We start from the raw sequence: 51,664 nt of genomic DNA, 5'->3' as shown, positions 1-51,664 counted from the left end.
TTCGCCGAAGCCGATCTGTCCGCCGCGGAACGCTCGCCCGAGGCCTTGCCGCCCATCTTGCCGCCCTTATGCGCGGCCGGATGGCCGGTGTGCTTGCCGCGTCCCGATCCGCCTTCCTTCTTGCCGCCGCCATCGTCCTTGTTGACGGTCGCCCAGGCGCGCCGCTCGGCTTCCTTCTCCGAGACGCCGCGCTTCTCATAGCCTTCGGCGATATGGTCGGCCTTGCGTTCCTGCTTGTCGGTGTATTTCGATTTGTCGCCACGTGGCATCGTCTTACTCCTTGTTGCGCTGAGTGAATTCGGGAAGGGATTAATCGCCCTTCTTCTTGGCGACGTCGCCAAGGTCGGAGCGTTCCGGGTCCTTGTTGTTCTCGCCGGCGGCATCGCGGTTCTCGTCGGGATCGTCCTTTGGCGGCAGGTAGCCGCGCGGCTTGTTGGCCTTCGGGCCCTCCCAGCGCGGCCATTGATCGGACGTTCCAGCCGGTCCCTTCTTCGGTGAATTGCTCATCCTTGCCTCGCTTTCCGGAGGGCGTTCAGCCTTCCGCCTTCATGGTTCGTGCGATCTCGAGCAGCTTGTCGCGGTCGTGTCCGTGCTCGCGGATCAACTCGCGCGCCTGCTTCGGCGAAAGGTCGGTGTTCTCCGCCAGGAACCGCACGTCGGGATCCTCGCCGCCCTTGACCGGCAGCGTGCCGCCATGTGGCGCGTTCGCGGCGCCCGGCCGGTGCGGTATGTTGTCGTTTGCCTGCGTCATTGCGCGTCTCCTTTGCTTCGGCGCCGTGTCAGTCCGCCGTCTCCGACTGCTTGCGGCGTGCTTCCTTCTTGCGGCGCAGCACCTCGTCGGTCCCGACGATATCCTTGGAGCCGCCGGTGATCGCGGTGGAAACCACGGCCGGCGGATCGCTGGCCGGAAAACTGTCCTCGAGACCCGACTGCAACTGCTCTTCCAGCGTGTCCGGGTCCTCCGAGCGGCCTTCCGTGCGGCGCTCGTCGATTTGTTCCAGGTCCTGCTTGGCGTCGGGATGCTCACGCGCGTTGCGCAGCGTCGACACGACGAGCTCGACCGCGAACTCCTTCATCGCCTCGGCATCCGGAGCGGCGACGTCGGTCTCCTCGACCAGGCGCACCAGCGACTGTTCGATCTTGTCCAATTCACGCACGCCCTGACAGCGCGCCAGTTTTTGCGCCAGGGCATGGATCAGCAGGGGACCGAAGGTCGAATAGGCCTGCATGCGGGTCTCATCGACGCGTTCGGGATGAAGGGAATGCAAGGACATTGGTGCCTCCGTTGAACATCCTGCGGCGACGGCAGCCTGCTACGGCAGCCGCTCCTAAGGTCAACTGGAGGGCGGGGAAGATGTTCCATCCCGGGATCGATTGCGCCGGGCAAATAAGATGGCGCCCGCATCCGCGGACGCCATCTTGAACTCAGCGCTGGCCGCCCTTGCGGCCTGCTTCCGAGGCGCGCTGACGATCTTCGGCGAAGTTGCCGCTGCCGCCTCTGTGCTGGCCCGCGCTCCGCTGACCCATATTGCGGTCCTCGGCCTGCTGCTGTCCGCCACCGCGGCGTTGATCGTCGCGGTTCTTGTGGCTCTGCTGGCCGGCCTTGACGTGCTGTTCGTGGGTTCCGCCTTGATTGGGCATATCCAATTCTCCGTTGGTTCGGATTGTTCTTCAGGGTTGAAATCAAGGACGCGCTCGACATCCTTGAGTAGGGGGAACAAGCTCCGGCAACCGATGTTCCGCCCGAAATATTTCGTGACTCCGCCCGACTGAAGTCCGACCCGGCAAGCGCATTGGGCTGGCTTGTGCAACCAATGGGCTTTCTGCGAATTGGTGAGCGGCCGACGGGAAAACCCCTTCATCGCCGGCCCTACTGGTGCCCGCCGATCGCTCCCCCGCGCAAGTCGGCGGACACCAACATCCACGAACAAGAAGGCCGCGAGCCGGCCCCGGAGCGAGACGACGTTTTGACCTATATCTCTGCAAAGCCCACCCGGCAGACTGTCGAAACCCTGCCTGCCAACGACAACCAACCTTTCGCGCCTTTCGATCTTTCATTCCTCGACGACATCAATGATGAGGCTGAGATAGCCGACATCGCCAGGCGCGCGGAGCGTCTGGGCCATGCCGCGCTTATCGCAATGGCGATCGGCCTTGCTGCAGTGCCGTTGCTTTACCTGATGCTTGCGTGAGCCGTCCCGTCGGGCGCCTGGCGGGCCGGCGCCAGTGTCCGCAGGGCTATCTTCCGGAGAAGAATGCGTCGAGCGTGGCTGCCGTTTCGATCGGCGAGGCCTCCGGGAAGAAATGACCGCCGGGCAAGGCGCCGCCGCTGACGTCGTCGGCCCAGTTTCGCCACAGCGCCTCAGGGCCGCCTTGCTCAAGGTACCATTCGGCCAGCGCCCCATGCTCGCTCCATAGCGCCAGCAGCGGGCAGGCGATGTGCCGGCCGGTCTCCCTGTCGGCATGGTCATGCTCGCGGTCGAGGGACGCCGCCGCGCGATATTCTTCGCAAATGCCATGGATGTGCGCCGGGTCGCGCAGCGCGTCGACATAGAGTTGCCGCACCCCGGGCGGGAACGCTTCGGGCGACGATCCCCAGCCGGAAAGCGCATTGTCGACGATGGCATCGGCGGCGGCCGCGAGCATCGTCTCCGGCAGCGGCTCGGGTTGCGCCAGCAACGACCACGGCCAATAGCCGAGGGCCAGTCTTGCGTCGGCGCGGTCCCACGCGTCGGCGGTGGGAATGATGTCGAGCACAGCGAGCCTCTCGACGCGATCCGGATGGTCGAGCGCCAGTCGGTAGGCGACACGCCCGCCGCGGTCGTGACCGGCGACCATGAAGCGCCTGAAACCCAATTTCTCCATCAGCGCCACCATGTCGGCGGCCATGGCGCGCTTGGCATAGGGTGCATGATCGGCGGCCGATGGCGGACAGGAGCTTCGCCCATAGCCGCGCAAATCGGCGCAGACGACAGTGAAATCCCGCGCCAGGATTGGCGCGACCTCGCGCCACATCGCATGCGTCTGCGGAAAGCCGTGCAGCAGAAGCAGGCCGGGGCCGGCGCCGGCGCGGCGGGCGAAGATCCTGGCCTCACCCGTATCGATCTCACGGCTGTCGAAATCGTCGAACATGCTTGCCTCCGGTATCTGGACCGGCGCCGGCCGCCTCAGGTCCAGGCCGAATCCAGCGTCAGCGACGCTTCGAAGATCTGGTCACGCTTTTCGTCGAGCACCTTGACCGTGATGGTCAGATGGCTGCCGCCCGGCATCTCGTCGCGGGCGACGTCATGCAGGATGCGCAGTGCCTCCATGCCGGCGCGCTCGCGGTTGGCGAAGAGCTGTCCCTCGGTATCTTCCTGGCTGTGCTCAGTGTTGTAAAGGTCGAAATAGAAGCGTTGCATCGGCACGTTGAGCCCCAATTTCGACGGTCAATTCACGGACGCGATCATGGTTCCAAACATCTGATCCAGAGGGAGAATCGGCCATGCGCCGGCCTTCGGCGCGGCACCGCTCGCAACCAGCGTCGGCTTGCGGCGTTAGCAGTGGCGAATGGAGGCAGCCGGATGCTGGAATCACTCTATCTCAATCTCGGCCAGCATGACGCTCTCTCGGACGAAGAGAAAGCGTTGCTCATATCGACCTTGTCGATCGAGAAATATTTCGGCGTGGGAGAGGATATCGTTGTCGAAGGAAGCAGGCCGACCTACAGCACCCTGATCATCGACGGGCTCGCCGCCCGCTACAAGGTTCTGGAGGACGGCGGCCGCCAGTTCACCTCGCTGCAGGTCGCGGGCGATTTCGTTGACCTGCATGCCTTCCTGCTCAAGACGATGGATCATGGCATCGTCGCGCTGTCGCCCTGTCATGTGGCGGCGGCCGAGCACAGCAAGCTCAAGACGATCACGGAGCAGGCGCCGCATCTCACGCGATTGCTCTGGCTGGACACGCTGGTCGATGGCGCCATCCATCGCGAATGGATCGTGGCCATGGGGCGCCGCTCCAAGCTATCCCATCTCGCGCATCTCATATGCGAGCTGTTCGTCAGGCTTCAGGTGGTGAAGAAGACACGTGATATGAGCTTCCACCTGCCGCTGTCGCAGGCCCAGCTCGCGGACGTGCTGGGCTTGTCCGTCGTCCATATGAACAGGGTGATCGGAACGCTGCGACGCATGAACGTCATCAACTGGACCAACCATATGATCACGATCCTTGACTGGGAGCGCCTGGTCACGATCGCCGAATTCGATCCGACCTATCTCAGCATGTCGCGCGAGCCGAGATAGACCAGCCGGGATGGAGCGGCCTCCTAGCTTGGCGGGACCTTGGAGCGTGACCACAACTCGTCCAGCATGGTGAGCGCGGCGCTCGGCGCGGCCTCCTTCAGCAGCCCCTGCTGCGCGGCGGCCTTCTTGAAGGCGGCGAAGGCGACGGCCGGCCGGCAGATGCCGGCGATCGCATCGTCCACCAGCCGCGCCGCCTTGAGATAGTCCGGCGCTTCCTTGTTCTTCCATGTCCCGGCGAGCGCCTTCTTGGCCTCGGCCACCGTGGTGACCACCATCGTGCCGCCGCTGACGAAGCGGATGGTGAGGGGGAGGAAACGGCTCATCGGGTCCTCACCATCCGAGCCATTCGCGGGTGCGCCAGGCCAGGCCGGCAAAGGGCGCCAGAGCGACCACTGCGGCGGCCAGGATGAGAAGAGGGCTGTTGATAGGCAAGGATTTCATGGTGCACCACAAGATTGGGGATGGGCCTAAACGAGGATGTCGCCGGTCGGTTGCATCCGGCCGGCCAGTCGGTACGACAAGCCTCGGGTCACATGTTGCTCGCGGGCCGGATCGGCGGCGCCGGCCGGTGCGGCGGCCGCGGACGCGGCCTCAGCGGCGCGTCGGCGAGCGAAGCGCGGATCACCCGCACGGGCGCTGGCGGCGTGGCTGCGCGCCGGCGCCGCAAGGCGGCCGACAGGCTGCCGATGAAAGTTCGAACGTCCATGGGACTCCTCCTCGAGAGTCCCCCCAATGACCGAGGGTTAGCACCCTGGATCGGTCAGCCGCATTTAACTTTGATGTATCCGCGGGCTTCTCGACGGGGCGACGAACCGGGCCAACCTTTTGCGCCGACATGCGTTGTCTCCCGAAAGGAGACCATTATGCCAACCAGCAGCCGAACGAAATCAGACGCAGCCCAGAGATCAGTCGCCAGGGAGAAATCAGTCACCGGGGAGAAACCTGACACCGCCAAGACCGCGCGCAGGCAGCGCAGCGTCCAGCGCCAGGTCGACGCCACCGATCGCAGCAAGCCGAAGCCGAAAGCCTCGGGCGCCATGCAGGCCGGCGCGCGCCGCTACCCGGTGCCGCCTTTCCCGAAGCAGCATCATCCCAAGCCCGGCGAGGAGTGGGCGATCGACCCGGCGCCGCTCTATGACGCGCCGTTCTGGCAAGGATCGGGCAAGCTCAAGGACAGGGTCGCGCTCATCACCGGCGGCGACTCCGGCATCGGCCGCGCGGTGGCCGTGCTGTTCGCGCGCGAAGGCGCCGATGTCGCCATCGTCTATCTCAGCGAGGACCGCGACGCCAAGGCGACGAAGCAGGCGGTCGAGGCCGAGGGCAGGCGCTGCATCACCCTGCGCGGCGACGTCGCCAAACGCGCCTTCTGCCGCAAGGCGGTGGCCGAGACGGTCAAGGCGTTTGGCAGGATCGACGTGCTCGTCAACAACGCGGCCTTCCAGGTTCACTCGGCCGATTTCGCCGATCTCACCGAAAAGCATTTCGACACCACGCTAAAGACCAATCTCTACGGCTATTTCCACATGGCGCAGGAAGCCGTGCCGCAGATGAAACCGGGCTCGGCGATCATCAACACCGGTTCGGTCACCGGCATCGAAGGCTCGAAGGAACTGGTCGACTACTCGATGACCAAGGGCGGCATCCATGCCTTCACCCGAGCGCTCTCCGGCAATCTCATCGCCAAGGGGATCCGCGTCAACGCGGTCGCGCCGGGTCCGGTCTGGACGCCGCTCAACCCGTCGGAAAAGCAGGCGGAGGATGTTTCGCAGTTCGGCGCCAAGACGCCGATGAAGCGGCCCGCCCAGCCGGAGGAGATCGCGCCGGCCTATGTGTTCCTGGCCTCGCCGCAATGCTCCAGCTACATCACCGGCGAGATCCTGCCGATCATCGGGGGCTACTGACCACCAGGAGGATCCCATGAAGAAAGCGCTTCTCATCGCGGCCATCGCGCTGATGCCGGTGCTGCCGGCGGCGGCGCAGACGGCCAAGCCGGATCAGCAGACGCAGAACTGCCAGGCCAAGCCGGACGCCAACGACCAGCAGCAGAAACAGAAGCAAGAGGCCGATACGGACGAGCTGTCGAAACAGCTCGGCAATTGCGGCGGCGTGCTGAAGCCGCCGCCGACCGGCGACAAGAACGCGACGACCCCGCCGCCGACCGGCAGCGAAATGCCGGTGATCAAGCCGGGCGAGGTGCCGCCGCAGACTGGGCAGTGAGGCCCGCCCTGACTGATAAGGATCAGTGCTTGCGCTTCTCGCTCTCGGCCGGCTTGAGCACCGGCGAGGCGTGCGCCTCGCGGATCATCTGCAGGGCCTCGTCGCGCGTGAGGCCGCATTTGCGGGCAAAATAGGTCGCCTCAAGGATTTCGGCGCGCGACGCTTCCGCGATGCCCGAATCAGCCTGTCTGTCTTTCTTCTTGGCCATCGGTTCACCGTGCCATGAATCACTTAGTCAACTAAATATATCGCGATTGCCCCTCATTGCAAAACTCCGGGTAAATGCCAGCAGGGGAGGCCGGCCCAGGCCATCGGTCAAACCGCGGTTGGCGAGCCTGCGGGCAAGTCCGGCAGTCGATCAAAATCGCTCGAACCGCTGCTCCACCTTGCGGGCGAACTTTTCCCGTTCCTCGTTGGAGATGCTTTCCACCGAGTATCTCGCCAGATAGAGGTGCTTCTCCGTGCGTCCGCACATGGATTTCAAGCCGCGCAAAAGCACCTTCCTGCCCGGGTCCTGCATGTAGAGCCTGGTGTACCACCATGGCGAGCCGAAGGTGGTGACGACGCCCATACGGCGGATGTTCAAAAGCGCCGGCTTGATCGTGCCGCCATCCGTCGGCAGGTCGAAGGCGACGCCCGGGCGCCACACGCGGTCGAAATATCCCTTGAGCACAGCAGGCATGCCCGACCACCAGGTCGGGAAGCAGAACACGCACGCCTCGGCCCATTGCAATGCGTCGATATAGACCCGCAGCTCCGCAGGTGCTGGCGATGGACCGGCGTGCCCCTTCAATTCCTCGACCTGCATGACGGGATCGAATTTCATCGCGTAGAGATCGAAATCGACGACCTCGTCGCCCCTGGCCTTGAGGGCCCCCAAAGACTCGCCTGTGCAGCGAGGCCATGTAGCTGTCCTGCGCCGGATGCGCGTAGACGACATTGACCTTCATCGCATGCCCCCACGCGGCCCTGATCAGGCTTCGAGGCTAGTCGAACACCGTAGGTTTGCCTAGGCTTCGACGCGAGAAGCGGAGGGCCGCGAGGTCAGGGCGGCGAGAGCTTCGCCAGAACCTCCAGGAGGCTCCACTCCGATGTGGGTTTCCCGACATTGGGTGCGTCCGCCAGTACGGCCCCGCCAAAGAGTTCCGGCTTGTCATAGGCGCTCGCCACCGCGAATGGCACACCACGGCTGCGCAAGGCCTCGGCTACCGGCGTGACGGGACGGTCGCCTAAATTCACGTCGAGCAAGGCGACCGTCGGCAGTTCGTCTTCCAGCAGGCGGAGCGCGTGTGCGACTCTGGCGACCGGTCCCAGCACCCGCCATCCCTGGCGCTCCAACATCACCTTAAGATCCATCGCGATGATGAATTCATCTTCGACGATCAGGATGGTCTTTTGCACCGGCCATCAATCTGGGCGAGCGGCCCTTTCGAGTGGGACGACAATCTCGGCTTCGAAACCTTCGGTTCGATAATTCTGTTCCACCTTGCCACCGAGATTGTAGGCGATGGCGAACTGAATGAGCTGGGTTCCGTATCCTGTGGAGGTGGGCTTGCGTACAGGCGGGCCGCCGCTCTCGCGCCACGAGAGCCGCAGCAAGGGGTGATCGCCTTGCTCGACCTCCCATCGAATTCGAACCGTCCCAGCCGGAGTTGACAAAGCGCCATATTTGACGGCGTTGGTTGCCAGTTCGTGCAGCATAAGACTGAGCGACATCATCTCCTTCGAGGCCAAGGTCACTGACGGGCCGGGCTCGATGATGATGGTCTCCGGAGCGGTTTGGAAGGGTTTCGTTGCGCGCGCCACCAGGGCTTCGAGACTGTCTTCACCATGATCGCTCAAGGCCAGATCATTGGCATCCGCAACGGCTTGCAGCCGGCCGAGGAACGCCGTGCGATACTCCTCTCCCGAAACGCCTTCCGCTTTGGTTTGGTTGGCTAGGGCCCGCACCAGCCCGAGCACGTTCTTCAGTCGGTGCCGCAATTCTCCAAAGACCGCTTCGAACTCCGCTTCCTTCCGGCTTCTCTCCGTAATGTCGACGATCGACAGCAACATGAGGTGGCTGACATTGTCCGCATTGAACACGGTGCGCGCTGTAAGAAGCATGACTTTCTTCCCGATGTCCGGGAAATCATGCTCCACTTTGTAGTCGATCACTGCCGAGCTTTTCGGGATCACTTCTCCCAGGAGATGCCGCAACTCCGGAATATTCCATTGACCATTGCCCAGCTCATACAGGTGTTGTCCGATCGTGTCGTAACGTCCGACCGCGAATGTTCTGAAGAAGGCGCGGTTGGCGCTCTGGACCGTCAGGGCCGAATCCAGCACCAGCATCGGATCCGGGACGGTATCGACAATGCCTTGAGCTTGCACGTGACCGGTTCGCAGAATCCGGTAGAGGTCTTCCAAATCCATTTCCGAATACCCGATAGCCCGACAATCTATAAGCCCGCCGCCGATCATACAACCGCGCTTCTCCAAAGCGAAGCTCGCGCGACGCAGCCTTATGGCATCGGCGCGGCCGCTTGCTTCAGCTGCGGCCTTCGGGTGTCCCGGAACCATAGCGCCGGCGTCGGGTTGTGTTTGGCGGGCCGCGTCAGCCGGACCTGGTGGCAAAGAGAACAGGGCTGGTTTCTCCGGCTTCTCGCCCTGGCCAACGAAAAGGCAGTCGAGCTCTTGTCTCACCCGGCCCGCTCAATGGAGGTCTTGTCAGCAATGGCAGGAAACATGCAGTCCGACAAAGCCGCCGCCGAACCGCGCCCGGTCCGTGTCCAAGACAGGTGAGGGGGCGATGCCGCGCTGGGTCGACGAAGGCTGGATAATACTGAAGGAAAGCGTCAGCGGCTACATCGATGACAATGCGCTGAGCCATGGCGCGGCGATGGCCTTCTACGCCACCACGTCGCTGGCGCCGATCCTGTTGATCGTCGTCGCGATCGCCGGTTTCGTCATCGGCAACGATGCCGCCCAGCTGGCGCTGTCGGCCGAGATATCGGGCGTGATGGGGCCACAGAGCGCCGACCTGCTGAAGGCCACGCTGGAGACCGCTTCGCATGGCTGGTCGAGCGCGCTTGCCACGCTGATCGGAGTGGTGACGCTCTTGGTCACGGCCTCCGGCGTCTTCGGCGAGATGCAGCAGTCGCTCAACGAAATCTGGAAGGTGAAGCCCAACGGGGCGTCGCTGTCGCGCCTTGTTAGGGCGAGGGCGGCGAGCCTCGGCCTCGTGGCTGCGCTCGGCTTCCTGCTCCTGGTCTCGCTCGCGGCCAGCACGGCGATCGCGGCGCTGGGCGAGATCATCAACCGGAGCCTACCCTTCGGAGAGCTGATCGTCAGCGCCATCAACACGATCGTTTCCTTCGCGCTGATCGCGTTGCTCTTTGCCGCGATCTACAAGGTCCTGCCCGACCGGGAGCTCAAATGGCGCGATGTGGGCGTCGGCGCGCTGGTCACCGCGCTCCTCTTCACCGTCGGGAAGTCGCTCATCGGCTGGTACATCGGCACCAGCGCCATCGCCACCTCCTATGGCGCGGCCGGAGCCCTGATGGTGGTGCTGGTCTGGGTCTACTATTCGGCGCAGATATTCCTCTTCGGCGCCGAGATCACGCGCGCCTATTCGGTGCGCCGCGGCAGCCGTTCGGACCTCGCGCCCGTGGTGGCCGCCGATCCGCCAGCGGCCGCCACCGCCCCGCCGCCGGCCCGCGGCGCCTCCGGCATCGAAGTTGCCGTATGGATTGTCATCGCCTGCCTGATCACCGCGCTGATGTCGAAAACTGGCACCAGGCAATAGGCCGAACGTTGCGACGGAAGTGCGTAAGATCAAAGAGATAGCGTGTTTAGCCGATGAACCGGTGAAAACGCTCTCAGCCTTATTGGAGGCGAGCTTACCGCTCCTCCTCGCGCTTCTCGATTTGGTAGGATAGCCAGCGGCAGAACATGCCGGCGATCGAGGTCGCGGCGCCACCGAGCACGCAGGCAACCAGCAACGGGCTTTGCGATGCGCTCGACCAGCTCACGATGGCGAGCAATATCACGCTGACCGTCGAGATCAGATAACCTATGCCCTTCAGCAGGTGGAGCGACGCTTTTGTCATCGCCATAGTTTCCGCCCCATGGCAACTCCCGGCCGACGCTGAAGTTCCATGGCGCGGGCTCGGGAAGGCAGGCACGCAGGCTGCCTCCCGGACCATGTCGCAGATTGCTCTAAACTCAGGCTGCTTCCGCCGCGACGTTGACCGCAGACTCGGCGAGCTTGGTGAGCGCGACGTCCGTTTCCTTCTCTTCGTTCAGCGTCTTGTCGAGCAAGGTGACGGCCTCGGTCAGGCCGAGTTCCTGCGCCCAGGTCCTGAGCGTGCCGTAGCGCGAAATCTCATAGTGCTCGACGGCCTGCGCCGCGGCCAGCAGGCCTGCGTCGAGTGAGGGCGAGCCTTTGTACTCTTCCATGATCTCGGCGCCTTCCTCGGTGATGCCCATGATCGCCTGGCAGGTCTTGCCCACCGGCTTCTTGTCGATCACCTCGAATACTTCCTCGAGACGCGCGACATGTTCTTGGGTCTGGTCGCGGTGCTTTTCGAAGGCGGCCCTCAGCGCGTCGTCCTGCGCTGCCTTGGCCATCTTGGGCAGCGTCGTCAGAATCTTCTTCTCGGCGAAATAGATGTCCTTCAGCGTGTCGTGGAAAAGTTCGTTGAGGCCCTTGTTCGAGGCCGCTTTCGTTGTCGGCATGTCTGCATCTCCTGAGTGGGGTGGATAACCAACCCCAACACAGTTTTTTCGAACTTGTTCCCAACAGAATTTTCCAGTGAAAGCGCCCAGGAAACTCTCATTTGTTGTTGACCGCCGCCCGAACAAACGAGCCGACCGAAGCCGGCAGACCGACCGTCCTCGGGGCGGCAATTCACGCTGCTGCATTCTTTGTTTCCGCCTGGAACTTTTTGCCTGCACAAGCGCTGTTGAAAAGCAGTTGTTTCCAATGAACGCAGGGAGAAGAAAAATGCATACCAAGATTCTTTGCATGAGCGCACTCGCGCTTTCGCTCGCGACCAGCGCGGCGATGGCCAGCAGCGCCAAAGGCACGTCGGCCTTGGATGACCCGCAAAAAATGTCGCCTTTCTTCACCGATGCGGGGATGAAGACGATGAGATCCGGCGATGAGTTCAAGAAGGCATGGCTGGCCATGACCGAGGAAGACCGCGCCTCGATCAAGAAGGATTGCGGCGACGAGACCATCGCCAAGCAGCATGACAATTTCTGCAAGATGACCAAGGAACTCGGCGGCGCAAACTGAGGCGGGTCGACAGACGAGGAACGGCGGCTCTTTCGGCCGCCGTTTTTGTTGTTCGCGGCGCCGGGCAACACGGCTCACCGGCTGCCGATTTACAGGCTGGACCTATCCATCATGCTGACCACGAGCTGCCGGCTCTCGACAAAGAGTTCGTGTAATTGCTCGAGGTTTTCGAGGTGACGGTGGGCCAATGCCGCGCCGTCGCCATCAGGGCGCATGTCGTTGACCTTTGCCCGCTGTAGCACTGCAAGTTCGGCGATCCTGAGGATGTTCTGGTCCACCATGTCCAGCCGTTCGGACAGTTTCGCGAATTTGTCCTCTTCAGCAATCAGCAATCTTTGAACCGTCGCTCTGGTGCCCTCGTCCGTCTCCGTTTGAAGGCGGTCCACGAAGTGCTTGATGTTCTCTCTGGCGATAAAGCGGTCCATCAGGCTCGGCCTCCGAGCTTTGGAATCATATCCCCGTGGCAGAGAGGAGTCGAGGCGCGCCATGACAACCAGGCCCCTCGGGAAATTGATGAAGATCAAAGCCGGCGCGATCGCAGGCGTACAATACTATGTTGGCGATCCTTACCCTCGCGTTGGAACCAGATGGTTAGCCCCGAAACCGAGCTTCAAATGCTCAATCGTCATATCCGCACGGGAGCGCGTCATATCTCTCGCCAGCGAGAGATCATCGATCGCCTCATCGAGCTGGGCGCTCCAGCCGAGCAGGCGTTGGAGCTGCTTGATCTGTTCGAAGTCACGCAGGCGCTGCACGTTGCCCACCGGGAGCGGCTTCTGAATTAAGTGCCGCCCGCCAGCGTCACCGGATGCCGAGGAATCCAAGGATGGCAAGGACGATGACGATTGCTCCTACGAGCCAGATGATGTTGTTCATGTCTTCTCTCTCAATTCTTGATGAGGCGCTGCCTGTGCAGCTTTCGCCTTCGACCAACGGGAGCAAGTGGCTTCCGTTCCCGGTGTGGGCCCACGGTCCCGCGCGGTCCGGACCGAAGTCTTAACGGCGCCTCTCCTGATTGCCCGAACTTGGCCACTCAGCGGTTGTCATCTCCTTTGTGATTTCGACCGTTCCTTCGCCCCAGCCTTTCAAGCAGGGCTCGAAGGCGCTCGGGAAGCTGACGGTCAACCCGGAAAGTGGCCACGCGCGCAAGTGCCGTCTCAAAAACTCGCTGGAAAACTGCTGTCTCAGCAACTTGGCGAGAGCTTCGTTGTGACGTCGATCCTGGGCCATTTTCACGCAGTCCTGATCACTGCGAAACCGCAAGCGCCTGGACTTGTTCCGCTGCGCAATCGTGATTTGTCATCGCCGCTGGCGGTAGCCCGTGAGCGGGCTGTAGCGCGCTAGGCTCAGTTAAACTCAGCCAGCGTCCCTTCCTGCCGGAACATAAAAGCCGCTCGCCGGTTTGGTCCGCGGCGGCATCCCCGAAGCCCGCCGCCATCGGGGTTCCAATCCTCCCGATAGAAGCCCGCCCGCTCCCCTCCGGGCGGGCTTCTCCATTTTGACAGATTGGTTTCAACACAGGAGAGACCGTCATGGCAGGCAAGACAACGCACGACCAGCAGCAACGCATCATCGAGGAGCGCGTCAACACCAGGAACGCCGGCAAGGATTTCAACGCCAGGGAAGAGCTGAAGCGGCCGAGCCAGGAGCGGGCCGCCCGCGCGAAGGGCAGCGCCTTGAAGCCCGGAGAGCGCGATCTGATCGATCCCGACAACAGGCAGATGCTGCGCGGCGAGAATCAGGAGTCTTCGCACCGCAAACGACGCGGCGACTGATGGCTGTCGGCCAGAAAAGCGCAGCGGGTTGGGGAAGGGGCGTTAGCGCGGCTCGCGGGTCATCGAGAGATAGGTCGGGTCGAACTCGGCGATCTGCTGCAGCTTCCGCCAGTCGAGGATCGTAACCGTATGGTTCGCCCAGGCGATCACGCCGCTGTTGCGCAACGCGCTGATGACGCGGTTCATATGCACCACCGACAGGCCGAGCACATCGGCGAGCTCGGCTTGCGAAACGGGCAAATGGAAGCTCATGCCGCTGGTCCGTTTCACCACCTCGAGCCTGACGAACAGCTCGCAGAACAGATGCGCCAGATGCGAGACCTTCGAGCGCCGTCCCATGGCGACGATCCACTCGCGATGGATGGCGCCGTCGATCAGCGTGTCAAGCCACAGAAGCCGCGTCAGGTGCGGCGCCCGCTCGGTGATGCTGCGCAGCTTGGAATGGTCGGCCAGGATGACGCGGCAGGGTGACAGCGCGATGACGCCGTGGTCCATGGTCTTCAGCAGGAAGGCGTAGAGATCGACGAAATCGCCTGGAACCTGCAGCGAGGAGAACTGTCGGCCGCCATCGGCAAGCACCTTGTAGCGGGCCGCGAGGCCGTCCAGGATAAGCGTGCTGTAGACCGGCCGCGATCCCGAAGCGACGATATCCTGCCCCGCGGTGAAGCTGCGCTCGCCGGCCATCAAATCGCCGAGCAGGGATTTTTCCTCGTCCGAGAGGCTGTCGTGCTGGCCGAGGTTCAGGAAAAGCGATTCAAGCATTCATGTCTTCCATGAGCAGGCCGAGCGGCCCGGTCACAGGGGATGTCACAAGTGATTCAAAAACAGGCGCGTTTGACGAGGTATGGGGTTGTTGAACAGAGCGCGCTAACATTTGATAGATCGGCGCTTTTTCCCCGCGAAATGCCGGAAAGCATGACCGGTCCGATGGCCTGGAGCCGATCGCGCCATGTCGCTGTTCGCGCCTGCAGGCAACAGCGACATGGTTTGGCCGCACTCGAAGCAGTCGTGCGGCCGGAGCATTTCACCGTTTCACGAGAACGGTGAAATCTTCCAATCCCGTTGGTTTAACCAATTCCGGGCGGAAAGCCGCCCAGATGTACCTGCAATTGCTCTAGGGATTAGGGGTTTCGTCGGAGGGCTGTGCCGAGACAATAGGCAGTCCTGGGCGCACCAGACGCTCGGTGCGGCGCAGCAAGTCTCGGGAGCGCTCGATCGCGTCTTTGCTGCTTTGGATCAGTTGATCCTGGAAGGTTTCGCGTGCCCGCGGCGGCGGGGTTCTGGTTTGGCGCATAGCGCTCTCCCGTATTCAGACGGGAGCGCGTTCGTCGTCTCTCAGCCGCTAATGGTGTCCAGTGGGGGGGGTACCAGCGATCTGAGCTATCTAGGGCTCATTCGATCTCCGTCAAGTCGCCTATCATCGGCAATGCCAGACGTGGCTGGTTCCGAGCCGCTGCCGATTGCCGGGCGAGGGTCCTGGATTGCTCCACATACGCCCGGGCCAGCTGCCGCAAGCGGCTGTTTTCGGCGCGCAGGGCCTTTGCCTGTTCGATGACCAGAGAATTTGCGTCGAAAATATCCATGGCCACAACAAATGCGGACCGCGAATGAAGGTTCCAGCGCGAGTACGGACAAGCCGAATTTCAGTCCCGGTCTCCGCATGGGAAGATGCGCCGGACGCCAACACCAAAAGGGCGCTGCCGCCCGGCAGCGCCCTTTGCTTGGGGCCGTCGGTTGTCACCAGCCTTGGCGGCTGTACCAGTCGTCGATGTCGCGGCGCACGCGATCCTTCTCGATGCCGTAGCGTTCCTGGATCTTGCCTTCGAGCTGGTCGCGTTTGTCCGCGATGCGGTCGAGGTCGTCGTCGGTGAGCTTGCCCCACTGTTCCTTGACCTTGCCCTTCACCTGCTTCCAATTGCCTTCGACGCGGTTCCAATCCATTTGCCGGACCTCCTGTTGGACACGCAGGGCTAACGGCAGCGCGGTCGCGAGGTTCCTGCGGACAAGTCTTTTTCTCCGGGCGGGAACATTCGCGCAGCGCCGCTGTTCTGCAAGGCAGGATGGCGCGCAGCCCCGCTCCCCCCGCGAAAGGCGCGCCACCTAACGGGCCCAGACCCAAGCAAGCCCGCCTCGGCCGTCCCTCGCCGGGGCGGGCTCTATTGTGACGAGATTGGAACAAACATGCTTCACGAGGCAGCAAAGATAGCCGAGCAGGCTCATCGCGACCAGAAGGACAAGACCGGCCGGCCCTATATCGAACATCTGAGGCGCGTTGCCGATGCCGTCGAGACGCTGGACGAAAAGACCGTCGCCTATCTGCACGACATTGTCGAGAAAGGCGACGGCTGGACCCTGGAGAGGCTGCAGGGCGCAGGGTTCGGCCAGTCGGTGGTGGCCGCGGTCGATGCGCTGACGCGGCGCATGGACGAGAGCGAGGAGGGCTTCCTTTGCCGCGCCGCCTCGAACGAGCTGGCATTGGCCGTGAAGATAGCCGATCTGCGCGACAATCTCTGGCAGGCGCACCAGGCGGGCGCAGCGCCTGAGAAATACGAAACCGGCCTTGCCATCCTCGACCATCTGGATTCCAGGGGCTGAATCCGGACTTAATCCCGGGGTGGGGAAGCGATCAACTTGGCCTCGCGGACAAGAGAACTCCAGTCCAGGCCGATAAGGCGGACGAGATCGCGCGCCTGTGCCTCCCTGATTCCCGTCTCCTGCATCAATCGCTTCACCACGTCGGGAGAGGGTGGATTGTTGTCCCTTTCGGCCATTGCTACCCCGAATCCGCGCTCTTGCATGCAGAGAGCAACGCTCTGTCGGATCGACCGTTCCGGGGGGAACTGCTTTGGTTTGGACGGACCGCGGTTTGAAGTATTCTGCCAGGAGGCCTTGTCGCTGAGGAAATTAAGAGCTATATAGAGCAAATCGATCTTGCTGAAAGAACGTTGTTTTCGCGCAAAATGCGCCCCTGCGATCTTCCCTCTCAATTTCGAAGAATTCGTCGCTTGGCGGTTGCCGAGCGCGTATAATTTTGCGTCGATTTGTAAGGAGATCGCAATGACTACTGGAACGGTGAAGTTTTTCAATTCCACCAAGGGTTTCGGCTTTATCGAGCAGGGCGGCGGCCAGCCGGACGTGTTCGTTCACATCTCGGCCGTGGAGCGCGCAGGGCTGCGTTCCCTCGTCGAAGGCCAAAAGGTCAGCTTCGATGTCGTGAAGGATGCCCGCAGCGGCAAAAGCGCGGCCGAGAATCTGCAAGCCGCCTGATCACAGCGCCTCGGGGTCCTTGACCACGGATGTACTGGCATCGGCCGCAGAGGCGCGTTGGAGAAGGTCGGGCTTTGCCCGGCCTTTTTTGATTAAGGAGAAGACAATGAAGTCGCTACCGGATACCGGCCTGTTCAAGCCGGTCCCATCCCGCACGGAAGCCAAGACCGACACGACCTCTCGTGTCTCTCGGCAGATTCAGGACCTGGAAGCAAAGGAGAGGGCGGCCAAGACCGAGCGGTTGCGCGCCGCCAGACTGGCGCAGGAAGCCGAAGCGCCAGTGGTACTGCCAAAGAAAACCGCTGCGAAGCGCCCGAAGAAGGGCTAGTTCCTCAACGCAGGTGACGTTGAAACATTGCAGGCTTCAAGGGCAAGGCTATCGACGTCCGATGGGTAGTCAGCGCAAACGTCGGCGATGAGCTGGAGGCTTCTGAACCTCGTCATTCCAGGGCGGAGCAAGGAGCGCGGCGACGCGCGCAGACCTGGAGGGGCGCGGTCGATTGGGGTCGTTCAGACGCGACGCGCCTAGCACCGTTTCATATGCAGCACGTCGATGCTGATCTCGCCGCCGAGCGTGCGCCCATCCAGCATCTTTTCGAGGTCGTTGCGATTGTCGGGCGCAAGGACCTCCGGCAGGTCGAGCGCAGTAAGGGCCTCGTCGTCGAACTCGATCGGCGCCCCGTAGAGCTGTGATATCTCCATCACGAGGCTCTCTATGTCCTCTCGGGCGATGTTCTCGGCCAGATGATTCAACCTGATCTCTTCGGAAAGCCGGATGATGTTGACGATTCCCTTGGTCCGCAGAGCCCGCTGGACCTTGTGGTGGGCGTCATCGCGCAAGCGGATGGAAAATCTTTGGAACATGGATGCCTCCTCCCTGGAGGTTATCCCTCAATTTCAACCCTGCGCCCGACGGTCACGGATTGCAAGCAAAAAATCCAGAAAGCGACAAGAAAATCAACAAGTTAGCATAGAACAACAAATGTGGTTTCGGCGCATCGTTGGTATCGTTAGTTTGTGCCGTCTTTCACAGCTTCGCCATTCTTGACGTCCTATGCGACAAATCCTACTTCTACTCACAATGAGGCACTTACTCATTCGTAGCATTTTTGTCTGTCAGGGAGGCAGGCATGGCTGAGCTGGAACGGCCGCAAAGATTGCAGATCATGCTGACCGACGAGGAGTTGGCCGCGCTGGAGAACTGGCGTTTCGAAAAGCGCATGCCGAGCCGTTCGGCCGCGGTCCGCGAACTTTTGCGTCGAGGATTGTTGTCGGATGGGTTCCTCACCGCGCATGCGGGGGTGAAGTCTCAGGATTTCGGCGTGATATCCTCGGACAGGACAGCGGGCGACGGCTCCGGCGACTCCAAGCCGTAAGCGGATGCGATCCAGCGGATATGTTGCCTTGATTGCGGACGGCCCTATTTGATGCGCATGACCAGTCCAGGGGGGTTTTTTCGTCCGAACGCCAATGCCGATGCTCGCCTCGCGGCGATCGTCGACTCCTCCTATGACGCCATCATCGGCAAGGATCTCAACAGCGTCATCACCGATTGGAACCACGCGGCCGAGCGCATGTTCGGCTACAGCGCCGAGGAGGTGATAGGCCAGTCGATTCTGATCTTGATCCCCGAGCATATGCACAGCGAGGAAACCGAGATCATCGGCCGTATCCGCCGGGGCGAGGGCGTGGGCAGCCTTGAGACGACGCGCAAGCGCAAGGACGGCTCGTTGATCGCCGTGTCGATCACCGTCTCTCCCATCAGGAACAGCGCGGGCGAGATCGTCGGCGCCTCACAGATCGCCCGCGATATCACGTCCGCCAAGGAAAGCGAGCGCCGCATCCGGCTGCTGATGCGCGAGGTCAACCACCGCGTGAAGAACCAGTTCGCGGTGATCCTGTCGATGGTCAGGGAAACCAGCAAGCGCTCGACCGATCCGGCTGAGTTCGAGCAGATGATCCGCGCGCGCATCATGGCGCTGTCACGCTCGCACGATCTTCTGGTGACCTCGGAATGGGCCGGCGCCAGCCTGTTCGACCTGGTCCAGGAGCATCTGAAGCCCTTCGGCCATGAGGAACGCATCTCTCTGTCCGGGCCGCTGCTGACGCTGCAGTCGAATGCGGTGCAGAATCTCGGCATGGCCTTCCATGAGCTCGGCACCAACTCCTCCAAATATGGCGCCCTTGCCTTCGACGGGGGCCATGTGGAAATCACCTGGAGGGTCGAGACGGGTCCGGACGCGCGGCGGCGGTTTCATCTTCTGTGGCAGGAGACGTCCAGCGCGGCAGGAATTGGGGTCGCTGACAGGAATGGCAAGGAGAAGGGGGGCGCCGAACGAAAAGGGTTCGGCACGGTGGTGCTGCAGCGGGTGGCCCCGCAATCGCTGAGCGGTTCTTCCAGTCTCGAACGCTCGGCCGGCAGTTTGAAATGGGCGCTCGACGCGCCGCTCGAGGCAATCATCGTTCCGCAGCTCGGCGCCGAGACCGACAGCGACATCGCCGTTTGAGCGTCTATTCGCGGTGGCCGGCGCCGATGTGATTTGCACCTTGCCGTCTGGCGGATGAGATCGGCCCGGGCGAGCCGCGGCCGCTCAGGCCCTCCTTGCAGCGCCGCAAAAGCGTAATTACATCAATGGTGAGCGTGCAATGTCCACGCGGATACAGTTGCTTTGGTCAAGCTCCAAGGAGGTTGTCATGGCAATGATTGAAACAAGAAAGAGCCTGGACTGGATTACTCTGGTCCTCGCGATCTGCCTCTTCATCTCACCCTGGGTTATCGGATTCACCGCGGCGATGGTGCCCGCGTGGAACGCCTGGATCGTCGGCGTTCTGCTCGGCGCGCTGGCGCTGGCGACGCTTTCGGTGTTCGCCGAGTGGGAAGAATGGGTCAGCGCGGTCCTCGGGCTCTGGCTGATCGTGTCGCCCTGGCTTCTGGGCTTTGCGGCTGACACGAATGTCATGACTACGCATGTCGTCCTCGGCGTGCTGGTGGTCGTGGCATCGGCTTGGGCCGTCTGGGACTTCCGTCATCCTCACGCGCATGCGTGAGCGGTGATCGGTCGGGAGCCCGCCGCGCGAGCGGCGAGCTCCTCGAATTTTGATCTTCTCGGACATGGCGCAAGGCGGCGGTGTTGCGGCTTCACGCAATTGCTGCAACCGGAAACCTTTTCGTGCATTCTTGGGAATGGTCTCGATGCTCCACCCCGATGCCCCCGCGAAATGCTGCTCCTATTGCGGCGGCCGTGACCATGATTTCGAGGAATGCCCGAAGCGCAAGGCCGACGCCGAGAAGGAAGAGGCGGCGCGGGTAGCCGGCTCCAAGCCTCCGCTCGCCAGCGGGGCGCTATGGCGGCAGCCCCCGCCCCAATGTAAGTGACCGGCGCCCGTTGCCTGTTGGGGTGGATTTCCCGGCGCCGGCCCGGCGAATCGAAGTTCGCCGCACCATCAAAGTGAGCTGTCTGAGCGGGCCCAGCGACCGCAAATTCTGACAGTGCACAGGCTTATTTTAGCGTTGCTGCATCTTTTTTAAGTGACGTTCAGGCCCGCTGGCCAGATCGGCGGGCGGTCTTTGGTGAAGGGTTATCGGTCGCCATCGACGATCGCCGAAACTTATTAGCAAGCCGGCTCTCAAATTTTAATGCGGCTGCTATCGCTTCGTCTCACAATGGCACATGTCGAATTACAGGTTCGAGGTCATCCGAAACGGGCAGTGCCTGGGTGATGCCTGGGTCGATCTCGGCAGTTTGAGCGAGATGCGACGAGAAGCGCTCAAGGCTCTGCACGACATCGCCGTTGACGAAATGGCTTCAAGCGACTTGGATGAAACGGTGACCGTGTCCGTCCATGATGAAGTCGGCAGGCCTGTCTATTCTGCTACGCTCAGCGTCTCCCAGACGCTGCCAGCGATCCACCACGTCGGTCGCTAGCCAGCGTCGGGTTGCTTATTTTAGTTGGGACTAACAAAAGTTATCGCCAAGCCTCGCACAACCCGGTCATTGTTCGAGCTCTCCGCTGCCCTGAAGCGGAGGATGGGAGGAGCCAGCCTTTAGCTGGCGGGCAAAAGGCAGGCCACTTGGCCCGTTGCGCGGACCGCAGGCTGCTGCGACGGGCCAAGGTCGTCTGACCCAATAAAGGCGGTCCATGTCGCCTGCTTATTGGCCTTTCTGACCTACGCATAGCCCTGACTTTTTCTGGGATGATCGAGGACCGGGCGTTGAACCGGTCTATGATTGCGACGGGGGTGCGCGGGTGGCGGATATCATCTCAATCAGGATAGGTGCGCGGCCCGCCGGTCGGCTGCCGACGGGACGCTTGCGGCTTTGCGCTTTCATGGCGATCGCGGGCGTAAGCCTCGCGCCGGCCATCGCGGGGCAGCCTGCGCCCTGATCTTCATTGAGATGAACCGCCACCGCCGTACCCCCGTCGCGACTATAGACAGGTTCGAGCCCGTTCTCGACCATCCCAGAAAAAGTCAGGGCTCGGCGCCCCTCCATGCTCGCCGCGCTCAGGCCATTCGGTGTGCTCGCCTCATCCCCTCAGCGCACGCGCCGCCGCCTCGGCAAAGGAGATGTCGCCCTTGATCTCGCGCATCGCCATCGAGGTCACCGTGCGGCGCACGCCGGGCAGGCGGCTGAGCTCCTCGCGCAGCATGCGGTCGAGCGCCATCATATCGACGGTGACGATCTGCAGCAGATAGTCAGCTTCACCCGTGGTGGCGTAGCAGCGGCGGATCAGCGGATGCGTCTTCACCGCCGCCTCGAAGGCGTCCGACACCTCGAAGTCGATCGACACCTGTATGAAGGCCTCGATGCCGAAGCCGATCCTGGCCGGGTCGATGCGGGTCGAATATCCACGGATGACGCCTGCCTCTTCCAGCGCCTTCACGCGCTTCCAGCACGGCGTCTTGCTCAAGCCGACCTCCTCTGCCAGCTCGCCGAAGGAGATCCGCGCATCGCGCTCGAGCGCGGCGACTATTCTGCGGTCCAGGGCATCCAGCACGGTTCGTTCTCCATTGAGGCGCGAAGAAGCGCTAATCGTCCTTCATTTCAAGCTATTTAGATAACAGAAAGGAACAATGTTCAAGCCGGGAGCGCTATCCTTGTGGCGCGGTCATGCCCCGAGGAGGATGAGCCATGGACAAGACGGACTATCACGCCCGCATCGAGGCGCCCGAGATGCGCGACTACGGCGTCTATCTGAAATGCGACCAGCTGCTCGCCTGCCAGAAGCCGCTTGCCGAGATGGTCAACGCCGACGAATTGCAGTTCCAGATCGTGCACCAGGTCGAGGAGCTGTGGATGAAGCTCATCGCCTACACGCTGGTCGATGTGCTCGACTACCTGGAGCAACAGGATACCCACCGCGTCGTCACGCTGATGGGCCGCGTGCACCGGCTGATGCGTATGATGACGGCGCAGCTCGATCTCCTGGAGACCATGTCGCCCAAGGAGTACCAGCAGATCCGCCTGCAGCTCGGCAATGGCAGCGGCCAGGAATCGCCGGGTTTCAAATTCCTGCTGCGCCTGCCGCCGGACCTTTGGCGGGCCTTCAAGCATGCCTATCTCGATGGCCGCGGGCTGACCGTGGCGGATATCTATGACGAGCATTACGACCATGGCGACGCCTATGTCGTGGCCGAGGCGCTGATCGAGTTCGACGAGCTGTTCCAGAAATTCCGCGCCAACCACCTCTACCTGATTCACCGCTCGATCGGCCTGGGCTCGAAGTCGCTGAAGGGCAGGCCGGTGGAGATGCTGGAAGGCGGCGCCCGCCATCGCTTCTTCCCCGAGCTGTGGGACATACGCTGCGACATGACTGACCGCTGGGGCGCCGAATACGGCACCGTGCGGGACTCGATCAGCCATCCGCGGCACCATTCTCCTTCTCCCCTTGTGGGAGAAGGTGGCCGCGAAGCGGCCGGATGAGGGGTGCTCCAGGGACAGCCAGCGTCTCACTCCGCTGGAACACCCCTCATCCGTCTCGGCGCTGACGCGCCGATCCACCTTCTCCCACAAGGGGAGAAGGAGAGGCGCCGCGTCTCCGTTTCCAACAATTTTCCACCCCCCTGTCGGAATCCTCTTCCTTCGTCCGTCCTTGGGGCATCAACAGACAACCCGGAGGGACACTCGTGGAAACCCAATCGACCTGGCAGACCGCCGCCATTCTCATCGCTCGCCTGATCTTCGCCGCCATGTTCGCGATGGGCGTGGCCTTCAAGCTGATGGATATGGGCGCCACCGCCGGCTACATCGCCGCCGCCGGGTTCCCGTTCCCGCTGTTCCTCGCTTGGTGCGCCGCGCTCCTGGAGACGCTGCTGGTGATCGCCTTCCTGACCGGCGCTTATCTGACGCCGCTGGCGCTGATCGGCGCGGTCTATGTCGTTTTCCTTGGCTTTGCATTCCACGGCCCGTCGCACTGGGTCGGAAACCAGGCCGAGTTCGGCGCCTTCATGTCGCATTTCCCCTTCGCCGCCGGCCTGCTCTACGCCGCCGCCCACGGCCCGGGCAGCGTGCTGGCCCTGCGCCAAGGCTGGCCGGGCAGGGCGTAACCTTTCCTTCTCCCCGTTCTACGGGGAGAAGGTGCCCCGAAAGGGGCGGATGAGGGGCGGCGCAGGCATCTCCAGGCAAGGCGCCTTTCCGCAACCTCACATCTGGTCGTTATACGGCTCCTTCATCTGCCCGACCATGCGCGCCAGCTTCGAGAAGGACGGCATCTCCGCTTCGGGCTGGCACTGGTTGGCGAGCTCGAGCAGCCGGATCGGGAAATTGATGGCGTCGCGGTTCGAGGCCGAGATCGCCTCCGAGCGCTCCTCGCCGGTCTCACCGGCCTCGGCCTTGCGCAGCGCGATGTCGATTTCCTCGACGGTGAGCACACCTTTCTTGACCAGCACGTGGTTGATCGCTGCGACGGCCATCAGCAGGCCTTCGAGTTGGAGATTGGCGACGTTCATGGCGTTCCTCTCATTGGCCTCGCCACAAGAACGCATGAGCGGCGTTTCCGATCCGGCGGGAAAGCCTGCGCCGCCTACGCCTCCATCAGCCGCTCGCCATACTCGCTCCAGAGCTGCCTGATCTCGCGGTTGCCCAGCGGCGGCGTCTGGCGGTCGCCGTAGAAGATGGCGACGGCGCTGAGGTCGTACTGGCCATCGGCCTGAGCGATGAAGCGAATTGCCTCGCCGAGTGGTCTCGAATGAAAGATCGGATCGGCCTGGCCTCTGCCAAGGCTGCGAACGCCCGAAATGTTTGCAGGCACATGCCGCATCCGAAAGACGGATGCCATGGCAGGTCTGTCCATGCCGCTCTCCGCGATTCCCCGAGGGATGATCCCATAAGCTTCCGCTAATGACCAGCCCGGGACAACCGGCCACAGCAAAAGGATGGGGACGACACAACCTTGAAATGAAAAAGCCCGGCATCCAAAAGAGAAGGCCGGGCGCGCCGGCCCGGCCTTCTTCTCCGCGCGGCCGCATCAAGGCAGCCTTCGCTTACTACCGTTGATCGGCCCGGCTGCTCCAGCCGGACCGGAAATGCCTATCTGCGCCAGCGATGCAGCCAGTCCGGCTCGGGGTCCGAGGTCCGGCTGATCGCCATGCCGGCCAGCAGCCCGATAAGGCCGCCGATCAGCATGGCCGTCGAGAAAGTGCCCGGATTCTGCTGCACGGTTTCCGAAACGCTCTGCGCCTGGCTGCGCAACTGGCTTGCCGCGCGCGACGCGCGGCCGGAGGCGCCGCTGTAGAGGTTCGACGCGCGGTCGGCCGCACCGCTATAAAGGTTCGATGCACGGTCGGCCGCGCTCTGGTACCAGCCCTGCGCGGCCTCGGACGCTTCCTCGGCCTGCTCGGAAAGCGCGCGGTTCAGGCGGTTCACCTCGCGCTTCAACTCCGCGATCTGCTTCTTCATGGCCGCCTCGGATGCCCTGGCGTTGCCGCGCGATGCGGCGCCACTGCGCGACGCGCCGCTGCTGCGCGAAGCGGCGTTACGGGGACGCGCTTCGCTGGCTGGGCTAGTGCTCGAGGTGCCGGCGCCGTTTGCGGCGCCACCGCTGCTGCTTTCATTGTCTGCCATGGGTTTCTCCTTTGTGCCCCTTGCAACGGTCGGAAGGCCGCATGGTTCCGACCGGCCTTGCCGAGCCGGTCAGGCCGGCTCCAAGATAAAGGCCGTGGAGTTGCTCCACGGCCTCAGCGAGAGCAAGTTGCACGCCTACTTGCCGCAATTATTATCGTTGACGTTCGGCTGCGCCGTCGTGGCGGCGGTGTTGTTGGCATCGGCCTGCGCGCCCTGCGGGCTGTTCGGGCAGTTCTTGTCGGCGTTGGAATTCATATCGCCGCCGGTGACGCTGCCGGTCGTGCCGGTGTCGGGCGCCATCTGGTCAGGCGGCGGGGCGGCCGGCGTCCTCGGTTCGACGGTGATGCTTTGGCCGCTGCCGGCCGAATTATCGGGCGAGTTCGCGGTCTGGGCCATCGCCGCCGTGGCGAGGCCGATTGTCAGGGCCGAAGCCGCGAGAATCTTCGTAAGCATGATTCTTCTCCTCTGTTTCGAGACGGTTCGTCTGTTGCAGGGTCTGTCGCGTCTGCGACTGAGGGTGGAACCCGTCGGACCACGGTTGGTTCCGACAAAAACTCGCGCGGCTTTTGCCTGCGGTTCAATCCCTGGCTGTGGCGCATCGGGTTTTTTGTCAGCAGGTCTGGGACAAAGGCTGGCCTCAGGAGGATAGGAAAATATGCCTGCAACCTCTTGCCTGGTGAGGGCAGCTATGCTACTATTTTGTCCATGGTGCTGATTTGCGCCAACGACCCGCCGCGAGGCGGGTTTTGTTTTTTGGCCATCCATTTCTTTCGAGCGCTGGCGCGATGGAGCGCGGCCTCACCATTCTGCCCCGAGGCTCCATGCCACGCTATGCCACCATCATCACCGCCGATGACGGCGCCGAGATCGTCAGCGCCATCGGCGCGTTCGAAGGCGCGGACCCGCCACGCCGCACTGGGCGCGTCGAGCAGGTTCCGCCCGGCGTGCGCATCGGCATGGTGCGCGGCGGACCGGTCGACGCGGTCGCCGGTTTCGGCTTCCCGCGCTGGGGCCTCGATGCCTCGGTGGTCCGTGCCGCGACAGCGAAGCTGAAGGCGATTGCCGCGCCGGCCGTCGATGGCGAGCCTCCGAGGCGCGCCAGGCCGCGCAAGAAGCCGGCGCGCAAGCCGCGCAAGGCAAGACAAGCGAAAGCGACACCGTCCGATGCCCAGGCCTGACGCCGACAAGGCCGCGAGCCGCAAGCCCGCCGGCGCGAAGCGAGCGAGGTCCGCACCGGTTCAAGCCGCCGCCTGCCGCAAACGACCGCGAAAGACGCTCGTCGATGACTTCGCCGCCGCCCTTCGCGCCGATTTCAGCGCTCATGGCGCCGGCGTCATCGCGGCGGTCAGGGCCGAAAAGCCCGACCAGTATCTCAAGGTCGTGCTGACGCTGCTGCCCAAGGATTTTGCGGCCAGCTCGGAAAGTTTCGATGCCGATAAAACCACTCTCGAGCAACTGAGCGATGAGGAGATCCGAAGCCGCATCCGTGGTCTCGAGGCGAGCCTTCGGCCGCTCCTCGACGGCGATGCAGACCTATCTGGCGCTGCTCGAGGAATTGGACCGAAGGCGGCGCCGTAATCTTCTCGCCGCCTACGCGCCATACGAAAGGCAGGCCGCCTTTCACACGGCGGGCGCGACCCACCGCGAGCGCCTGTTCATGGCCGGCAACCAGCTCGGCAAGACCAGGGCAGGGGGCGCGGAATGGGCCATGCACCTCACCGGCCGCTATCCCGACTGGTGGGCGGGCAAGGTGTTCGATCAGCCCGTCAGGCTCTGGGCCGCCGGCGTCACCGGCGAAGGCACGCGCGACAATCCGCAGCGCGTGCTGGTCGGCCCGCCGCAGCAGCAGGACGAATGGGGCACCGGCATGATCCCGGCCAATGCCATCGCCGGCACGGTGATGGGCCGCGGTACGCCCGGAGCGTTGGACAGCGTCATCGTGCGCTGGGGCGGCGGTGGCGACGTCCAGGCCGGTGAAAGCGTGCTCTCCTTCAAGAGCTACGAAAAGGGCCGCGAGAAATGGCAGGGCGAGACGCTGCACGGCGTGTGGTTCGACGAGGAGCCGCCGCTGGACATTTATTCCGAGGGGCTGACCCGCACCAATGCCACCGACGGCATAACCATCGTGACCTTCACGCCGCTGCTCGGCATGAGCGATGTGGTGCTGAGGTTTTTGTCGGCTGAAGCGGTTCAGAACTTGGGTTCTTCGCCCCCGCAAGGTGGGGTGGTCGCGCAGCGGCCGGAGAGGGGGATGTCCTAGAGCGACAAGCTTAACGAGCAGCTTTCCGCTCTTGCATCAAAAGCCGGCGCTGCCCCCGCTCCGTCGCGGCTTCGCCGCGCCACCTCTCCCCACTTGCGTGGGCCGAGGAAAGAGCGCTTCACGAAACCACACCGAAACCATGATTTGCGATGCCGCTTTGGCCGCAACCGGAGGTCGAGTAGCTTCCGGCCGATCCGGAGCCGACATGCGACCCCTGCCAGAACTGCTTTTTCTCTGCGCGCTGCTCTCGGCCTGCTCCGGCTCCAGCGGCGACTGGCGCGCCGATGCGATCGCTTCGGCGGAAGCCAGGATGCGTGGCCTGGTCAATAATCCGGAGGCAACCTTCTCCCATGTCGATCTCACCGGCGACAGCGCGACCGGACAGACCTGCGGCGTCGTCATAAGCAAGGTCGGCATCTTCACCAAGCAAACGCGCTTCATCGTCTACATCGACGGCGCCGGGCCCTATGTCGAACCGGGCCTCGGCTCGCCCATGTCGCAGGCCGACTTCGACTGGGCCTGGAAGAACGACTGCGTCAACGAAGGGTACAAGGGCTGACCTTTTCCTCGCCCCGCGCGAAGCGGGGGGAGAGGTGGCCGCGCAGCGGCCGGAAAGGGGCCTTCGTAGAGCGCTTGGCGAATGGCCTCCCGTCCCTGGTCAAAGCCGGCGCCATCCCCTCTCCGTCGCGGCTTCGCCGCGCCACCTCTCCCCGCTCTCGCGGGGCGAGGAACTGGAGTTGCCATGTCCCGCCACGTCACCTTCATGACCATCGACGATGCCGGGCATTATTCGCCTGAGCAGCGCGCCGAAATCATCGCCGCCTATCCCGAGCATGAACGCGAGGCCCGCGCGAAAGGCATTCCGGTGCTGGGCTCGGGCCGCATTTTCCCGGTGGCGGAGGAGTTGATCGCCTGCGAGCCGTTCAAATTGCCGCGCTGGTGGCCGCGGGTCGGCGCGCTCGATTTCGGCTGGGACCATCCTTCCGCCGCGGTCGAGCTTGCCTGGGATACCGAGGCCGATGTCGTCTATGTGACCAAGGCGCACCGCGCCTCCCAGCAGACGCCCGCCATGCAGGCGCTGGCGCTGAAGGCCTGGGGCGAATGGCTGCCCTTCGCCTGGCCGCGCGACGGCCGCCGCGAGACGCTGGAAGGCGCCGGCGTGGCGCTGGCGAAGCAATATGCCGCGCATGGGCTGAACATGCTGACCGGCCACGCCCGTTTCGCCGACGGCTCCGTCTCGGTCGAGGCCGGCCTGATGGACATGCTCGACCGCATGCAGTCCGGCCGCTTCAAGGCGTTTTCGACCTTGGCCGCCTGGTTCGAGGAATTCCGCCTCTACCATCGCAAGAACGGCCAGGTGGTGAAGCTGCGCGACGATTTGATGGCCGCCACGCGCTACGGCGTGATGATGCTGAGGGATGCGGTGGTCGATCCGGCGGAGTTCAAGGCGGCGCGGCGTCCGGCGGGGCAAAGCGACCCGCTGGGAGCTTTCAGGTGAGCGAACTCTGCGTCACTAGGATGGCAGCAGTCATTAAATGCACCGTTGACACAAGGTGGCCGATTCAGCGTATTGTTCTGTAGGTTAGGGCGCTTAGCGCGTGTTTCCAGTCTACAACATCAGCGACTTCGTTTCTCAGCGTCCGGAGAGTCTCGGCACAAAAGAGAAGACTTGGGTGCTTCCCAGCGAGGGCCACGAGTTGGTTCGGCGGCCGCACCTCTTTAAGATAGGTCGGCCCAATACTGGAGAAAATTGGGCGGAAAAAGTGTCCTTTGAGCTTTGCAAGCTGCTGGGCATTCCATGCGCTTCGTATGATTTCGCTCGTATCGGTGACGTAAAAGGAGTTGTGTCTGAGCGTTTCATGCCAGATGCGGCACAGTTCATTCCGGGTAACATGCTGCTTGCGCGAGTAGTAGACGGTTACGATGGGAACAAAAGGTTTCAACAGATCGACTACAAGATCGGCCATGTGCTGAACCTGATAAAACGGCTTCGAGGACTTCGAAAGCCGGTGGGATGGGAAGAGGAACTCAAGAATTTGTCGGCCACGGAGGTATTTGTAGGCTACCTTTTATTTGATGCATTGATCGGAAACACCGACAGACATCATGAGAACTGGGGCGTAGTTGTAAATGTCGAAAAGGAAAATATTTCCGTTCATCTAGCGCCGAGTTTTGATCATGCGTCGTCCCTCGGTAGAAATGAGCCTGCTGAGAAGCGGTCAATGAGACTTACTACCAAAGATCACCGTGCGACGGTTGAGGCTTATGCGGAGCGCGGTAAGTCCGCCTTCTTCGGTAGCAATACGCCTGGCACCCTGCACCTCTGTGAGTTGGTCGACGAATTGGTCAAAGTGTACCCCGAGGCTACTCAGTTTTGGGCGACCCGCATCGGCGAGCTTTCTGAGGAGGCGTTCAGCAAGGTCTTTGGACAGATTGGCGAAGAATGGATTGACGAAGGGGCAGCCCGTTTCGCGATTCGTATGTTGTGTGCCAATCAGGCAATGATTTTGGGAGCCACAAATGTCTAATCGTATTTTCGTGGCGTGGCAGGATGACGCTACTCGCAAATGGCATACAATTGGGCGGTTGACTAAAGAGAAAGACGCATACTACTTTGTTTTTACGAAGGGCGTAAAATATCTAAGAACAATTCCTTTTGATCTTTTCCGTATGGATCCAAAATTTCAATATCGGTTTGAAGAATTAATTCCTCTGTTTACAAACAGAATCCCTTCTCGGAGCAGGGGGGATTTTGAAAAGATGGCGCATTGGCTCAACGTTCGCGAAATGGGGAACGAATTCGAGCTGTTGTCGAAATTTGGATTAATTCCAGGAACAGATTCAATTTTGATGTACCCCGAACCGGCCGTCGCGGACGGCCGCTATGAACTCGAATTCTTTGTCCATGCCATGCGACATATGCACAAAGACGTCTTGGATTGGTCAAAGAAGTTGGAGATTGGCGGAAGGTTGTTGCCTCTGCTGGATGTCCAAAACCCTGTGGACCCTTGTGCTGTGGCCCTTCGTGGCGAAGATGACACGATCTTGGTCGGGTACATCCCAACGTTTTATGCCGAGGACATTAAGCGTCTTCTCATCGACAAGAAGTCTTGCGCCAGTGCGAGGATCAAGGTGGTTCGAACCAATCAAGACGCACCAATTCAGCTTCGGCTGCTGTGCCGATTTGAATCGGTGGTTCCTAGCGGTTTTCAGGTTATGCAATCAGAAGTCCATCAACCCTTTGTGGAGTTTGAAAAGGCTAGATAAAAGTCTGCTTCTTGAGATTGTTTCTAGCCGATCCTCGCTGTTGGTGGCCAAACCAGAAAGTGTCGGTTTTCGACAATGGGTGCGTGATGCCAAATCCATTGTTCCGGCATCCTATTGAATCTCTCCTACATCACCGCCAATCTGCACCTTGGCGACCGCAGGCCGGCCACTGGTCGCCGGGGCTCTTGGCGCTCACTTCGCAAGTGTGATGCGGCAAACCAATATGACAGACTGAGAGTTGCTGCTCAGCAGGTGGCTATCTGCCCAATCTACGCGATCTTCGGCAAACGAAAAAAGGCGGCTTTCTGGGCCGCCTTGGAAGGCAAACAGTCCAAACCTATCCCTTCGGCGGATAGGGATCATTGCCATATGTCCACTCAGTCCGGAACTGATTGTTCGTTCCTTGCACAAGAACTTGGGCGTCGGTGCCCTTCTTTCCAGTGCTATGAGCCGCATCGACGGCTGCTTTTATCGCGAGTGCTTGGGTGGCGTACGGGCCATAGTGCTTCCCGTCCAAAGTAACCTTCCATTCATTTTCGTGGAGGACAACAAAGTATTGAACCCGTGCCATAGCGGCAGCTCCTTGGGTGATTCGGGATACGAACTATACCGGAGCAGACACCATGAGTCTTCCCCAGGGGAAAGTTATCACCTATCCGCCTGAGTTACTGCCACACGCTGATGGTGACGCCGACGTATGGGTGTGCATCAAGCAACACGATTGTTCGTCGATTGGCCCTTGCAGGTCGTGCCGCCTTGCAGCTTCAATCGACACCAACCGTGGGCCGTCCAACTAGTCTGAGTGCCATCATCGTCGGCTTCGTCGACTCGACATCCGTGCGATTCTGAATATCTCTGAATGCCCATTCGCGTCGTCCCCGCCACGCCGGCGGGACCTCTCCAACATTGCCGCTAATCTGCGCCCCGGAGATCGGGCGGAGATCGACTGTCTGTTTCGACCATTGGTCGCCCGCTATGCAGGCGGTGGCGCTGAAGGCTTGGGGCGAATGGCTGCCCTTCGCCTGGCCGCGCGACGGCCGGCGCGAGACGCTGGAAGGCGCCGGCGTGGCGCTGGCGAAGCAATATGCCGCGCCTGGGCTGAACATGCTGACCGGCCACGCCCGTTTCGCCGACGGCTCCGTCTCGGTCGAGGCCGGCCTAATGGACATGCTCGACCGCATGCAGTCCGGCCGCTTCAAGGTGTTTTCGACCTTAGCCGCCTGGTTCGAGGAATTCCGCCTCTACCATCGCAAGAACGGCCAGGTGGTGAAGCTGCGCGACGATCTCATGGCCGCGACGCGCTACGGCGTGATGATGCTGCGCGAGGCGATCGTCGATCCGGCGGAGTTCAAGGCGGCGCGGCGCCAGGTGGGCAGAGCGATCCGCTGGGAGCTTTCAGGTGAGATGGTGAAGGCGACAAGGCGGAACTCGCGCGGTAAAGTTCATCGAGCTTGGGGCAGACCGCATGAACTTCTTGACGATTTTCCGCTCTATCAAGATGGCGATCACTGGCAAGGTCATCCAACGGATCGACACGCCAATTATGGACCGCCAATGCACGATTTCCCTGCGTTTGAAGCGCGATAGCCAAGGCCGCAAATACGTAGTGCTGGCAGGCATGGCCAGTGGCAACTACCAGTACTATCCAATGAAACTGGAAGAGTTCAAACAGCTGACCGACGCGGCCATCGCCATACAATCTGCGGCGGCCGCCGAATAGCGTGTTCGGCGAGCCGAGCAGGGCACCTCGCACTCATCCCAGAGTTACAAGGGTCAAAACAATGGATCGTAAGATCGGCGACGGAACGCTCCTGGATAGCGCCGACGACCAGACCGAAGGCACCGGCGAGAATGCCGGCGCCAGCGACCAGTCCGCCGATCTCGCGCCGCTCTATGACAGGGTGAAACAGGCGCTGGCGAAGGACCGGCCGGTCGATGCCCTGACGGACAAGGATCGGCCGCTCGCCGCCGTGCTTGCCGATCTCACGCCGGGCTCCGCCGGCGCTCTTGCCCGGCGTGCGCGCGCCGCCAATGTCTCCCAGCTGGTCGGCGCGCGCGCCAATATCTCTCTGGCCTTTCAGAACGCCCCGAAGGCTTTTGCGGACACCGGCAGCTATGCCGGCGTGATGCCCAAGCCCGAGGACTTCGCCTATGTCTTCGGCGTCGAGGAAGGCCGCCGGCAACTGGCGAAGTTCGACCAGAGCGTGGGGACGGGCAAGCAGGCCTTCGACATGCGTGTCATGCCGGCCCGGGACATAAACAGCCAGCTGCTGGACGCAGCCGTCGGCGCGGCGAATTCGCCGGAGGGCCAGTCGCGCTACCGGATAACCGCCGCTGCCGCCCAACACGTGCTGGAAGCCAGGCAGAACGATCCTGCCGGCGAGGCCGTCAAGGCGTTTCCGCAGGCGAACGAGGCCTGGCGCGCCGCGGCGGCCCAGGGCTGGCGCGACCCCGCCGCGGTCCGGAACGCGCTGGCCCTCACCATCGCCACGCAGCGCTATCTCGGCATCGAGAACGCTGAGCCCGTGCCGCGATCGGTGCTGAAAGAGCTCGGCGGAATGCCGCCGCAAGACATGTGGGCCGGGATGAACGGCCTGCTTTCCGGAACGACGGATCCGGTCGTCAAGGCGGCGGTCAAGCAGCAGTTTGCCGAGGCTGGATTGCTTGGCGGGCAGACGCAGAAGGTAACCCCGCTTGGGCAGGATGATTTCGACAAGCGCTTTGGGTTGCCCTCAAAGGCACCCTTTGAGAGCCAGGATGCGTCGCCTTCGACGCGGGCGCCTGCGCAATCCTCCGAGACCCTTGCGGCTGGTGACTCTCCGGTCGCTGCCGACAGTGGTTCCCTGGTATCCGCGTCCGGGCTTGCCAATGACAATTTTGATGCGCCGGTTGAACTGACGCAGGTGCTGCCGGAGCAGATAGATCCGCCGCCAGAGCGTCCGGGCGTTCCTTCTGGAACATCTGACCCGGCGTCCCAATCCGCGGACGACAATTCCAATTTGCGGGTTGACTTGAAGGAGGTCCCATCAGAACAGATGAAGCCGCCGCCAGGGAGTCCGAAGGCTCCTTCTATCGATTTCAGCAAAAAGCTACCGCAGTCGAAAAATCTCTTGAAGGATGGTTTGGGAACAGCACCACAAATATTTCAGTTTTGCCGGAAGACGTCCAGGCGAGGGCTAAATCCTACACAAAAATTCTGGGAAAAAGTTTCGGCAATGGCCAATGCGTCGCGTTGACAAAGGAAGTGGGAGGTATGGCCGGTATTCCTGCCTCAACATGGAAAAAGGGAGAGAGAGTACAAGGAAATGGTAAGATTTTACCCGGGACTCCCATCGCCACGTTCAACGGTGATTGGGGTGACGGAAAGGGCAAAATTCATTATGGACCAAAGGGCCAATCTGGGGGGGTAAGCGGATTTAGTCACACCGGAATTTACCTCGGTCAAAATGAATCGGGGATCTTCATTTTGGATCAATGGAAGCGTCGGAACGCAAACATAACCTTCCGGCCCTGGGAGGGTGCAGGTCAGGGCCTTGAGAGTGGCGCTTATTACTACATTATTGAAAGGTAGAGCAGATTTTTATCGTCGTCCCTGGGGGCGTCTATCTGCGAATCTATGACGATCATCTATCTTTACCGAACGACCGAGCGATACGCTGAGCGATCGGTTCGAATATCGCTTTATCTTTCTTGCTCCAGGTCATATCGAAACAGGTTATGATATCGGTGGCGTGCTTCCGACACATGCCATAGTAGATGAGAGCACCGTATGCGCGCGTACCGGAAACCGCGCCGATGGACGCATTATCGGAAGTATAAGTAACTTTATCGCCAGGGTGGTTACGTTCGTAATAATCTTTCGTTTGGTCTTCATAGTTTTCAGTATCGTCGACGAGCATGCGCGCGATATACCCGAATGGAGTTATCGTTCCGCTTCCTTCATATTGACGAAAATGGGTATCCGGATAATTTTTGGGTGTAAACGTAAGTCCTTCGGAGAAGGAAGACAGAGGTTCGACCTTCCCGTCGGCAAAGAACGAGGGAATCTCGATCTGGCTTCCGCCAGTCGTGGAAACGATCCATTTGATCGGCTCCTCTGCCATCGCAAAGGGCGATGACGCTGCTAAAAGGCCAAGTGCAAAAACAAGTGCTTTCATGGTGTTATCCCCCGGCGACATTCGGAAAACGACATCGGCGCCCCGAGCCAATCGACATCTTCACCGCCAAACATTAAGGCTATGCACCCATAGCGTGTGGCGGTTGGCGATTCAATCTTGGGGGCTGGCGTGGCAAAAATAACAAAGCTGTTGGATATCGTTGGACGGTGGACGGTTGTCAGATTTTGACGAGGACGACACAATTTATGCAGCAGAGCCTTGGACCGAAGATTCCGCCGCAACGCTGAACGCCATGGCGCCCAAGCTGCAGGCCATCTATGGCGGCAATGGACGATGGGAAGATGCTATCGCCAAGGCTCTCCACATGCCCGACACGATGCCGGATGCAATCCGCGATATGTGGAGGAAGAATCTCAAAATCGCCCACGACAACAAGGTGACGCTCACGCCTCAGCAATTTGCTGAGATGTTCGTCGACAACAACTTCGCCGGTTGATCGGTCTTTCTCTGATGCGATTTTTTAAAATATGGCCGAACGTGGCTGGTGGGGTCGGCAAAGGCACAGTTTTCGATTCGAGTGTCCATCCGCCAATCGTGAGCAAGCTACACTATGTGGTAGAGGGCTGGTTCGGGGATGTGATTGTTACGACGTTCCCTTGCTTCCTCGTCACTGAAGAGACCCAGCGCGCGCTGCAGAAGATGGGCTTTTCAGGCGCGACGTTCGCAGACGCCGAGGTGACAACCTCGGAAGAATGTCAAGAAGATCAACCCGGCCTGGACCTGCCACATTTCGTTTGGTTGAAAGTGAATGGGAGAGCGGGTCAAGACGACTTCGGGATCGCGGTACCCTTCCACCTCATCATCTCGGAACGCGTTCTTGATCTGCTTGAATCGCTGGGCATTCCGTTCGCGATAGTCGAGCCTTACGATGATCGGTAGGTTGGGCGTTTCAAATGTGAGGATGGCTACAAGATCGCGCGGCTTTGAGGAGTTCCCGCGCCCCCCACGACCGTAGGCGCCTAAACAGGGGGGGGCTGGCTTGCAATTATAGATTGCATAGGATGCTGCGGCACCACTGAGGTGTGGAGCCGTTGACGAGGCGATTTCGGACGTCGGTGATTTCGCTCCGGAATGGGAGGGCCAGTGAAATATTTCTATTTGGAACCGGAAGTCTCGGGCGGGCTTGGCGATGATGCCATTATGGACACAAGCGTCCATCCTCCTATCGTGACACGTCTGCACTATGAATTCGACGGGTGGCTGGATGATGTGATGGTTGCGTCGTTCCCGTGCTGTCTCGTCACTGAATACCTAAAAGCGAAATTTCTTACGGCTGGCTTTTCGGGAGCGACCTCCGACAAGGTCAAAGTAACCACGTCCGAATTGTTCGAGGAGATGCAGCCGGACGTGGAGTTGCCGCCATTCGTTTGGCTGAAAGTGGATGGGAGGGCGGGCCACGACGATTTCGGGCTAGCCGAGGACCACCGGCATGTTGTCTCCGAGCGTGTGCTCGATGCCCTGAGGCCATTGGGCATCTCCCATGCTTTAATCGAACCTTTCTGAGGTTCAGCTTGCAGGTTGATCGGTCTTCCTCTGATGCAATACTTTAAAATACGGCCGCACCCGGCTGGCGGGGTTGGCAAAGGCACGGTTCTCGACTCGAGCGTTCATCCACCGATCGTAACCAAGCTCCACTACGAGGTGAACGCATGGTTCGGGGACGTGATTGTTGCGACGTTTCCCTGTTTCCTTGTTACTGAAGAAGCCCAGCGCGCGTTGGAGAAGATGGGCTTTTCAGGCGCAACGTTTGCCGACGCCGAGGTGACGACCTCGGAAGAATTTCAGGAAGATCAACCCGGCGTGGTGCTGCCGCGTTTCGTTTGGTTGAAAGTGCATGGAAAGGCGGGTCAGGACGACTTCGGGATCGCAGTGCCCTTCCGCCTCGTCATTTCAGAACGCGCTTTTGATCTGCTTGATTCGTTGGGCATTTTCGTTGCGATAGTCGAACCCTACGATGAGGAATAGCATCGGAATTGCGGTGAGGACGCATTCATTTTCTGAACGCGATTCCACTTGTTGAAGTCCGCAACGTTTCCGTTCGATCGAGCGGAAAATCACGCACTGTCACCGTAGTTTGAAGCTTGCGCCGCCGGCGCCTTTATTCCGCAACGCCGGCCTTCCCGCCTCCCTGAAATCCCCGATCCGACAGCCCCGTAGCGGCAGCCGGCGCGGCGCGCGCTGGCCATGCCGCCGGCGGCGCCTCCGCGCGCCTGGAAGCACCCCATGGTCCACATCATTCCGCTCTTCACCGATCAGCGCCGCCCCGATCCCCGCGATGCGGCGCCCGGCGCTGCGCCGGCCGGCCCGCTCGATCCCTACTGGCAGGAGGTTGCCGCTCACTACGAACGGCGCATGGCGCGGCAGCAGGCCTTCGACACCGAGATCGCGGCGCACAGGCTGGATGGCGAGATCGCGAGCGCAGAGGCCGATGTCGCGGCCAACGCGCCGGCCGACGGCGAGGGCCTGCACCACGCCACGTATGGCGAGGTCGATCCGCATAGCGGGCGCGTCTTGCTCGAAGGCCGGTTCGACACGCTGTTCGACAATTTCCTGAAGCAGGCGCCGCCCGAACTGCGCGCCGGCCTCGCCAGCCGCAAGCCGGCCCTGCGGGAGGCAGGCTCGGTGCGCATGGCGATGCAGCAGCTGCAGCGTCGCGCCCAGTATGAGCAGGACCATCTCGCGGCGGCCCAGGCCGAAGAGCTCGACAGCATCGCGAAGAGCGACCCCGACGACCACGCCGCCTTCGAGGCCGCCCGTCAGGCCGGCATCGACCTCATCGGCAAGATGAACCTCGATCCTGAAAGCCGGCTGCAGGCCGAAGCCGCTTGGCGCGATCGCGCGGCGACGACGCGGATCGAGGCGCTGATCGCGCGGGATCCCAAGCGCGCGTTGGAAATGCTGGGCGCCGCAGGGGTGACCCGCGATGACCAGCCTTTAAGCCTGTCCGATAGGATCAACCGAAATATGCCAACCTATGGCAACTACGGCGGTCGTGGCTGGACCGGCGGGACATGGGGTGGCGGTTTTGACGTGCCGCCCTTTGATATTCAGAACGGGTTTTACAAACAGCATGACGCGGACTACCATGACGCGAAAACGCCGGGCGATACAATTTTAGCGGATAGGAAACTTGCAGCATCATTGAAGTCATATCTCGACAATGAGGATTACGCCACGGATCCAGCCTTGAAGACCGACGAGGAGCGCAGGGACGCATCCAAATACGCTCGACTGGCGCTCAGGGCTTTCCGGATTAAGATTGCCGGCGATTTGGCGCTCCATCCGTTGAGCGCGGCGGAGATTTCTGGCCGAGATGAAGCGCAAAGGGCTTACGACGACGTGCAAGCGGCTGTTGGAAGGGCGCGGTTTGAAAGCGGCATGTCATTCGGCAATTGGTAGTCGCGATCCGGAATGAGATCAGAGCCTTCATTTTGCCTCCGGTTTTGACTTGGAGCCGGCGTTAAGGGGTAGTCGATGGGGTTTTACTTTCTTGGCTCTATCTCATTTGTCTTCGCAATATTTTTGGCATTTGTTGGCGTAATCTGCAGTGATCGCTGGCCGAAAATTGGTCGATACACTATTTATATATCGGCTTTTCTGAGTTTGCCGGGCTTCTTCGTTATTTGGGATTTTGCAGTATACAGAATTGTCTGGATTTTCCATTGAATGGACTTATATATACTGCTGAAGTCGGAGATGTTAAGGTGGATGTTTTAATATTCTTACTGGGAGTTCCCAGTTTTGCATTCGCCATGTTCCTGTTGGCGAAGGGCGTCAAGTCGCAACAGCTTACGCCGCTCCGGCGAGCCCTTGTTCTTTTTGGCGCAGCCGCGTTCAGTGTTCCCGGATTTATGTCTTTGTATATGGTGTTTGTAATTATCCGACTGACGCCAGCCTGATGGCGAACAGAAGGCAGAGGGCCCGGGTCCTCATCGCAAATCCCATATCGAGTCCGCCTGACGCTCCGGCGCCGCGAATGCGTGCCTGGAAGCGCTGATCGCGCAGGACCCCAGGCGCCTCCGCCGGGCGCGATCGTCAGGCGAGGCAAGGTCTTGCCAGGCCGGCGAACATTTTCAAGCAACAAGAGGTCAGGACAATGGAGCGCAACGCTGGCAGCGGCATCGCCCTCGATCACGCCGAGGACCAAACCGAAGGCACAGGCGAGAATGCCGGCGCCAGCGACCAGTCTGCCGAGCTCGCGCCGCTCTATGACAGGGTGGAACAGGCGCTGCGTAGACATAGTCGATCGGGCGCTTGTTGGTCCCATCAATTACTTTGTATTGAGAAAACTCGACACCATACTCTTTCGAGTCAAAAATTAAGCCGACCTTTCCGCCTCCCTTAAGCAACCTGGTATTGCCGTCGGCTATGAAGACGGGGATCTCGACCGTGGTTCCCCCGTGGCGGGAAAATGTCCATTTGATCGGCTCTTCGGCCGCGGCAAGCGGCGCGGGCAACATCAAGCCAAGCGCAAGGACGAGTGCTTTCATGGTGTTCTCCCCCGGCGACATTCGCGAAAACGGCATCGGCGCCCCGAGCCAGTCGACATCTTCATTGCCAAACATTAAGGCTATGCACCCATAGCGTGTAGCGTTTGGCGATTCAATCTGGGGAGGGCGATGTGGCAAAAATAACGAAGCTGTTGGACATCGTTGGACGGCTGTCAGACTTTGACGAGGACGACACAATTTATGCAGCGGAGCCTTGGACCGAAGATTCCGCTGCGATGGTTGCGCCCGAGCCCAGCATTGGTGCCGGCGAAGGCTGCCAAGGCAGGCCTAAAATATTTCATCGAGGTGTTCATCGCGATCGAATTCACCGAGGCCTGGATTGCGTCCCAGGAGGAAAAGCCGAGCCAATCGGCCATCTGCCAACGGCTCATCGAATACGCCACCAATGATGCATGAGGAAACAAGATGTCGACCGACAGGCGGTATGAAGGCAAGCCGCTGCTTAGACTGCTCGAATTCTATGTGCTCAAGGCTATCGGAGAACTCGCTCGAGAGTCCGAAGAGTCCCTAAACGCCATGGCTCCCAAGCTGCAGGCCATCTATGGCGGCGATGGACGGTGGGAAGATGCGATCGCCAAGGCTCTCCGCATGCCCGACACCATGCCGGAGGCAATCCGCGATATGTGGAAGAAGAATCTCAAAATCGCCCACGACAACAAGGTGACGCTCACGCCCCAGCAATTTGCGGAAATGTTTGTGGACAACAACTTTGCCGGTTGAGATTACGGGACGGGAGCCTAATTCTCTGGGCTGCCAACGATGCGTTGTCATCGGGCGCATCTCATTTATCTTCTGATATTATGATGAAGATTTCTCCGATTTGCGCCCTTCGTCTGTACGCCAAATCATCGGCGACGGACTGGTAAAATATCATGCTAACGCGATTTTCAGTTTTGGAAAATTCCATACTGTGCTTACCATTCGGAAAAGTGCAGCATGGAAGGGAGGTTACATCATAGTCCGTCATAGAAAAATTGTATGATTTTCCGTAGTCACCGACGCTGAGTTCGAACGATTTTCCAAATCGGATATCGCAATAATACCTTCTGCTGCACCGTGAATTTCCACTGAAATATTGCCCGTCGTTCATCCGGACAACAAATCGAACCGAATATTTTTCGCCCTTCACCTCGGAAGGATATCCCGGCATTGTCGGCAGAGTGGCCAAAACAGCAAGCGTGAGACAAAGGAATCGACTGAATAAAAAGGGTCGTCGAATCCGATTCATCAAAGAATGTCTGTCAACCACGGGGCGTTCCTTATGACCCACGACGGATAATTCGCCCATCAGAAACGAAAATGATTTCGACAAAGATGTGGTGGAAGAGCTCTACGGGAAAAATAATGTTCCAGTACGCCGAGGCGTATCACTGGCACATCAATCGTAGGCCAATTCCGAGACGTACGCCGAGGCCAGGGGCGTCAGAGTTTCTACACCATACGTCGCTGGCACGCCTCGCTGCTGACCGGCGGGAGTCTGCCCATGCCCATCCGCATTGTCCCCGCCACGCTGCGGGACCTCTCCTATATCGCCGCGAACCTGCGCCCGGAGGACCGGGCCGAGATCGACTGCCAGCTCGACCATTGGTCGCCGGCGCTCTTGGCGCTGACCGCACTTCAGGGCTTTGCCTATGTCGCCGAGCTCGACGGCAATCCGGAGGCCGGTTTTGGCGCGGCCGAGCAGCGCGCCGGCCTGTGGATCGCCTGGAGCTGGGGCACGCGCCGCATGAGGCGCTGCGTGCCCGAGATCACCCGCTTCTTCCACGCGGTGCTGGGGCCGCAGGTCGCGGCGCGGGGCGCATGGCGGGTCGAGGCGAGGGCGCTTGCCGACAATGAACTTGCCTTGCGCTGGCTGGACAGGCTCGGCGCTACCCAACGCTGCCGCCTGCCGGGCTATGGCAGGAACGGCGAAGACTTCTTCCTCCATGACTGGACAAGGGAAAGCTGGAACCATGTGTCTCTTTCAAAAGCCCCCGGAACTGAAGCCGCTGCCGCCGGTGCCGACCGCGCAGGACAAGGATGTGCAGGCGCGGGAAGACGCGCTGCGCGCTGAGCTCGAGCAGCGCCAGGGCACGCTCTCCACCATCAAGACCGATCTTGCGCCGAGCGATGTCTCCGGACAGCGCCGCGTGCTGCTCGGAGTGTGACGCCATGACCGCGATGAAACGCAGCTTCCGTCGGCGCGTGCTGGACTGGTGGTACTGGCGGCGGCATGCGCGGCTGGTGAAAAAACGGGCGGACTGAGGCCAACCTTGCCGCGAGCGGAGGAGGGGAGTGCCGAAACCGGGTTGACATTGAGACTCCCCTGGTCATGCTGCATTGCAGCATGGAGAGAGCATGACCGAGTCATCGCGCATCGAATGCCTGGATGGCCTTCGCGCCGCCGCCGCATTGTGGGTGCTGGTCGGCCACTGCCTGCTCCTGACCGGCTGGCATCTCCCGGTGCTTGGCGACCCGGCACTCGGCGTCGATCTCTTCATCATGCTTTCCGGCTTCCTGATGGTGTTCCACTATCAACTGCGCCAGGACAAGGAGCCCTGGCAAAGGCCTGAAACCTGGCTCAAATTCTGGACGCGGCGCTATTTCCGCATCGCGCCGCTGTTCTACGCCATGCTGTTCTTCGCACTGGCGCTCGGCCCGTATGTTTACGAGTCGCGAACAGTCATCGACGCATTCGTGGGCCGCGCGCCGCAGGCGCCTGAGCGGTACCTCGACAGCGGCCTGAAGAACATTGTCGCCCACCTGACCTTCCTGTTCGGCCTCTCCCCGAACTTCGCCTACCGGACCCCGCTGCCCGACTGGAGCCTCGGGCTGGAAATGCAGTTTTACGCGGTCTTCCCGGCGCTCATGCTTCTGGTGCGCCGTTTCGGCTGGGTCGGGAGCGCGCTAGTCGTTGTGGCGCTCGGCGCCCTGGCGGTGGTGGCCCTGAAGTCGATGTCGGTCCATTTCCCGATGCCGTCCTTCCTGCCGCTGAAGATCCAGGTTTTCTTGTGCGGCATGCTTCTGGCGGGCGTCCTGGGCAAGGATCAGCCGCGGCCCCTGGTGCATCTGGCCCTGGCCATGGCGTTCGCGGCGATCCCCTTCGGCGACGGCCACGGCCTTTCGAAGTTCCTGATACGCGAAGCGCTTGTGCTTGGGTTCTTTGCCCTCGTCCTCTATCGGATGCTGCCCGGCGCGGCGGGCGCCGCGGCGCGAAAAGTCGCCATCGCATTGGGCGGAGGCATCTTTCATGTGCTCGGCGAACTGTCCTACAGCATCTATCTGATCCATCTTCTGGTGCTGCAGCCCGTCGCGGCCTTCGTGATTACCCGTTATGGCGACGGCCTCGGCGCGCCGCTGCGCTTCGCCATCGTGCTGGCGGTCGTGCTGCCGGTGGTTTGTCTTCTGTCCTTCGTGACCTACAGGCTCATCGAGATGCCTGGGCAGCAACTCGGACGCGTGGTGTTGCGCCGGTTTGCACGCAAGAAGCCAGCGCTTGAGCCAAGTACCGTCGGGTAGCAGCAAAGCCGCAATCGCCGGCCCGCCGAGCCAATGTGCGGCAGACCCCGGCTTGCCTAAAACTGCGTCACTTCCTCGCGTGCGCGCCGCAGCGAAAGCAGATGCCGCAGCAGCGTCCGCACATTCTTGTCGTAGACGTAGTGCGCGAACGCGGCAACCGCGATGACGAGAATGGATGTTCCCACGACGAATGGCAGGCCGTGCTGGTTCCGCAAGGTTCCGGTGACGGATTCGTCGAGGATGTTCACGATCCTGATCAGCGGCGTGTGAAGCGCATAGATGGCGTAGGAGATATTGCCGGAGAACAGGGCGATCGCACGCCAGAAGCCCGAGAGCCGCAAGCGGGAAGCCATGAGAACAAGCCAGGGCCAGACCAGCACTATAATCGCCAGATCGTACAATTGCGCATTTTCGGCGGGCCGGAAGATCATCAGTCCCGCGCAAAGCGCCAGCAGGATGGGCATGTAAAGATTGCCATCCCGGCTGTCTCCGGTCGCATATCGCCGCAGGTAAACCCCGAGGAAGAAGGAAAAGGCGATCCGGGCGGGGGCCGCGATCGTGCCGTCCCAATGGGCGCCGCCGCCCAGGCTGACGCCGTCCCACGCCATCAGCGCCAGCGCCAGGAAAGCAAGGCTGAAGATAGCGGCCAGCGAGCGGCGAGCGAGCCTCAGGGCCAGCGCGGCGAAAACCGCGTTGGCGACAAGTTCATAGAAAAGCGACCATGCCGGACCGTTCAGCGGAAAAAGCAAATCTGGACCGACTGAAAGCGACGGCGGCGTCGGCAGGAAAAGCAGGGAAAACGCAAGGCTCGCAAGCAAATCCAGCCGCGAATACGAGCTTAGCCCGTGCATCGCGATGGTCGCTCCCACGCAGGCCACGGCAATGCCGATGCCGGCGAAATATAACGGGTAGAGCCTGACGATGCGGGCCTCCGCGAATTCCCGGAAAGACATGCCTTTTCGGAACTTCTCGTCATAGGCGTGGGCGATCACGAAGCCGCTCAGCAGAAAGAACAGATCGACGGCGAGAAAGCCTGACGGCGCCAAATCAAGATGCGGCGCCGTAAGCTCACGGAAGTGACCAAGCATCACCAGAACGGCAGCGATGCCTCGCAAACCGTGCAAGGCGTCGAAGTGGGTCGTCTCGGGTCTCAGATCCGCTCTCCGGCCATCGTGACCCCACCGCCGTTACCCAAACCCATCTACGCATTGATTGTTGCGTCGCACAAGAACCTTTTGCGGTGCACGCGACCGATATGCATCCACCAGTGTCCCATGGCCCTCGTGAAAGGCACAACATGACCGACTCCCGCGCCCGCGATATCCTGTCGCGACAGGCCGAACTCGAGACCGAACGCGCCACTTACGAGCCCGTCTGGGAGGCGGTGGCGGAGTTCTGCGATCCGGATGCGCCCGACATCTGGTCGGGCCGCCGCACCAGCCGCTCGGACAGCCAGGCCGAGCGGCAGGAGCGCCGCGGTTCGCGCGTCTACGCCAACACCATCAACAGCGCCGCCAACCGTCTTGCGGCTGGTCTGGAAAGCCTGATCATCCCGCAGTCCGAAAAATGGCATGGGCTGACCACGGCCGAGATGAACGACGAGGAAACCGACGAGGAGAAGGAATGGGCCGAGGCCTTGCGCGATTTCCTGTTCGCGCTGCGCTATTCCGCCAACTCCAACTTCGTGCCGGCGACGCAGGCCTGTCTGCGCAACGTCGTCCGCTACGGCCCGGCCTATCTCTATGCCGAGGAAGGGTTCGGCGGCACGCTGATCCGCTACGCCTCGATCCCCGTGGTCGAGGGCTATCTGTCGCGCAACCGCTGGGGCCAGGTCGACATTTTCCACCGCCGCTACGAGCGCACGGCGCGCCAGGCGGCGCAATTGCTCGGCTATGAAAAGCTGCCGGCGCGCATCAAGGCGCTGGTCGACGACCCGGCCAAATGCGAGGAGAAGATCTCGCTGATCCAATGCGTGCAGCCGCGCGACGAGCGCCGCATGTACCGCAAGGGCGGTTTCTACCAGTATCTCGACCAGGCCTTCGCCTCTTACCACGTCATTGAGGACGAGGAGGAGATCGTGCGCGAGTCCGGCTTCCGCACCTTCCCGGTCTCGACCTTCAACTGGCGCCGCTACGAGGGCGACGCCTACGGCATCTCGCCGGCCATCGAGGCGCTGACCACGGTGCGCGAGGAGAACGCCGTGCGCCGCTCCGGCTTGCGCGCGCTGCAGCAGATCACCGATCCGCCGAGGGCCTCCAAGGCCAGGCTCGATTATGTGCCGGTGCTCAATCCCGGCGAGAATTATCCTGGCCTGATCGACGACAATGGCCGGCCGCTGATCCAGCCGATCGCCACCGGCCAGAACCCGAGCTATGCCTTCGACTATGCGGCGAGCCGGGCGGAGGAGATCCGCGACATGATGTTCGTCAACCTTTTCCAGACGCTGGTGCAGAACCCGCAGATGACCGCGACCGAGGCGCTGATCCGCCAGGAGGAGAAGGGCGCGCTGCTCGGTCCCTCCGGCTCGATCATCCAGGCCGGCTTTGCCGCCAATCTCGATCGCGAGCTGTCGATCCTCGAGGACAAAGGCCTCTACGACCAGGACAGCCGCTTCCGCCCGCCGGAAAGCCTCGCCGGCAAGGCGGTGCGGCCGACCTTCACCGGCCCGCTCGACGTGCTGCGCCGCTCGGCCGAGGCCCGCGACACCATCCAGGTGGTGACCACCGCCATGCAGATGGCGCAGTTCGATCCCGGCATCATGGACAATATCGACGGCGACGAGGCGATCCGCGTCGTGCAGAGCGCCGGCCGCAGCCCGCAGCGCATTTTCCGGCGCAAGGACGAGGTGGAAGGGATGCGCGGCGCGCGCGCCCAGGCACAGCAGGCGCAGGCCGGCATGGCGGCGATCGCCACCGCCGGCAAGGTGGCCAAGGACGCGGTGCCGGCCGCCGTGCAGGCGCGAGACAGCGGCCTGCTCGACAGCCTTCAGGCGATGATGCAGGGCGCCCAAGGCGGGGCAGGCGGCGGCGCTGCCGGTTCGGCCGGCGCGACGCAAGGCGCGATGCCCGGCGGGCAGGGCGCCGTGCCTGACTCCCAGGGCGGCCCCGTGGGCGGCGCCGCCAATGGTGCCGCATGAGCCGCAAACGCTTCGCCCGTCCCTCCGACGCCGGCGGCCCGCTCGCCGCGCGCGAGGCGCTGACCAAGGCCTATCGCCGCGTCTTTTCCGGCGAGGATGGCGAGCTTGTGCTGGCCGACCTCACCGCCACGACAGGCTACTACCGCCGCCCCTCCTACGGCGACTGGCTGGCCCGAACGAAGACGCCCGACGGCTTCGAGCTGCACAGCGCGCTGAGCAATGCCCGCGCCGAAGTCGTGCAGCACATCATGGGGTTCCTGACGCTGGAAGACGCCGACCTCGCGGCGCTGGAAAAAGCGGCGCGCGCCGAGGAGAGATAACGCCTCTCCTTCTCCCCCTGTGGGGTCTGAAGGACGGGGCGAGGCCCGTGGCTCGCCCCCGGGCGGTGGATCGGCGCGCCAGCGCCGAGACGGATGAGGGGTGCTGGAAGAAACGAGGCGTCGCCAAACTTGGCTCCCGCCTCACAAGGGGATGAGTGGCCGCCAAGCTGGAGCACCCCTCATCCGGCCGCTTCGCGGCCACCTTCTCCCACAAGGGGAGAAGGGGACGCAGGCGCTCTCGCCGCACTCCTTTCGCCATCCGCGCCCCCCGCCGAACCTTCACCATCCGCACCGCCGAACTGGCCGCCACCCTCTGGCGGCCCGCCGCTGCGCGCATCCCCCAAAACCGCCGGCCAGGAAACAGCCCAATGGTCCACATCATCCCCCTGTTCGTCGGCGAGCGCCGGCTCGATACCGGCAATGCGGTGCAATATCCGGACTCCTCGCCGGTCGGCGAGGCGATGCAGCAGTTCGGCGACCGGTGGCAAGCCGCCGCCGAGCGCTACGAGCAGCGCAAGGCGCAGCAAGAGGCCTTCGACACCGAGATCGCCGCGCGCCGGCTGAACGGCGAGCTCGCCCAGGCCGAGGCCGATGCGGTGGCCAACGCGCCCGCCGACGGCGCCGGCCTGCACGATGCCATGTATGGCCAGGTCGATCCGTACACCGGCCAGGTTGTGAAGACCGGCGTGTTCGACGCGCTGTTCGGCAATTTCCTGAAACAGCTGCCGCCCGAGCTGCGCGCCGGTCTTGCCGCGCGCAAGGAGGCGCTTCGCGCCGTAGGCGGTCGGCGCATGGCGGCGCAGCAAAATCAGCGGCGCAAGCAATATGAGCAGGATCAGGCGGCGGAGGTTCACACCGCCGTGCTCAGCAACATCGCGCAGAGCGACCCGAACGACACCACCGCCTTCGACGCCTCCCGCCAGGCCGGCCTCGATCTCATCGCCAAGATGGACCTTGACCCGCGAGCCAAGGCGCTGGCCGAAGCCGACTGGCTCGCCCGTACGGCGAAAGAGCGCCTGCAAGCGCTGATCGCGCTGGACCCGCGCCGCGCCGCCGAGCTGCTCAGCGCCGGCCCGGTGGCGAGCGATGGCATGGGCGAGACGGTGAGGGCGCAGCTTGGTGCTGTGGCTCGGGATGAAAAAGCTGCGGCAACCGGCCAAAAAACGCCGGACGAGATGGTGGCGCAAGCGTTCGGCGAACGCCCGTCGCCGGACAGCGACACAGCCATACCTCTCGATGCCATCACCTATCTGAAACCCGGCGACATTGCCGCGCTGAAAACTCAGGCCAACAACGCCACCGCGGTCCAGATGATCGGCGCGAATGCGCGGGTCATGCTTGCCGAGCAGAGCGCGCCGTCCGTCATCGCGGCCACCGGCAAATATCCTGAGGAAGAACCAACCGCTCAGGACTTCGTCCAGGTCTACGGCGCCGACCTGGGCCCAGAACGATTCAAACTATTCCGGGTCAACACCGGCATCGGCAAAGCCTACTCCGACATGCATGCGGCGTCGAACCAGGCGATCAGTGCCGAGCTCCTACACTGCAGGCCTGGACCCGGCGGCTCGCTGGAAGCGCGCAAACGCTACGAAGTCAAGGCCGGCGCCGCTCAGTTGATCATGGCCGCCCGCGCCGCCGATCCAGTCGCGTACGCCAGTGGGGTGTTTCGCGGCGATGCTCCAGACTGGAGCAAGGTCAAAACGCCGGAGGAATTACAAGCGGCCGTTGTGTGGGCGAGAGCTGCCCAGCTGCGGTTGGGTTTCAGCACGGTTTTGGCTGTCCCGCAGGAGTTCTCGGACGACCTTGGCGCAAGATATGTCGATGACAGCGTGCCGCTGCAGCCGCGCATCATCGAGCTGAGTGACAAACTCAAGGCTCTGCGTGACCCGGAGACGCGCTTCGCCTTCGCCGGACAGGTTTTCCAGTCCGCTTTGGCACGCCTGCGCCAAAAGGCGTCGGACGATCCAAAGATCACTCCCGCGGAGTTGGAAGCCCAGGGAAAAGCGCTGCAGGCAAATCTGATCGAGATGGCTGCGCATCCGGCGCGCGTGCGGTTCGATGCCGGCTCATGGTGGCAAAAGCCATTTGTGGCGGCGAACGACACTGTCAGGCTCATGGCCAACGGCGCGACTTTCGGTCAGGCGGACACGATCGCCGCCGGCTTGAATGCGATCTTCTCGGACAAGAGCTACGCCGAACTGCGGGCAGCCGAACAAGCCGAAACCGAAGACGCCGAGGATCGTGCCGGCTCGGCTGCCATAGGCGCAAACCTGCTCGGCGCTTTCCTCACCGGCCAAGGCTTTCAGAAAGCCGGCCTTACCTTCACGGGCAGGCTGGGAGCTGAAACCCTTGAAGGTTTCCCCGGCTTCCTGGCGAGAAGCACCACCGCGGCTGCCGACGGGGCCGTGTTCGGCGGCGTCGATGCTGCGCTCAACGGCCGGGACATCGTGCGCGAAATGGGCGCTGGAGCGATCCTGGGCACTGGCGCAAATGCGCTCGCCGAGGGGATCGGCGCGATTGGTCGGCGGGTGGTGGCGAGAATTGCCGACCGGCCCGCCGATGCAAAGTCGTCTTTCGGCACGGATGTTAAAATAGACGGGGCATCGCCCTATCTGGCCGATCCTAGAACGAACGAGAATTCCGCCATCCCACGGGACGCGGGCGAGGCCTCGATTGGTTCTGAAGGCGCAACCAACGGCTCCGATCGTCCCGACTTACATCTGTTTTACATGCCGCATTGGACAGCGGCACAACGACTTGCGGCAGATCTAAAGGTCGCGGCTCTAAACGCGGTTGAGAAGATAGTCACTCCGTCGGTTCGTGCTCCGACGTCGGCCAGTGCCAGGTACAAAGCAGAAGGCAATGAAGTGCCTATCGGCCACGACGTGGATCATGTACACGATTTGCAATTGGGAGGTGCGGAGGCGACGCATAACATGGCTCCGCTGGATTCAAGCGTGAACCGTAGCTTGGGTCCCCAGATATATCATCGGATAAAGCATCTGCCTCACGGGACGAGAATTGGCAAGGTAACGATCGGAGATCGGTGATGTTTCCAAAGTTTCGACAAAGCTTTTCTCCGGACGCAGGCCGCAAGCCTGATTCTGTGAGCATCGACACTGGTGTGCCAAGCCTGAATGAGCTGCTTTCCAGTTTCAGTGGCGTGTCGTTCAATCACGGCCTTTACCGCATCGTCCGTGCCCAGGATTTGGCCGCGTGGAGCAGCAGAATAGTCGTGGGCTTCCCTGCATTCGCCGGGCGCATTACCTGTTTTGGATACGATTGGTTGGGCAGGACATTCGCCATTGACACCAAACGAACCGAGGATGGGGAGCCTGGTGTCGTGATGTTCGAGCCAGGGACCGGCGAGGCGCTTCAGATTCCGGCCAATATCCGCACTTTTCATGAAATCGAATTGGATGAGTACCAGGATGCCGCCTTGGCCTCGAATTTTTACGCGACGTGGCGCGGGAATGGTGGCGCCGAACCTGCCTACGACCAATGCATCGGCTACAAGGTGCCGCTCTTCCTGGGCGGCAAAGACGATAGTGCAAATCTGGAACTGACAGATCTGGAAGTTTATTGGCACATTACGGCTCAGCTCATCGCGAAAGCGAGGGGTTTGCCTCCAGGGACGCGGATAAACGTCAAAGGCGGGTGACCTCGAGAAGCCCAGGGCAGCCTACCGTTTGGTTGGGTAAGCTTGCGTGCAATTATAAGTGCATATATGTAAGGAGTTGCAATCACAGATTGTTAGGGCGGAAGGTGAAGGGCGAAGAACGGCCATTTTCGCCTTTGATTCTATCGAGTGAACCGCAGTTCGGAACTGCGGCGTGTTCATAATTAGACAGGGGGATTACATGGGGGCGGATTATGGCGCGATGCTGCTCGGGGCACTGGTTCCGACATTTTTGCTGAGCCGCTTGTTGCTGTGGATCACAAAGCGCTGGAATGGCGGCATGCCTCGCCTGTTGCTGGTGCATATCATTTGCGCGGCGCTCGCCGTTGTCGCGTCCGCTTACGGCTACTCGCATGACGGGGCGCCGGATTGGTCTCACAGCCGGTATACGTCGGTGCTCAGTTGATCTGGTTGGTCGTGGATTTTGTTCGCGACCGTCGCCAAAGCCGGACTGCGAGCTGACGGCGCTTAGACCCGTTGAGAATCTCATATGCTTTGATTGAGCCCTTAGCTGATGGACAATTTTGCAAAGCCAGACCTAGGCAGCGTCAAGCGCTTGCCCCCTGCCGACGTTAGCACGGGCGACGATGATCTCGATTCTGCCCGCGTCGAGGCCCGTCAGTATCTCGAATTCTACAACTGGGTCCTATCCATCAAAGGCGAATATTTTGGATATGGCGCCGAAGAAATTATCTACATCTTCCTTTTCGAGATAGAGCCTGGTCGTCCAGAGGTGAACCGATGGACATGGGTGATCGTCGGCGACGTGCCGCCGACATATATCCCTGCTGATGACGCCGCCACGCCTTTCGAAGCTCTTGATGGCTACATTGGTGCCTTGGAGGAATGGGTCGAGGCGGCTCGGCAAGGAAAGTCGGTGGCGAAGTTAATACCGGTCAACGTCGATGCAACGCCCGCCAATGCGGAAATGCTGGCCGGTCGCCTCAAATTCCTCGACGAAAGGATTTTGCCGGAGCTCAAAGGCAATTGAGTGATGTCGGCCGTCTTGGCTGGGGTCAGTTTCGATTTGGCGAGGGTAGCAGTGAGATATACCTTAACCGAGGGGCAGTTTGATCCGCCAGCTGAGCCCGAAGTCGTCGATGGACTGTCTGCACGCTTGGGAGTCGAGCTACCCAAGGACTACACCGACTTCCTCAGAGAGCATAATGGCGGCGAGGGTTTTGTCCACGACAACTACGTTGTTTTCTTTAAGGCCGAAGAATTGGCGGACTTCAATCGAGAGTATGAAGTCGAAAAATATGCGCCAGGTATCTTCTTGTTTGGATCGAACGGAGGAGGTGAAGGATATGGCTTTGATACTCAGGATCCAAATATGTCAATCGTACGCGTTCCGTTCGTAGGCATGAACAGGAAGTTAGCTTTGAAAACGGCGCGTAACATAGCTGACCTATTTTCTCGATTGGCGGAATGAAAATGAGCGACAAAAACGGACACTCGCGCCGCAAGGGCATGGAGCTGTTTGAGATTACACCCGTCATCGTTGGTGGGGATCCAGTCAGCCTGGAGAATAAAATCTGGGTGACCAGGCAAGAGCATTTTGAATTGGTACGCTTTTGGAATCGAACTATCGGGGATTTGCGCAAAGCGGCGCGAGCGGAGAAGTAGGCGGCGTTGAGGCTTCCGATGTCCTCACCAAGCTGATTTATCAGCCGCAGGCGTCGCAATTACGGTGGCAATGCACTATTTCGCTTTGGCGATACGCCTCAGCCCTTAAGTGGCTGCGAAAATTTAACATAAAACGCGGGCCTGCACTTACATGGAACGCCTCCCGACCTGGAGGGATATCGACCCGGCAATTTTAGCATTGAACTGCCAACCGATTACTACCCAACTGAGCCATGAGCAGATCAATAGTAAGCGGTGTTTCCTGACCACCTTTCGGGAGTGGTCGCGATCTGTGAGGTTGCC

The 51,664-nt window shown here is 61.4% G+C and carries 74 protein-coding genes (1 of these 74 cut by a window edge); 45 read left to right on the top strand and 29 right to left on the bottom strand.

Annotated elements, in window-relative coordinates:
- The 5 genes from E5X34_RS25615 to E5X34_RS25595 all read right to left on the bottom strand — a co-directional run.
- Positions 1–269 carry the 5' portion of a plasmid stabilization protein gene (locus E5X34_RS25615; protein ID WP_127257928.1) on the bottom strand. 52 nt of this gene lie to the left of the window's left edge, so 269 of the gene's 321 nt are visible here — the first part of the coding sequence; it begins with the start codon at positions 267–269; its stop codon lies off the left edge, out of view.
- Positions 270–309: 40 nt separating this feature from the next.
- Positions 310–507, bottom strand: coding sequence for a hypothetical protein (locus E5X34_RS25610; RefSeq protein ID WP_292570569.1), 198 nt, complete (start codon positions 505–507; stop codon positions 310–312).
- Between the two features lie 25 nt (positions 508–532).
- A complete protein-coding gene (locus E5X34_RS25605) occupies positions 533–751 on the bottom strand; it encodes a hypothetical protein (protein WP_292570566.1) in 219 nt (72 codons plus the stop codon).
- Between the two features lie 28 nt (positions 752–779).
- Positions 780–1,274 carry a hypothetical protein gene (locus tag E5X34_RS25600; RefSeq protein WP_292513641.1) on the bottom strand — a complete coding sequence of 165 codons (495 nt, stop codon included), beginning with the start codon at positions 1,272–1,274 and terminating at the stop codon, positions 780–782.
- 151 nt (positions 1,275–1,425) lie between these two features.
- Positions 1,426–1,527, bottom strand: a complete 102-nt coding sequence (locus E5X34_RS25595) for a KGG domain-containing protein (RefSeq protein ID WP_082056318.1) — start codon at positions 1,525–1,527, stop codon at positions 1,426–1,428.
- Between the two features lie 266 nt (positions 1,528–1,793).
- On the opposite strand from E5X34_RS25595, the gene E5X34_RS25590 reads away from it, so the two are divergent.
- Positions 1,794–2,192 (top strand): hypothetical protein, encoded by a 399-nt coding sequence (locus E5X34_RS25590; protein WP_292570562.1) that lies wholly within the window; start codon positions 1,794–1,796, stop codon positions 2,190–2,192.
- A 46-nt stretch (positions 2,193–2,238) separates the two neighbouring features.
- On the opposite strand, the gene E5X34_RS25585 is transcribed toward E5X34_RS25590, so the two are convergent.
- The gene (locus tag E5X34_RS25585; protein WP_292570559.1) at positions 2,239–3,132 is read right to left on the bottom strand and encodes an alpha/beta hydrolase; all 894 of its coding nucleotides are present in this window, start codon (positions 3,130–3,132) and stop codon (positions 2,239–2,241) included.
- A 35-nt stretch (positions 3,133–3,167) separates the two neighbouring features.
- Positions 3,168–3,401, bottom strand: coding sequence for a hypothetical protein (locus E5X34_RS25580; protein ID WP_292570611.1), 234 nt, complete (start codon positions 3,399–3,401; stop codon positions 3,168–3,170).
- A gap of 162 nt (positions 3,402–3,563) precedes the next feature.
- Between E5X34_RS25580 and E5X34_RS25575 the strand changes: the two genes are divergently transcribed.
- A complete protein-coding gene (locus E5X34_RS25575; protein WP_292570556.1) occupies positions 3,564–4,283 on the top strand; it encodes a Crp/Fnr family transcriptional regulator in 720 nt (239 codons plus the stop codon).
- A gap of 23 nt (positions 4,284–4,306) precedes the next feature.
- On the opposite strand, the gene E5X34_RS25570 is transcribed toward E5X34_RS25575, so the two are convergent.
- Positions 4,307–4,606, bottom strand: a complete 300-nt coding sequence (locus E5X34_RS25570; RefSeq protein ID WP_292570553.1) for a DUF982 domain-containing protein — start codon at positions 4,604–4,606, stop codon at positions 4,307–4,309.
- A gap of 206 nt (positions 4,607–4,812) precedes the next feature.
- A complete protein-coding gene (locus tag E5X34_RS25565; protein ID WP_292570550.1) occupies positions 4,813–4,989 on the bottom strand; it encodes a hypothetical protein in 177 nt (58 codons plus the stop codon).
- Between the two features lie 157 nt (positions 4,990–5,146).
- Here E5X34_RS25565 and E5X34_RS25560 point away from each other — a divergent pair, with 157 nt between their 5' ends.
- Together E5X34_RS25560 and E5X34_RS25555 are read left to right on the top strand one after the other, a co-directional pair.
- On the top strand, positions 5,147–6,184 hold the full coding sequence (locus tag E5X34_RS25560) for an SDR family oxidoreductase (protein WP_292570547.1): 1,038 nt from the start codon (positions 5,147–5,149) through the stop codon (positions 6,182–6,184).
- 16 nt (positions 6,185–6,200) lie between these two features.
- A complete protein-coding gene (locus tag E5X34_RS25555) occupies positions 6,201–6,500 on the top strand; it encodes a hypothetical protein (RefSeq protein ID WP_292570545.1) in 300 nt (99 codons plus the stop codon).
- A gap of 22 nt (positions 6,501–6,522) precedes the next feature.
- On the opposite strand, the gene E5X34_RS25550 is transcribed toward E5X34_RS25555, so the two are convergent.
- From E5X34_RS25550 to E5X34_RS25535, 4 genes are all read right to left on the bottom strand, one after another.
- Positions 6,523–6,708: a hypothetical protein gene (locus E5X34_RS25550; protein WP_292570543.1), complete on the bottom strand. Its 186-nt coding sequence runs from the start codon at positions 6,706–6,708 to the stop codon at positions 6,523–6,525.
- Positions 6,709–6,858: 150 nt separating this feature from the next.
- The gene (locus E5X34_RS25545) at positions 6,859–7,380 is read right to left on the bottom strand and encodes an NAD(P)H-dependent oxidoreductase (protein ID WP_292570540.1); all 522 of its coding nucleotides are present in this window, start codon (positions 7,378–7,380) and stop codon (positions 6,859–6,861) included.
- A 164-nt stretch (positions 7,381–7,544) separates the two neighbouring features.
- Entirely contained in the window at positions 7,545–7,901 is a 357-nt protein-coding gene (locus E5X34_RS25540; protein WP_292570538.1) for a response regulator, read from the bottom strand.
- 6 nt (positions 7,902–7,907) lie between these two features.
- On the bottom strand, positions 7,908–9,185 hold the full coding sequence (locus E5X34_RS25535; protein WP_292570535.1) for an HWE histidine kinase domain-containing protein: 1,278 nt from the start codon (positions 9,183–9,185) through the stop codon (positions 7,908–7,910).
- A 106-nt stretch (positions 9,186–9,291) separates the two neighbouring features.
- Between E5X34_RS25535 and E5X34_RS25530 the strand changes: the two genes are divergently transcribed.
- Positions 9,292–10,287 carry a YihY/virulence factor BrkB family protein gene (locus E5X34_RS25530; protein WP_292570533.1) on the top strand — a complete coding sequence of 332 codons (996 nt, stop codon included), beginning with the start codon at positions 9,292–9,294 and terminating at the stop codon, positions 10,285–10,287.
- Between the two features lie 94 nt (positions 10,288–10,381).
- Here the strand turns inward: E5X34_RS25530 and E5X34_RS25525 are convergent, their stop codons facing one another.
- Both E5X34_RS25525 and E5X34_RS25520 read right to left on the bottom strand, forming a co-directional pair.
- A complete protein-coding gene (locus tag E5X34_RS25525) occupies positions 10,382–10,591 on the bottom strand; it encodes a hypothetical protein (protein WP_292570530.1) in 210 nt (69 codons plus the stop codon).
- Positions 10,592–10,706: 115 nt separating this feature from the next.
- Complete coding sequence (locus tag E5X34_RS25520) at positions 10,707–11,219, bottom strand: ferritin-like domain-containing protein (protein WP_292570527.1); 513 nt, start codon at positions 11,217–11,219, stop codon at positions 10,707–10,709.
- Positions 11,220–11,295: 76 nt separating this feature from the next.
- Here E5X34_RS25520 and E5X34_RS32915 point away from each other — a divergent pair, with 76 nt between their 5' ends.
- Positions 11,296–11,781 (top strand): hypothetical protein, encoded by a 486-nt coding sequence (locus E5X34_RS32915; protein ID WP_366664907.1) that lies wholly within the window; start codon positions 11,296–11,298, stop codon positions 11,779–11,781.
- Between the two features lie 89 nt (positions 11,782–11,870).
- On the opposite strand, the gene E5X34_RS25510 is transcribed toward E5X34_RS32915, so the two are convergent.
- Positions 11,871–12,206, bottom strand: a complete 336-nt coding sequence (locus tag E5X34_RS25510) for a hypothetical protein (RefSeq protein ID WP_292570524.1) — start codon at positions 12,204–12,206, stop codon at positions 11,871–11,873.
- Between the two features lie 141 nt (positions 12,207–12,347).
- Entirely contained in the window at positions 12,348–12,545 is a 198-nt protein-coding gene (locus E5X34_RS25505) for a hypothetical protein (RefSeq protein ID WP_292570521.1), read from the bottom strand.
- Between the two features lie 768 nt (positions 12,546–13,313).
- Here E5X34_RS25505 and E5X34_RS25500 point away from each other — a divergent pair.
- A complete protein-coding gene (locus E5X34_RS25500) occupies positions 13,314–13,556 on the top strand; it encodes a hypothetical protein (RefSeq protein WP_292570518.1) in 243 nt (80 codons plus the stop codon).
- A gap of 42 nt (positions 13,557–13,598) precedes the next feature.
- Here the strand turns inward: E5X34_RS25500 and E5X34_RS25495 are convergent, their stop codons facing one another.
- From E5X34_RS25495 to E5X34_RS25485, 3 genes are all read right to left on the bottom strand, one after another.
- A complete protein-coding gene (locus E5X34_RS25495; protein WP_292570515.1) occupies positions 13,599–14,318 on the bottom strand; it encodes a Crp/Fnr family transcriptional regulator in 720 nt (239 codons plus the stop codon).
- A gap of 629 nt (positions 14,319–14,947) precedes the next feature.
- Positions 14,948–15,139: a hypothetical protein gene (locus E5X34_RS25490; RefSeq protein ID WP_292570512.1), complete on the bottom strand. Its 192-nt coding sequence runs from the start codon at positions 15,137–15,139 to the stop codon at positions 14,948–14,950.
- Between the two features lie 154 nt (positions 15,140–15,293).
- Complete coding sequence (locus E5X34_RS25485) at positions 15,294–15,497, bottom strand: CsbD family protein (protein WP_292570509.1); 204 nt, start codon at positions 15,495–15,497, stop codon at positions 15,294–15,296.
- A 240-nt stretch (positions 15,498–15,737) separates the two neighbouring features.
- On the opposite strand from E5X34_RS25485, the gene E5X34_RS25480 reads away from it, so the two are divergent.
- The 3 genes from E5X34_RS25480 to E5X34_RS25470 all read left to right on the top strand — a co-directional run bounded on the left by E5X34_RS25480 (position 15,738) and on the right by E5X34_RS25470 (position 17,151).
- Positions 15,738–16,151, top strand: a complete 414-nt coding sequence (locus E5X34_RS25480; protein WP_292570506.1) for an HD domain-containing protein — start codon at positions 15,738–15,740, stop codon at positions 16,149–16,151.
- Positions 16,152–16,613: 462 nt separating this feature from the next.
- The gene (locus E5X34_RS25475) at positions 16,614–16,823 is read left to right on the top strand and encodes a cold-shock protein (RefSeq protein WP_042640010.1); all 210 of its coding nucleotides are present in this window, start codon (positions 16,614–16,616) and stop codon (positions 16,821–16,823) included.
- A gap of 106 nt (positions 16,824–16,929) precedes the next feature.
- Entirely contained in the window at positions 16,930–17,151 is a 222-nt protein-coding gene (locus E5X34_RS25470) for a hypothetical protein (RefSeq protein WP_292570503.1), read from the top strand.
- Between the two features lie 197 nt (positions 17,152–17,348).
- Here E5X34_RS25470 and E5X34_RS25465 read toward each other — a convergent pair whose 3' ends face one another.
- Positions 17,349–17,687 (bottom strand): hypothetical protein, encoded by a 339-nt coding sequence (locus E5X34_RS25465; RefSeq protein WP_292570500.1) that lies wholly within the window; start codon positions 17,685–17,687, stop codon positions 17,349–17,351.
- Positions 17,688–17,953: 266 nt separating this feature from the next.
- Here E5X34_RS25465 and E5X34_RS25460 point away from each other — a divergent pair, with 266 nt between their 5' ends.
- The 4 genes from E5X34_RS25460 to E5X34_RS25445 all read left to right on the top strand — a co-directional run bounded on the left by E5X34_RS25460 (position 17,954) and on the right by E5X34_RS25445 (position 20,749).
- Positions 17,954–18,199: a hypothetical protein gene (locus E5X34_RS25460; protein ID WP_292570497.1), complete on the top strand. Its 246-nt coding sequence runs from the start codon at positions 17,954–17,956 to the stop codon at positions 18,197–18,199.
- Between the two features lie 51 nt (positions 18,200–18,250).
- Positions 18,251–19,330, top strand: coding sequence for a sensor histidine kinase (locus tag E5X34_RS25455; protein WP_292570494.1), 1,080 nt, complete (start codon positions 18,251–18,253; stop codon positions 19,328–19,330).
- Between the two features lie 187 nt (positions 19,331–19,517).
- Positions 19,518–19,871 carry an SPW repeat protein gene (locus tag E5X34_RS25450; RefSeq protein ID WP_292570491.1) on the top strand — a complete coding sequence of 118 codons (354 nt, stop codon included), beginning with the start codon at positions 19,518–19,520 and terminating at the stop codon, positions 19,869–19,871.
- Between the two features lie 623 nt (positions 19,872–20,494).
- Positions 20,495–20,749 carry a hypothetical protein gene (locus E5X34_RS25445; protein ID WP_127253456.1) on the top strand — a complete coding sequence of 85 codons (255 nt, stop codon included), beginning with the start codon at positions 20,495–20,497 and terminating at the stop codon, positions 20,747–20,749.
- A 601-nt stretch (positions 20,750–21,350) separates the two neighbouring features.
- Here E5X34_RS25445 and E5X34_RS25440 read toward each other — a convergent pair.
- Positions 21,351–21,821 carry an Lrp/AsnC family transcriptional regulator gene (locus E5X34_RS25440; protein ID WP_127302749.1) on the bottom strand — a complete coding sequence of 157 codons (471 nt, stop codon included), beginning with the start codon at positions 21,819–21,821 and terminating at the stop codon, positions 21,351–21,353.
- 134 nt (positions 21,822–21,955) lie between these two features.
- Between E5X34_RS25440 and E5X34_RS25435 the strand changes: the two genes are divergently transcribed.
- Together E5X34_RS25435 and E5X34_RS25430 are read left to right on the top strand one after the other, a co-directional pair.
- The gene (locus E5X34_RS25435) at positions 21,956–22,747 is read left to right on the top strand and encodes a tryptophan 2,3-dioxygenase family protein (protein ID WP_292570489.1); all 792 of its coding nucleotides are present in this window, start codon (positions 21,956–21,958) and stop codon (positions 22,745–22,747) included.
- A 203-nt stretch (positions 22,748–22,950) separates the two neighbouring features.
- Entirely contained in the window at positions 22,951–23,370 is a 420-nt protein-coding gene (locus E5X34_RS25430; RefSeq protein WP_292570487.1) for a DoxX family protein, read from the top strand.
- 96 nt (positions 23,371–23,466) lie between these two features.
- Here E5X34_RS25430 and E5X34_RS25425 read toward each other — a convergent pair whose 3' ends face one another.
- From E5X34_RS25425 to E5X34_RS25410, 4 genes are all read right to left on the bottom strand, one after another.
- The gene (locus tag E5X34_RS25425) at positions 23,467–23,772 is read right to left on the bottom strand and encodes a hypothetical protein (RefSeq protein ID WP_292570484.1); all 306 of its coding nucleotides are present in this window, start codon (positions 23,770–23,772) and stop codon (positions 23,467–23,469) included.
- 74 nt (positions 23,773–23,846) lie between these two features.
- The gene (locus tag E5X34_RS25420) at positions 23,847–24,116 is read right to left on the bottom strand and encodes a hypothetical protein (protein WP_292570482.1); all 270 of its coding nucleotides are present in this window, start codon (positions 24,114–24,116) and stop codon (positions 23,847–23,849) included.
- A gap of 236 nt (positions 24,117–24,352) precedes the next feature.
- Positions 24,353–24,886 carry a hypothetical protein gene (locus E5X34_RS25415; protein ID WP_292570480.1) on the bottom strand — a complete coding sequence of 178 codons (534 nt, stop codon included), beginning with the start codon at positions 24,884–24,886 and terminating at the stop codon, positions 24,353–24,355.
- 135 nt (positions 24,887–25,021) lie between these two features.
- Positions 25,022–25,339, bottom strand: coding sequence for a hypothetical protein (locus E5X34_RS25410; protein WP_292570478.1), 318 nt, complete (start codon positions 25,337–25,339; stop codon positions 25,022–25,024).
- A 368-nt stretch (positions 25,340–25,707) separates the two neighbouring features.
- Here E5X34_RS25410 and E5X34_RS25405 point away from each other — a divergent pair, with 368 nt between their 5' ends.
- The 7 genes from E5X34_RS25405 to E5X34_RS25375 all read left to right on the top strand — a co-directional run bounded on the left by E5X34_RS25405 (position 25,708) and on the right by E5X34_RS25375 (position 30,413).
- Positions 25,708–26,064, top strand: coding sequence for a hypothetical protein (locus E5X34_RS25405; protein ID WP_292570475.1), 357 nt, complete (start codon positions 25,708–25,710; stop codon positions 26,062–26,064).
- The gene (locus E5X34_RS25400; RefSeq protein WP_292570473.1) at positions 26,051–26,464 is read left to right on the top strand and encodes a hypothetical protein; all 414 of its coding nucleotides are present in this window, start codon (positions 26,051–26,053) and stop codon (positions 26,462–26,464) included. Before E5X34_RS25405 ends, E5X34_RS25400 begins: the two co-directional genes overlap by 14 nt.
- Entirely contained in the window at positions 26,373–27,146 is a 774-nt protein-coding gene (locus E5X34_RS25395) for a terminase family protein (protein WP_292570470.1), read from the top strand. The genes E5X34_RS25400 and E5X34_RS25395 overlap by 92 nt, the downstream gene beginning before the upstream one ends.
- Before the next feature lie 205 nt (positions 27,147–27,351).
- Complete coding sequence (locus tag E5X34_RS25390) at positions 27,352–27,705, top strand: hypothetical protein (RefSeq protein WP_292570467.1); 354 nt, start codon at positions 27,352–27,354, stop codon at positions 27,703–27,705.
- Positions 27,706–27,888: 183 nt separating this feature from the next.
- Positions 27,889–28,644: a terminase family protein gene (locus E5X34_RS25385; protein ID WP_292570465.1), complete on the top strand. Its 756-nt coding sequence runs from the start codon at positions 27,889–27,891 to the stop codon at positions 28,642–28,644.
- Between the two features lie 100 nt (positions 28,645–28,744).
- Complete coding sequence (locus E5X34_RS25380) at positions 28,745–29,674, top strand: HipA domain-containing protein (RefSeq protein WP_292570460.1); 930 nt, start codon at positions 28,745–28,747, stop codon at positions 29,672–29,674.
- Entirely contained in the window at positions 29,667–30,413 is a 747-nt protein-coding gene (locus E5X34_RS25375; protein ID WP_292570458.1) for an HIRAN domain-containing protein, read from the top strand. Before E5X34_RS25380 ends, E5X34_RS25375 begins: the two co-directional genes overlap by 8 nt.
- 337 nt (positions 30,414–30,750) lie before the next feature.
- Here E5X34_RS25375 and E5X34_RS25370 read toward each other — a convergent pair whose 3' ends face one another.
- Positions 30,751–30,984, bottom strand: coding sequence for a DUF2188 domain-containing protein (locus tag E5X34_RS25370; protein WP_292570456.1), 234 nt, complete (start codon positions 30,982–30,984; stop codon positions 30,751–30,753).
- Positions 30,985–31,388: 404 nt separating this feature from the next.
- Here E5X34_RS25370 and E5X34_RS25365 point away from each other — a divergent pair, with 404 nt between their 5' ends.
- The 4 genes from E5X34_RS25365 to E5X34_RS25350 all read left to right on the top strand — a co-directional run bounded on the left by E5X34_RS25365 (position 31,389) and on the right by E5X34_RS25350 (position 33,984).
- Complete coding sequence (locus tag E5X34_RS25365; RefSeq protein WP_292570454.1) at positions 31,389–32,000, top strand: hypothetical protein; 612 nt, start codon at positions 31,389–31,391, stop codon at positions 31,998–32,000.
- Positions 31,987–32,133, top strand: a complete 147-nt coding sequence (locus E5X34_RS25360) for a hypothetical protein (protein ID WP_292570451.1) — start codon at positions 31,987–31,989, stop codon at positions 32,131–32,133. The genes E5X34_RS25365 and E5X34_RS25360 overlap by 14 nt, the downstream gene beginning before the upstream one ends.
- Before the next feature lie 61 nt (positions 32,134–32,194).
- Positions 32,195–33,649, top strand: coding sequence for a hypothetical protein (locus tag E5X34_RS25355; RefSeq protein ID WP_292570449.1), 1,455 nt, complete (start codon positions 32,195–32,197; stop codon positions 33,647–33,649).
- A 17-nt stretch (positions 33,650–33,666) separates the two neighbouring features.
- Positions 33,667–33,984, top strand: a complete 318-nt coding sequence (locus E5X34_RS25350; protein ID WP_292570446.1) for a BPSL0067 family protein — start codon at positions 33,667–33,669, stop codon at positions 33,982–33,984.
- A gap of 52 nt (positions 33,985–34,036) precedes the next feature.
- On the opposite strand, the gene E5X34_RS25345 is transcribed toward E5X34_RS25350, so the two are convergent.
- The gene (locus E5X34_RS25345) at positions 34,037–34,570 is read right to left on the bottom strand and encodes a hypothetical protein (RefSeq protein ID WP_292570444.1); all 534 of its coding nucleotides are present in this window, start codon (positions 34,568–34,570) and stop codon (positions 34,037–34,039) included.
- 175 nt (positions 34,571–34,745) lie between these two features.
- Between E5X34_RS25345 and E5X34_RS25340 the strand changes: the two genes are divergently transcribed.
- The 10 genes from E5X34_RS25340 to E5X34_RS25295 all read left to right on the top strand — a co-directional run bounded on the left by E5X34_RS25340 (position 34,746) and on the right by E5X34_RS25295 (position 42,600).
- Entirely contained in the window at positions 34,746–35,027 is a 282-nt protein-coding gene (locus E5X34_RS25340; RefSeq protein ID WP_292570442.1) for a hypothetical protein, read from the top strand.
- Between the two features lie 14 nt (positions 35,028–35,041).
- Positions 35,042–35,470, top strand: coding sequence for a hypothetical protein (locus tag E5X34_RS25335; RefSeq protein ID WP_292570440.1), 429 nt, complete (start codon positions 35,042–35,044; stop codon positions 35,468–35,470).
- Positions 35,471–35,674: 204 nt separating this feature from the next.
- Entirely contained in the window at positions 35,675–36,094 is a 420-nt protein-coding gene (locus tag E5X34_RS25330) for a hypothetical protein (protein WP_292570438.1), read from the top strand.
- A 33-nt stretch (positions 36,095–36,127) separates the two neighbouring features.
- On the top strand, positions 36,128–36,556 hold the full coding sequence (locus E5X34_RS25325; RefSeq protein ID WP_292570436.1) for a hypothetical protein: 429 nt from the start codon (positions 36,128–36,130) through the stop codon (positions 36,554–36,556).
- 219 nt (positions 36,557–36,775) lie between these two features.
- Positions 36,776–37,990 carry a hypothetical protein gene (locus E5X34_RS25320; RefSeq protein ID WP_292570434.1) on the top strand — a complete coding sequence of 405 codons (1,215 nt, stop codon included), beginning with the start codon at positions 36,776–36,778 and terminating at the stop codon, positions 37,988–37,990.
- A 1,292-nt stretch (positions 37,991–39,282) separates the two neighbouring features.
- Complete coding sequence (locus E5X34_RS25315; RefSeq protein ID WP_292570432.1) at positions 39,283–39,498, top strand: hypothetical protein; 216 nt, start codon at positions 39,283–39,285, stop codon at positions 39,496–39,498.
- A gap of 9 nt (positions 39,499–39,507) precedes the next feature.
- Positions 39,508–39,822: a hypothetical protein gene (locus E5X34_RS25310; protein WP_292570430.1), complete on the top strand. Its 315-nt coding sequence runs from the start codon at positions 39,508–39,510 to the stop codon at positions 39,820–39,822.
- A 763-nt stretch (positions 39,823–40,585) separates the two neighbouring features.
- On the top strand, positions 40,586–41,155 hold the full coding sequence (locus E5X34_RS25305) for a hypothetical protein (RefSeq protein WP_292570427.1): 570 nt from the start codon (positions 40,586–40,588) through the stop codon (positions 41,153–41,155).
- Entirely contained in the window at positions 41,124–41,249 is a 126-nt protein-coding gene (locus E5X34_RS25300; protein ID WP_292570424.1) for a hypothetical protein, read from the top strand. The genes E5X34_RS25305 and E5X34_RS25300 overlap by 32 nt, the downstream gene beginning before the upstream one ends.
- A 190-nt stretch (positions 41,250–41,439) precedes the next feature.
- Complete coding sequence (locus E5X34_RS25295; protein WP_292570422.1) at positions 41,440–42,600, top strand: acyltransferase; 1,161 nt, start codon at positions 41,440–41,442, stop codon at positions 42,598–42,600.
- A gap of 56 nt (positions 42,601–42,656) precedes the next feature.
- Here E5X34_RS25295 and E5X34_RS25290 read toward each other — a convergent pair whose 3' ends face one another.
- Positions 42,657–43,715: an acyltransferase gene (locus E5X34_RS25290; RefSeq protein WP_292570418.1), complete on the bottom strand. Its 1,059-nt coding sequence runs from the start codon at positions 43,713–43,715 to the stop codon at positions 42,657–42,659.
- Positions 43,716–43,897: 182 nt separating this feature from the next.
- Here E5X34_RS25290 and E5X34_RS25285 point away from each other — a divergent pair, with 182 nt between their 5' ends.
- The 8 genes from E5X34_RS25285 (at position 43,898) to E5X34_RS25250 (ending at position 51,361) form a co-directional block, all read left to right on the top strand.
- Complete coding sequence (locus tag E5X34_RS25285) at positions 43,898–45,736, top strand: portal protein (protein ID WP_292570415.1); 1,839 nt, start codon at positions 43,898–43,900, stop codon at positions 45,734–45,736.
- Complete coding sequence (locus E5X34_RS25280; protein ID WP_292570413.1) at positions 45,733–46,056, top strand: hypothetical protein; 324 nt, start codon at positions 45,733–45,735, stop codon at positions 46,054–46,056. The genes E5X34_RS25285 and E5X34_RS25280 overlap by 4 nt, the downstream gene beginning before the upstream one ends.
- Positions 46,057–46,424: 368 nt before the next feature.
- Positions 46,425–49,106 carry a hypothetical protein gene (locus E5X34_RS25275; RefSeq protein WP_292570410.1) on the top strand — a complete coding sequence of 894 codons (2,682 nt, stop codon included), beginning with the start codon at positions 46,425–46,427 and terminating at the stop codon, positions 49,104–49,106.
- Entirely contained in the window at positions 49,106–49,717 is a 612-nt protein-coding gene (locus tag E5X34_RS25270) for a T6SS immunity protein Tdi1 domain-containing protein (protein WP_292570407.1), read from the top strand. Before E5X34_RS25275 ends, E5X34_RS25270 begins: the two co-directional genes overlap by 1 nt.
- Before the next feature lie 199 nt (positions 49,718–49,916).
- Positions 49,917–50,141: a hypothetical protein gene (locus E5X34_RS25265; RefSeq protein WP_292570404.1), complete on the top strand. Its 225-nt coding sequence runs from the start codon at positions 49,917–49,919 to the stop codon at positions 50,139–50,141.
- A gap of 108 nt (positions 50,142–50,249) precedes the next feature.
- Positions 50,250–50,726 (top strand): hypothetical protein, encoded by a 477-nt coding sequence (locus tag E5X34_RS25260; protein ID WP_292570402.1) that lies wholly within the window; start codon positions 50,250–50,252, stop codon positions 50,724–50,726.
- Positions 50,727–50,729: 3 nt separating this feature from the next.
- The gene (locus E5X34_RS25255; RefSeq protein ID WP_292570399.1) at positions 50,730–51,167 is read left to right on the top strand and encodes an SMI1/KNR4 family protein; all 438 of its coding nucleotides are present in this window, start codon (positions 50,730–50,732) and stop codon (positions 51,165–51,167) included.
- Between the two features lie 2 nt (positions 51,168–51,169).
- The gene (locus E5X34_RS25250) at positions 51,170–51,361 is read left to right on the top strand and encodes a hypothetical protein (protein ID WP_292570395.1); all 192 of its coding nucleotides are present in this window, start codon (positions 51,170–51,172) and stop codon (positions 51,359–51,361) included.
- The last annotated feature ends 303 nt before the right edge of the window (positions 51,362–51,664 follow it).

This window comes from Mesorhizobium sp. (genome assembly GCF_004963255.1).
Taxonomy (GTDB): Bacteria; Pseudomonadota; Alphaproteobacteria; order Rhizobiales; family Rhizobiaceae; genus Mesorhizobium.
Note: the sequence above shows the minus strand (reverse complement) of the source record. Positions and strands in the feature narration are given on the sequence as shown.

Bases quoted from the DNA above. Each gene is read 5' to 3' on its own strand.
- E5X34_RS25610 (WP_292570569.1), bottom strand. From the start codon at position 507: ATGAGCAATTCACCGAAGAAGGGACCGGCTGGAACGTCCGATCAATGG.
- E5X34_RS25605 (WP_292570566.1), bottom strand. From the start codon at position 751: ATGACGCAGGCAAACGACAACATACCGCACCGGCCGGGCGCCGCGAAC.
- E5X34_RS25600 (WP_292513641.1), bottom strand. From the start codon at position 1,274: ATGTCCTTGCATTCCCTTCATCCCGAACGCGTCGATGAGACCCGCATG.
- E5X34_RS25595 (WP_082056318.1), bottom strand. From the start codon at position 1,527: ATGGGTCAGCGGAGCGCGGGCCAGCACAGAGGCGGCAGCGGCAACTTC.
- E5X34_RS25585 (WP_292570559.1), bottom strand. From the start codon at position 3,132: ATGTTCGACGATTTCGACAGCCGTGAGATCGATACGGGTGAGGCCAGG.
- E5X34_RS25580 (WP_292570611.1), bottom strand. From the start codon at position 3,401: ATGCAACGCTTCTATTTCGACCTTTACAACACTGAGCACAGCCAGGAA.
- E5X34_RS25575 (WP_292570556.1), top strand. From the start codon at position 3,564: ATGCTGGAATCACTCTATCTCAATCTCGGCCAGCATGACGCTCTCTCG.
- E5X34_RS25570 (WP_292570553.1), bottom strand. From the start codon at position 4,606: ATGAGCCGTTTCCTCCCCCTCACCATCCGCTTCGTCAGCGGCGGCACG.
- E5X34_RS25565 (WP_292570550.1), bottom strand. From the start codon at position 4,989: ATGGACGTTCGAACTTTCATCGGCAGCCTGTCGGCCGCCTTGCGGCGC.
- E5X34_RS25560 (WP_292570547.1), top strand. From the start codon at position 5,147: ATGCCAACCAGCAGCCGAACGAAATCAGACGCAGCCCAGAGATCAGTC.
- E5X34_RS25555 (WP_292570545.1), top strand. From the start codon at position 6,201: ATGAAGAAAGCGCTTCTCATCGCGGCCATCGCGCTGATGCCGGTGCTG.
- E5X34_RS25550 (WP_292570543.1), bottom strand. From the start codon at position 6,708: ATGGCCAAGAAGAAAGACAGACAGGCTGATTCGGGCATCGCGGAAGCG.
- E5X34_RS25530 (WP_292570533.1), top strand. From the start codon at position 9,292: ATGCCGCGCTGGGTCGACGAAGGCTGGATAATACTGAAGGAAAGCGTC.
- E5X34_RS25525 (WP_292570530.1), bottom strand. From the start codon at position 10,591: ATGACAAAAGCGTCGCTCCACCTGCTGAAGGGCATAGGTTATCTGATC.
- E5X34_RS25520 (WP_292570527.1), bottom strand. From the start codon at position 11,219: ATGCCGACAACGAAAGCGGCCTCGAACAAGGGCCTCAACGAACTTTTC.
- E5X34_RS25510 (WP_292570524.1), bottom strand. From the start codon at position 12,206: ATGGACCGCTTTATCGCCAGAGAGAACATCAAGCACTTCGTGGACCGC.
- E5X34_RS25500 (WP_292570518.1), top strand. From the start codon at position 13,314: ATGGCAGGCAAGACAACGCACGACCAGCAGCAACGCATCATCGAGGAG.
- E5X34_RS25495 (WP_292570515.1), bottom strand. From the start codon at position 14,318: ATGCTTGAATCGCTTTTCCTGAACCTCGGCCAGCACGACAGCCTCTCG.
- E5X34_RS25490 (WP_292570512.1), bottom strand. From the start codon at position 15,139: ATGGATATTTTCGACGCAAATTCTCTGGTCATCGAACAGGCAAAGGCC.
- E5X34_RS25485 (WP_292570509.1), bottom strand. From the start codon at position 15,497: ATGGATTGGAACCGCGTCGAAGGCAATTGGAAGCAGGTGAAGGGCAAG.
- E5X34_RS25480 (WP_292570506.1), top strand. From the start codon at position 15,738: ATGCTTCACGAGGCAGCAAAGATAGCCGAGCAGGCTCATCGCGACCAG.
- E5X34_RS25475 (WP_042640010.1), top strand. From the start codon at position 16,614: ATGACTACTGGAACGGTGAAGTTTTTCAATTCCACCAAGGGTTTCGGC.
- E5X34_RS25470 (WP_292570503.1), top strand. From the start codon at position 16,930: ATGAAGTCGCTACCGGATACCGGCCTGTTCAAGCCGGTCCCATCCCGC.
- E5X34_RS25465 (WP_292570500.1), bottom strand. From the start codon at position 17,687: ATGTTCCAAAGATTTTCCATCCGCTTGCGCGATGACGCCCACCACAAG.
- E5X34_RS25460 (WP_292570497.1), top strand. From the start codon at position 17,954: ATGGCTGAGCTGGAACGGCCGCAAAGATTGCAGATCATGCTGACCGAC.
- E5X34_RS25455 (WP_292570494.1), top strand. From the start codon at position 18,251: ATGCGCATGACCAGTCCAGGGGGGTTTTTTCGTCCGAACGCCAATGCC.
- E5X34_RS25450 (WP_292570491.1), top strand. From the start codon at position 19,518: ATGGCAATGATTGAAACAAGAAAGAGCCTGGACTGGATTACTCTGGTC.
- E5X34_RS25445 (WP_127253456.1), top strand. From the start codon at position 20,495: ATGTCGAATTACAGGTTCGAGGTCATCCGAAACGGGCAGTGCCTGGGT.
- E5X34_RS25435 (WP_292570489.1), top strand. From the start codon at position 21,956: ATGGACAAGACGGACTATCACGCCCGCATCGAGGCGCCCGAGATGCGC.
- E5X34_RS25425 (WP_292570484.1), bottom strand. From the start codon at position 23,772: ATGAACGTCGCCAATCTCCAACTCGAAGGCCTGCTGATGGCCGTCGCA.
- E5X34_RS25420 (WP_292570482.1), bottom strand. From the start codon at position 24,116: ATGGACAGACCTGCCATGGCATCCGTCTTTCGGATGCGGCATGTGCCT.
- E5X34_RS25415 (WP_292570480.1), bottom strand. From the start codon at position 24,886: ATGGCAGACAATGAAAGCAGCAGCGGTGGCGCCGCAAACGGCGCCGGC.
- E5X34_RS25410 (WP_292570478.1), bottom strand. From the start codon at position 25,339: ATGCTTACGAAGATTCTCGCGGCTTCGGCCCTGACAATCGGCCTCGCC.
- E5X34_RS25405 (WP_292570475.1), top strand. From the start codon at position 25,708: ATGCCACGCTATGCCACCATCATCACCGCCGATGACGGCGCCGAGATC.
- E5X34_RS25400 (WP_292570473.1), top strand. From the start codon at position 26,051: ATGCCCAGGCCTGACGCCGACAAGGCCGCGAGCCGCAAGCCCGCCGGC.
- E5X34_RS25390 (WP_292570467.1), top strand. From the start codon at position 27,352: ATGCGACCCCTGCCAGAACTGCTTTTTCTCTGCGCGCTGCTCTCGGCC.
- E5X34_RS25385 (WP_292570465.1), top strand. From the start codon at position 27,889: ATGTCCCGCCACGTCACCTTCATGACCATCGACGATGCCGGGCATTAT.
- E5X34_RS25375 (WP_292570458.1), top strand. From the start codon at position 29,667: ATGTCTAATCGTATTTTCGTGGCGTGGCAGGATGACGCTACTCGCAAA.
- E5X34_RS25370 (WP_292570456.1), bottom strand. From the start codon at position 30,984: ATGGCACGGGTTCAATACTTTGTTGTCCTCCACGAAAATGAATGGAAG.
- E5X34_RS25365 (WP_292570454.1), top strand. From the start codon at position 31,389: ATGCAGGCGGTGGCGCTGAAGGCTTGGGGCGAATGGCTGCCCTTCGCC.
- E5X34_RS25355 (WP_292570449.1), top strand. From the start codon at position 32,195: ATGGATCGTAAGATCGGCGACGGAACGCTCCTGGATAGCGCCGACGAC.
- E5X34_RS25350 (WP_292570446.1), top strand. From the start codon at position 33,667: ATGGCCGGTATTCCTGCCTCAACATGGAAAAAGGGAGAGAGAGTACAA.
- E5X34_RS25345 (WP_292570444.1), bottom strand. From the start codon at position 34,570: ATGAAAGCACTTGTTTTTGCACTTGGCCTTTTAGCAGCGTCATCGCCC.
- E5X34_RS25335 (WP_292570440.1), top strand. From the start codon at position 35,042: ATGCGATTTTTTAAAATATGGCCGAACGTGGCTGGTGGGGTCGGCAAA.
- E5X34_RS25325 (WP_292570436.1), top strand. From the start codon at position 36,128: ATGCAATACTTTAAAATACGGCCGCACCCGGCTGGCGGGGTTGGCAAA.
- E5X34_RS25320 (WP_292570434.1), top strand. From the start codon at position 36,776: ATGCCGCCGGCGGCGCCTCCGCGCGCCTGGAAGCACCCCATGGTCCAC.
- E5X34_RS25315 (WP_292570432.1), top strand. From the start codon at position 39,283: ATGCAGCGGAGCCTTGGACCGAAGATTCCGCTGCGATGGTTGCGCCCG.
- E5X34_RS25310 (WP_292570430.1), top strand. From the start codon at position 39,508: ATGTCGACCGACAGGCGGTATGAAGGCAAGCCGCTGCTTAGACTGCTC.
- E5X34_RS25305 (WP_292570427.1), top strand. From the start codon at position 40,586: ATGCCCATCCGCATTGTCCCCGCCACGCTGCGGGACCTCTCCTATATC.
- E5X34_RS25295 (WP_292570422.1), top strand. From the start codon at position 41,440: ATGACCGAGTCATCGCGCATCGAATGCCTGGATGGCCTTCGCGCCGCC.
- E5X34_RS25285 (WP_292570415.1), top strand. From the start codon at position 43,898: ATGACCGACTCCCGCGCCCGCGATATCCTGTCGCGACAGGCCGAACTC.
- E5X34_RS25280 (WP_292570413.1), top strand. From the start codon at position 45,733: ATGAGCCGCAAACGCTTCGCCCGTCCCTCCGACGCCGGCGGCCCGCTC.
- E5X34_RS25275 (WP_292570410.1), top strand. From the start codon at position 46,425: ATGGTCCACATCATCCCCCTGTTCGTCGGCGAGCGCCGGCTCGATACC.
- E5X34_RS25270 (WP_292570407.1), top strand. From the start codon at position 49,106: ATGTTTCCAAAGTTTCGACAAAGCTTTTCTCCGGACGCAGGCCGCAAG.
- E5X34_RS25265 (WP_292570404.1), top strand. From the start codon at position 49,917: ATGGGGGCGGATTATGGCGCGATGCTGCTCGGGGCACTGGTTCCGACA.
- E5X34_RS25260 (WP_292570402.1), top strand. From the start codon at position 50,250: ATGGACAATTTTGCAAAGCCAGACCTAGGCAGCGTCAAGCGCTTGCCC.
- E5X34_RS25255 (WP_292570399.1), top strand. From the start codon at position 50,730: ATGTCGGCCGTCTTGGCTGGGGTCAGTTTCGATTTGGCGAGGGTAGCA.
- E5X34_RS25250 (WP_292570395.1), top strand. From the start codon at position 51,170: ATGAGCGACAAAAACGGACACTCGCGCCGCAAGGGCATGGAGCTGTTT.